Origin of the sequence: Schumannella luteola (assembly GCF_013408685.1) — a bacterium.
GTDB lineage: Bacteria > Actinomycetota > Actinomycetes > Actinomycetales > Microbacteriaceae > Schumannella > Schumannella luteola.
The window spans coordinates 453707-509373 of sequence record NZ_JACBZY010000001.1 but is presented as its reverse complement, the minus strand read 5'-3'; the positions used below and the strand labels follow the sequence as shown (position 1 = coordinate 509373).

Annotated in this window: 53 protein-coding genes (2 of these 53 running past the window's edge); 30 read left to right on the top strand and 23 right to left on the bottom strand. The window is 72.2% G+C overall.

Features of this window, described 5'->3' with window-relative positions:
- On the bottom strand, window positions 1-298 hold the 5' end (the start) of the coding sequence (locus BJ979_RS02380) for a hypothetical protein (protein ID WP_179564820.1). Its footprint begins 386 nt before the window's first position; only the first 298 of its 684 coding nucleotides appear in the window; its start codon is at window positions 296-298; the stop codon falls past the left edge of the window.
- Window positions 299-596: 298 nt separating this feature from the next.
- On the bottom strand, window positions 597-1487 hold the full coding sequence (locus BJ979_RS02375; RefSeq protein WP_179564818.1) for a LysR family transcriptional regulator: 891 nt from the start codon (window positions 1485-1487) through the stop codon (window positions 597-599).
- A 95-nt stretch (window positions 1488-1582) separates the two neighbouring features.
- Here BJ979_RS02375 and BJ979_RS02370 point away from each other — a divergent pair, with 95 nt between their 5' ends.
- Complete coding sequence (locus BJ979_RS02370) at window positions 1583-2920, top strand: MFS transporter (RefSeq protein ID WP_218853417.1); 1338 nt, start codon at window positions 1583-1585, stop codon at window positions 2918-2920.
- Between the two features lie 33 nt (window positions 2921-2953).
- On the opposite strand, the gene BJ979_RS02365 is transcribed toward BJ979_RS02370, so the two are convergent.
- A complete protein-coding gene (locus tag BJ979_RS02365) occupies window positions 2954-3388 on the bottom strand; it encodes a winged helix-turn-helix transcriptional regulator (RefSeq protein WP_179564816.1) in 435 nt (144 codons plus the stop codon).
- Between the two features lie 119 nt (window positions 3389-3507).
- Here BJ979_RS02365 and BJ979_RS02360 point away from each other — a divergent pair, with 119 nt between their 5' ends.
- Window positions 3508-4167: an FMN-dependent NADH-azoreductase gene (locus BJ979_RS02360; RefSeq protein WP_179564814.1), complete on the top strand. Its 660-nt coding sequence runs from the start codon at window positions 3508-3510 to the stop codon at window positions 4165-4167.
- Between the two features lie 123 nt (window positions 4168-4290).
- Here BJ979_RS02360 and BJ979_RS02355 read toward each other — a convergent pair whose 3' ends face one another.
- Window positions 4291-4728, bottom strand: a complete 438-nt coding sequence (locus BJ979_RS02355) for an Lrp/AsnC family transcriptional regulator (protein WP_179564812.1) — start codon at window positions 4726-4728, stop codon at window positions 4291-4293.
- Window positions 4729-4899: 171 nt separating this feature from the next.
- Window positions 4900-5694, bottom strand: coding sequence for an ABC transporter ATP-binding protein (locus BJ979_RS02350; RefSeq protein ID WP_218853560.1), 795 nt, complete (start codon window positions 5692-5694; stop codon window positions 4900-4902).
- 226 nt (window positions 5695-5920) lie between these two features.
- Here BJ979_RS02350 and BJ979_RS02345 point away from each other — a divergent pair, with 226 nt between their 5' ends.
- Window positions 5921-6880, top strand: a complete 960-nt coding sequence (locus BJ979_RS02345; protein WP_179564808.1) for an IclR family transcriptional regulator — start codon at window positions 5921-5923, stop codon at window positions 6878-6880.
- A gap of 201 nt (window positions 6881-7081) precedes the next feature.
- Here the strand turns inward: BJ979_RS02345 and BJ979_RS02340 are convergent, their stop codons facing one another.
- The 5 genes from BJ979_RS02340 to BJ979_RS02320 form a co-directional block, all read right to left on the bottom strand.
- A complete protein-coding gene (locus BJ979_RS02340) occupies window positions 7082-7624 on the bottom strand; it encodes a YbhB/YbcL family Raf kinase inhibitor-like protein (RefSeq protein ID WP_179564806.1) in 543 nt (180 codons plus the stop codon).
- Between the two features lie 76 nt (window positions 7625-7700).
- The gene (locus BJ979_RS02335; protein ID WP_179564804.1) at window positions 7701-9266 is read right to left on the bottom strand and encodes a GMC family oxidoreductase; all 1566 of its coding nucleotides are present in this window, start codon (window positions 9264-9266) and stop codon (window positions 7701-7703) included.
- Window positions 9263-9781: a hypothetical protein gene (locus BJ979_RS02330; protein WP_179564802.1), complete on the bottom strand. Its 519-nt coding sequence runs from the start codon at window positions 9779-9781 to the stop codon at window positions 9263-9265. Before BJ979_RS02330 ends, BJ979_RS02335 begins: the two co-directional genes overlap by 4 nt.
- Before the next feature lie 94 nt (window positions 9782-9875).
- Window positions 9876-10913: an NAD(P)-dependent alcohol dehydrogenase gene (locus tag BJ979_RS02325; RefSeq protein ID WP_179564800.1), complete on the bottom strand. Its 1038-nt coding sequence runs from the start codon at window positions 10911-10913 to the stop codon at window positions 9876-9878.
- Window positions 10914-11036: 123 nt separating this feature from the next.
- A complete protein-coding gene (locus BJ979_RS02320) occupies window positions 11037-11714 on the bottom strand; it encodes a TetR/AcrR family transcriptional regulator (protein WP_343046567.1) in 678 nt (225 codons plus the stop codon).
- Window positions 11715-11817: 103 nt separating this feature from the next.
- Here BJ979_RS02320 and BJ979_RS02315 point away from each other — a divergent pair, with 103 nt between their 5' ends.
- The 3 genes from BJ979_RS02315 (at window position 11818) to BJ979_RS02305 (ending at window position 14741) form a co-directional block, all read left to right on the top strand.
- The gene (locus tag BJ979_RS02315) at window positions 11818-12996 is read left to right on the top strand and encodes a glycoside hydrolase family 1 protein (RefSeq protein WP_179564798.1); all 1179 of its coding nucleotides are present in this window, start codon (window positions 11818-11820) and stop codon (window positions 12994-12996) included.
- A gap of 150 nt (window positions 12997-13146) precedes the next feature.
- Window positions 13147-13512: a DoxX family protein gene (locus BJ979_RS02310; protein ID WP_179564796.1), complete on the top strand. Its 366-nt coding sequence runs from the start codon at window positions 13147-13149 to the stop codon at window positions 13510-13512.
- 50 nt (window positions 13513-13562) lie between these two features.
- Entirely contained in the window at window positions 13563-14741 is a 1179-nt protein-coding gene (locus tag BJ979_RS02305) for an acyl-CoA dehydrogenase family protein (protein WP_179564794.1), read from the top strand.
- A 146-nt stretch (window positions 14742-14887) separates the two neighbouring features.
- Here the strand turns inward: BJ979_RS02305 and BJ979_RS02300 are convergent, their stop codons facing one another.
- Window positions 14888-15349, bottom strand: a complete 462-nt coding sequence (locus BJ979_RS02300; RefSeq protein ID WP_179564792.1) for a nitroreductase family deazaflavin-dependent oxidoreductase — start codon at window positions 15347-15349, stop codon at window positions 14888-14890.
- A gap of 433 nt (window positions 15350-15782) precedes the next feature.
- On the bottom strand, window positions 15783-16484 hold the full coding sequence (locus BJ979_RS02295) for an alpha/beta hydrolase (protein WP_179564790.1): 702 nt from the start codon (window positions 16482-16484) through the stop codon (window positions 15783-15785).
- A 303-nt stretch (window positions 16485-16787) separates the two neighbouring features.
- Here BJ979_RS02295 and BJ979_RS02290 point away from each other — a divergent pair, with 303 nt between their 5' ends.
- The 4 genes from BJ979_RS02290 to BJ979_RS02275 all read left to right on the top strand — a co-directional run bounded on the left by BJ979_RS02290 (window position 16788) and on the right by BJ979_RS02275 (window position 22417).
- The gene (locus BJ979_RS02290; RefSeq protein ID WP_179564788.1) at window positions 16788-17411 is read left to right on the top strand and encodes an SGNH/GDSL hydrolase family protein; all 624 of its coding nucleotides are present in this window, start codon (window positions 16788-16790) and stop codon (window positions 17409-17411) included.
- A gap of 83 nt (window positions 17412-17494) precedes the next feature.
- On the top strand, window positions 17495-20752 hold the full coding sequence (locus BJ979_RS02285; protein ID WP_179564786.1) for an AfsR/SARP family transcriptional regulator: 3258 nt from the start codon (window positions 17495-17497) through the stop codon (window positions 20750-20752).
- 232 nt (window positions 20753-20984) lie between these two features.
- Complete coding sequence (locus tag BJ979_RS02280) at window positions 20985-21698, top strand: hypothetical protein (RefSeq protein ID WP_179564784.1); 714 nt, start codon at window positions 20985-20987, stop codon at window positions 21696-21698.
- On the top strand, window positions 21695-22417 hold the full coding sequence (locus tag BJ979_RS02275; RefSeq protein ID WP_179564782.1) for a hypothetical protein: 723 nt from the start codon (window positions 21695-21697) through the stop codon (window positions 22415-22417). Before BJ979_RS02280 ends, BJ979_RS02275 begins: the two co-directional genes overlap by 4 nt.
- 76 nt (window positions 22418-22493) lie before the next feature.
- Here BJ979_RS02275 and BJ979_RS02270 read toward each other — a convergent pair whose 3' ends face one another.
- The 3 genes from BJ979_RS02270 to BJ979_RS02260 form a co-directional block, all read right to left on the bottom strand.
- Window positions 22494-23261 carry an ABC transporter permease gene (locus tag BJ979_RS02270; RefSeq protein ID WP_179569931.1) on the bottom strand — a complete coding sequence of 256 codons (768 nt, stop codon included), beginning with the start codon at window positions 23259-23261 and terminating at the stop codon, window positions 22494-22496.
- Window positions 23261-24307 (bottom strand): ATP-binding cassette domain-containing protein, encoded by a 1047-nt coding sequence (locus BJ979_RS02265; protein ID WP_179564780.1) that lies wholly within the window; start codon window positions 24305-24307, stop codon window positions 23261-23263. Before BJ979_RS02265 ends, BJ979_RS02270 begins: the two co-directional genes overlap by 1 nt.
- A 101-nt stretch (window positions 24308-24408) precedes the next feature.
- Entirely contained in the window at window positions 24409-24783 is a 375-nt protein-coding gene (locus BJ979_RS02260) for a glyoxalase superfamily protein (RefSeq protein WP_218853415.1), read from the bottom strand.
- A 351-nt stretch (window positions 24784-25134) separates the two neighbouring features.
- Between BJ979_RS02260 and BJ979_RS02255 the strand changes: the two genes are divergently transcribed.
- The 4 genes from BJ979_RS02255 (at window position 25135) to BJ979_RS02240 (ending at window position 35321) form a co-directional block, all read left to right on the top strand.
- Window positions 25135-31263, top strand: a complete 6129-nt coding sequence (locus BJ979_RS02255; protein WP_179564778.1) for a beta strand repeat-containing protein — start codon at window positions 25135-25137, stop codon at window positions 31261-31263.
- Between the two features lie 200 nt (window positions 31264-31463).
- Complete coding sequence (locus BJ979_RS02250; RefSeq protein WP_179564776.1) at window positions 31464-32921, top strand: acylneuraminate cytidylyltransferase; 1458 nt, start codon at window positions 31464-31466, stop codon at window positions 32919-32921.
- Window positions 32887-33759 (top strand): N-acetylneuraminate synthase family protein, encoded by an 873-nt coding sequence (locus tag BJ979_RS02245; protein ID WP_179564774.1) that lies wholly within the window; start codon window positions 32887-32889, stop codon window positions 33757-33759. Before BJ979_RS02250 ends, BJ979_RS02245 begins: the two co-directional genes overlap by 35 nt.
- Window positions 33756-35321 carry a DUF6716 putative glycosyltransferase gene (locus tag BJ979_RS02240; RefSeq protein WP_179564772.1) on the top strand — a complete coding sequence of 522 codons (1566 nt, stop codon included), beginning with the start codon at window positions 33756-33758 and terminating at the stop codon, window positions 35319-35321. Before BJ979_RS02245 ends, BJ979_RS02240 begins: the two co-directional genes overlap by 4 nt.
- A 264-nt stretch (window positions 35322-35585) precedes the next feature.
- On the opposite strand, the gene BJ979_RS02235 is transcribed toward BJ979_RS02240, so the two are convergent.
- Complete coding sequence (locus BJ979_RS02235; RefSeq protein ID WP_179564770.1) at window positions 35586-36350, bottom strand: glutamine amidotransferase; 765 nt, start codon at window positions 36348-36350, stop codon at window positions 35586-35588.
- Between the two features lie 115 nt (window positions 36351-36465).
- Between BJ979_RS02235 and BJ979_RS02230 the strand changes: the two genes are divergently transcribed.
- The 3 genes from BJ979_RS02230 (at window position 36466) to BJ979_RS02220 (ending at window position 40187) form a co-directional block, all read left to right on the top strand.
- Complete coding sequence (locus tag BJ979_RS02230; protein ID WP_179564768.1) at window positions 36466-38124, top strand: aminotransferase class I/II-fold pyridoxal phosphate-dependent enzyme; 1659 nt, start codon at window positions 36466-36468, stop codon at window positions 38122-38124.
- A complete protein-coding gene (locus BJ979_RS02225) occupies window positions 38121-39503 on the top strand; it encodes an aminotransferase class III-fold pyridoxal phosphate-dependent enzyme (RefSeq protein WP_246286663.1) in 1383 nt (460 codons plus the stop codon). Before BJ979_RS02230 ends, BJ979_RS02225 begins: the two co-directional genes overlap by 4 nt.
- Window positions 39504-39632: 129 nt before the next feature.
- Window positions 39633-40187 carry a GNAT family N-acetyltransferase gene (locus BJ979_RS02220; RefSeq protein WP_179564766.1) on the top strand — a complete coding sequence of 185 codons (555 nt, stop codon included), beginning with the start codon at window positions 39633-39635 and terminating at the stop codon, window positions 40185-40187.
- A gap of 210 nt (window positions 40188-40397) precedes the next feature.
- Here the strand turns inward: BJ979_RS02220 and BJ979_RS02215 are convergent, their stop codons facing one another.
- A complete protein-coding gene (locus BJ979_RS02215) occupies window positions 40398-40829 on the bottom strand; it encodes a hypothetical protein (protein ID WP_179564764.1) in 432 nt (143 codons plus the stop codon).
- 160 nt (window positions 40830-40989) lie between these two features.
- Here BJ979_RS02215 and BJ979_RS02210 point away from each other — a divergent pair, with 160 nt between their 5' ends.
- The 5 genes from BJ979_RS02210 to BJ979_RS02190 all read left to right on the top strand — a co-directional run bounded on the left by BJ979_RS02210 (window position 40990) and on the right by BJ979_RS02190 (window position 45399).
- Window positions 40990-41379, top strand: a complete 390-nt coding sequence (locus BJ979_RS02210; RefSeq protein WP_179564762.1) for a tautomerase family protein — start codon at window positions 40990-40992, stop codon at window positions 41377-41379.
- Window positions 41380-41472: 93 nt separating this feature from the next.
- Window positions 41473-43239 carry a circularly permuted type 2 ATP-grasp protein gene (locus tag BJ979_RS02205; protein ID WP_179564760.1) on the top strand — a complete coding sequence of 589 codons (1767 nt, stop codon included), beginning with the start codon at window positions 41473-41475 and terminating at the stop codon, window positions 43237-43239.
- The gene (locus tag BJ979_RS02200; RefSeq protein WP_179569928.1) at window positions 43239-44168 is read left to right on the top strand and encodes an alpha-E domain-containing protein; all 930 of its coding nucleotides are present in this window, start codon (window positions 43239-43241) and stop codon (window positions 44166-44168) included. The genes BJ979_RS02205 and BJ979_RS02200 overlap by 1 nt, the downstream gene beginning before the upstream one ends.
- Entirely contained in the window at window positions 44165-45010 is an 846-nt protein-coding gene (locus BJ979_RS02195) for a transglutaminase family protein (protein ID WP_179564758.1), read from the top strand. The genes BJ979_RS02200 and BJ979_RS02195 overlap by 4 nt, the downstream gene beginning before the upstream one ends.
- Complete coding sequence (locus BJ979_RS02190; RefSeq protein ID WP_179564756.1) at window positions 45010-45399, top strand: GNAT family N-acetyltransferase; 390 nt, start codon at window positions 45010-45012, stop codon at window positions 45397-45399. The genes BJ979_RS02195 and BJ979_RS02190 overlap by 1 nt, the downstream gene beginning before the upstream one ends.
- Before the next feature lie 67 nt (window positions 45400-45466).
- Here the strand turns inward: BJ979_RS02190 and BJ979_RS02185 are convergent, their stop codons facing one another.
- Together BJ979_RS02185 and BJ979_RS02180 are read right to left on the bottom strand one after the other, a co-directional pair.
- Window positions 45467-46129: an IMPACT family protein gene (locus BJ979_RS02185; RefSeq protein WP_179564754.1), complete on the bottom strand. Its 663-nt coding sequence runs from the start codon at window positions 46127-46129 to the stop codon at window positions 45467-45469.
- A 35-nt stretch (window positions 46130-46164) separates the two neighbouring features.
- On the bottom strand, window positions 46165-46647 hold the full coding sequence (locus BJ979_RS02180) for a hypothetical protein (protein ID WP_179564752.1): 483 nt from the start codon (window positions 46645-46647) through the stop codon (window positions 46165-46167).
- 100 nt (window positions 46648-46747) lie between these two features.
- Here BJ979_RS02180 and BJ979_RS02175 point away from each other — a divergent pair, with 100 nt between their 5' ends.
- Window positions 46748-47155 (top strand): VOC family protein, encoded by a 408-nt coding sequence (locus BJ979_RS02175; RefSeq protein WP_179564750.1) that lies wholly within the window; start codon window positions 46748-46750, stop codon window positions 47153-47155.
- A gap of 152 nt (window positions 47156-47307) precedes the next feature.
- On the opposite strand, the gene BJ979_RS02170 is transcribed toward BJ979_RS02175, so the two are convergent.
- Window positions 47308-48261 carry an aldo/keto reductase gene (locus BJ979_RS02170; RefSeq protein ID WP_179564748.1) on the bottom strand — a complete coding sequence of 318 codons (954 nt, stop codon included), beginning with the start codon at window positions 48259-48261 and terminating at the stop codon, window positions 47308-47310.
- A 230-nt stretch (window positions 48262-48491) separates the two neighbouring features.
- On the opposite strand from BJ979_RS02170, the gene BJ979_RS02165 reads away from it, so the two are divergent.
- On the top strand, window positions 48492-48896 hold the full coding sequence (locus BJ979_RS02165) for a tautomerase family protein (protein WP_179564746.1): 405 nt from the start codon (window positions 48492-48494) through the stop codon (window positions 48894-48896).
- Window positions 48897-48917: 21 nt separating this feature from the next.
- On the opposite strand, the gene BJ979_RS02160 is transcribed toward BJ979_RS02165, so the two are convergent.
- On the bottom strand, window positions 48918-50246 hold the full coding sequence (locus BJ979_RS02160; protein WP_179564744.1) for an MFS transporter: 1329 nt from the start codon (window positions 50244-50246) through the stop codon (window positions 48918-48920).
- The gene (locus BJ979_RS02155) at window positions 50243-50680 is read right to left on the bottom strand and encodes a MarR family winged helix-turn-helix transcriptional regulator (protein WP_179564741.1); all 438 of its coding nucleotides are present in this window, start codon (window positions 50678-50680) and stop codon (window positions 50243-50245) included. The genes BJ979_RS02160 and BJ979_RS02155 overlap by 4 nt, the downstream gene beginning before the upstream one ends.
- A 107-nt stretch (window positions 50681-50787) precedes the next feature.
- Between BJ979_RS02155 and BJ979_RS02150 the strand changes: the two genes are divergently transcribed.
- The 4 genes from BJ979_RS02150 (at window position 50788) to BJ979_RS02135 (ending at window position 53930) form a co-directional block, all read left to right on the top strand.
- Entirely contained in the window at window positions 50788-51675 is an 888-nt protein-coding gene (locus BJ979_RS02150; RefSeq protein WP_179564739.1) for an alpha/beta fold hydrolase, read from the top strand.
- Window positions 51676-51747: 72 nt separating this feature from the next.
- Window positions 51748-52797 carry a lipoate-protein ligase LplAB gene (gene lplAB, locus BJ979_RS02145; RefSeq protein WP_179564737.1) on the top strand — a complete coding sequence of 350 codons (1050 nt, stop codon included), beginning with the start codon at window positions 51748-51750 and terminating at the stop codon, window positions 52795-52797.
- Between the two features lie 201 nt (window positions 52798-52998).
- Window positions 52999-53544 (top strand): hypothetical protein, encoded by a 546-nt coding sequence (locus tag BJ979_RS02140; protein ID WP_179564735.1) that lies wholly within the window; start codon window positions 52999-53001, stop codon window positions 53542-53544.
- Between the two features lie 128 nt (window positions 53545-53672).
- On the top strand, window positions 53673-53930 hold the full coding sequence (locus tag BJ979_RS02135) for a glutaredoxin domain-containing protein (protein ID WP_179564733.1): 258 nt from the start codon (window positions 53673-53675) through the stop codon (window positions 53928-53930).
- A gap of 36 nt (window positions 53931-53966) precedes the next feature.
- Here the strand turns inward: BJ979_RS02135 and BJ979_RS02130 are convergent, their stop codons facing one another.
- A complete protein-coding gene (locus tag BJ979_RS02130; RefSeq protein ID WP_343046564.1) occupies window positions 53967-54254 on the bottom strand; it encodes a GNAT family N-acetyltransferase in 288 nt (95 codons plus the stop codon).
- Between the two features lie 89 nt (window positions 54255-54343).
- On the opposite strand from BJ979_RS02130, the gene BJ979_RS02125 reads away from it, so the two are divergent.
- Both BJ979_RS02125 and BJ979_RS02120 read left to right on the top strand, forming a co-directional pair.
- On the top strand, window positions 54344-55243 hold the full coding sequence (locus tag BJ979_RS02125; protein WP_343046563.1) for a M15 family metallopeptidase: 900 nt from the start codon (window positions 54344-54346) through the stop codon (window positions 55241-55243).
- A gap of 18 nt (window positions 55244-55261) precedes the next feature.
- Window positions 55262-55667, top strand: partial view of a hypothetical protein gene (locus tag BJ979_RS02120; RefSeq protein WP_179564731.1) — the start only. It continues 515 nt past the right edge of the window; the window shows 406 of its 921 coding nt (coding positions 1-406); the start codon lies at window positions 55262-55264; its stop codon lies beyond the right edge, outside the window.

The window sequence follows — 55667 nt, the reverse complement described above, 5'->3', positions numbered from 1 at the left end:
TGGATGCGCGGCGTGCGCCGTGTGCGACGGCGGCGCCGATCTCGGCGCCGGCGAGGAAGGCCAGGTCGGCGTCGGTCAGCGCGCTGTCGAACGCCATGGTGTCGATCGTGACGGTGTCGTGCGCGCTGCCGTCCCTCACGGCGGCGTGGTGCTCGACGAGGGCGCCCGAATCGCTCTCGGCGGTGCTGCTGGTCGTGCTGGTCGTGCTGGCGGTGCTGGTCGTGCGGTGCGCGACGTGGTTCCCCCGAACCCCGGTCGTGCTGGCCTTGCTGCGGTCGTCTGGGCTGGTGACGTCCATGGTCGAGTCCCCTATCTCTCGGCCCCTCCGGGATAACCCTCACCCGGATGTACGTACAGCTGAATCCCCAGCCCTGGGGCGGACTCGACGGTCTGTCGGCACGTGTCCCCCTCGCACCCGGGCGCACCCGGCGCGAAGCGGGCATCCGACGGCCGCGTGGTCGTGGAGTCGTCGCGTCGAGATCGCCCGCGCGGTCGGAGGGGATCGCGGTGTCCGTGCGCGCCGACCTGCCTTCTCGGCCGGTATCGCTCGCGATCGCGACCGGATCCGCACCTCACCCCCGCGTGCCCGCTCGGACTCAGGCGGTCGAGGCGGATGCGCGGGCCAGATCGGCGAGGCGCGCGGCGGCCGCGCCGAGCGGCCGCTCCCGGGCGGTCGCGACGCTCACGCGCAGCGCGAAGTCCGCATCCTGCAGCGCGATCCAGTGCACCGCCGCGTCGTCCTCGACCAGATAGCGCGGCACGAAGCCGACGCCGAGTCCGTTGCGGATGAGCGCGAGCACGTCGTTCATGTCGCTCGTCTCGAACTGCACCTCGCGCCGCAGCCCGCGGCGGCGCAGCTCGACCTCGACGAGCTCGCGCGAGCCGAAGCCGCGGATGAAGTCGACCGACCGCAGCCCGACCGTGTCGGCGAAGCGGATGCGCCTGCGGCCGTCGAGCTCGTGCCCGCGCGGCACCGCGAGACCGAGCGGCGACTCGGCGAGCACGTGCACGTCGAGCCGCGGCTGGTCGACGGCGGTCGCCGAGAGGAAGGCGACGTCGAAGTCGCCCGCGAGCAGCCCTTCGGCGAGCCCGGCCGTCCCGGTCGGCGCGGGGGTCAGCCGCAGCGCGACGCCCGGGTGGTCGACGGTGAAGCGGCCGAGCAGCGCCGGGATGTCGAAGAGCGTCACGTTGGTCATGTAGCCGATGCGCACGGTGCCCGAGAGTCCGCCGCCGACGGCCTCGACCACATCCCGCGCGCTCTGGAAGGAGTCGAGGATGCCCGTCGCGTGGGGCAGCAGCGCCCGACCCGCGGCCGTCGGCTGCACGCGTCGGGTGGTGCGCTCGAACAGGCGCTCGCCGAGGTCGGCTTCGAGCGCGGCGACGGTGGCCGAGACCGCCGACTGCACGAGGTGCAGCTCGGCGGCGGCGCGGGTGAAGCTGCCGGTGCGGGCGACGGCGGCGAAGACCTCGAGCTGGCGGCGATCCATGGGAGCGAGTCTCACAGCAATTGATCGTGGATGCTGCTGAATCAGATCGAAACTGAGCGTTGGACTTGCGCAATCGAGGAGAGGATCTTGGCTTCGTGCCTACCGAGTCCCTCGACCTCACCCGCCCGCTTCCCGACGGAGCGACCCTCGCGCCGGACGACTTCGCCGCGCCCGCATCCGCTTCGCCTGCCGCACCCGCTCCGGCCTTCCGCACGCCCCGCCCCGGCAAGGTCTCGCACGGAACCGGCTTCTGGCTCGGAGCGGTCACGTTCCTCGTGATCATGGCCTACACGACCGTGCCGACGACCCTCTGGTCGCTGTACCAGCAGCGCGACGGCTTCACGACCTTCTCGATCACGATCGCCTTCGCCGCCTACGCGGCCGGCGTCGTCGTCAGCCTCTTCCTCGCCGGGCACCTGGGCGACACGCTCGGCCGGCGCCGGCTGCTCATCCCGGCGATCGTGCTCGAGCTCGTCTCGGCCGGCATCTTCCTCGTCTGGCCCGATCTCGCCGGGCTCATCACGGCGCGCGTCGTCTCGGGTCTGGGCATCGGCATGGCGACCGCGACCATGACCGCGCACCTGCTCGACCTGCACCTCGGCTCGCGCCCCGACGCGAGCCCGGTGCGCGGCCAGATCGTCTCCGGCGTCGCCAACCTCGGCGGCTTCGGCGTCGGCGCGGTCGTGGCCGGGATGCTGGCCCAGTGGGCTCCGGGTCCGCTCGTCACGCCGTTCGTCGTCTTCGTCGTGCTGCTGCTGCTCGCCCTGGTCGCCGTGGCCGTCGTGCCCGAGACGGCGCGCATCCCGCACATCCGCGAGCCCTACCGCCCGCAGCGCGTGCGCGTTCCCGCCGGAAGCCGCGGACGCTTCCTGCTCGCCGGCGGCATCGCCTTCGCCGGCTTCGCGGTGCTCGGCCTGTTCACCTCGCTCGTGCCCTCGTTCGTCGGCGGTGAGCTGCACATCGCCTCGCGGGCCGCATCCGGCGCCGTCGTGTTCGCGGCCTTCGCGGCGGCCGCGCTCGCGCAGGTCGCGGTGCGTCCGCTCGGCCTGCGCGCCCAGGTCGGCCTCGGCGTCGCGCTGTTCGTCGTCGGGCTCGCGGTGCTCACGACGGTCGTCGCGACGGGCGGCTCGCTCGTCGCGTTCCTCGTCGGCGGCGTCATCGGCGGCGCCGGCTCGGGCGTGCTGTTCAAGTCGGCGCTCGCCGTGGCCGGATCGCTGGCGGATGCGGCGCACCGCGGCGAGGTGCTCGCCGGCATCTTCCTGCTCGGCTACATCGGCCTGACGATCCCGGTCGTCGGCATCGGCGTTGCGACGCTGTCGGTCTCGCTCGTCGCGGCGCTCACGGGCTTCGCGGCGGTCATCAGCGTGATCGCACTCGCGACAGGCATCCCGCTGGTCGTGGCGCTGGGTCGGGCGGCGCGCGTCAGCGCCTGACCCGTCCCGCGGCCTGCGCCGTCCGGATCTGGGCTAGTGGCCCTCGGGGCGCGGGAGGTTGTCGCGGGCCCAGTCACCGAGCTGGTCGAGCACGGGCACGAGACGGCAGCCGGCCTCGGTGAGGCGGTAGGTGACCGACACGGGCGGGCCCGCATCCACCTGGCGCTCGATCAGGCCGAGTGAGGTCAGGTCGCCGAGGCGGTCGCTGAGCATCGAGTCGCTGATCGCGCCGATGCCGCGGCGCAGCTCGGCGAAGCCGAGCGTCTGGTGGCCGAGCACCGCGAGGATCATGCCGTTCCAGCGCTTGCCGAGAACGCCGAAGGCGCTCACGAGCGCCGCGTCGCAGCGCTGCACATCGCCGGTCTCGCGCAGCGTCTCGAGGCCGGATGCGGGGGCGGTTGCGTCATCGACCCCGGCGGCCGCGGCGCTGTGCGCGCTCGCGGATCGGGTCGTCGACGTGGTGGCCATGCGCCGAGTGTACCTGTGCTACCGTTCCGCGAGTCGCTAGTTTTTCAGAAGCGACACCGGGAAACGAAGCGCACGCGGCAGGCCGCCCGGCGCACGAGCCGATCGAGGAGATCACCCCCATGTCCCTGTTCCGACTGGACGCCAGCATTCGCACCGAGGGCTCCGCGAGCCGCGCGCTCGGCGACATCGTCGAGGCCGAGTGGCGCCGCGAGCACCCCGACGCGACCGTCACCACCCGCCACATCGGCGTCGATCCGGTGCCCGCCACCGCCTGGTCGAACGCGGTGACCGCATCGTGGACCCCCGAGGAGGCGCGCACCGCCGAGCAGAACGAGGCCGTCGCGCTTGCCGCCGAGATCGTCGACGAGCTCGTCGACGCCGAGGCGCTGCTCTTCGCCGTTCCGCTGTACAACTTCGGCCCTTCGCAGCACTTCAAGACCTGGGTCGACCTGGCCATCGCCGACCCGCGCCTCGGGCCGGGCAGCGAGCTGCTCAAGGGCAAGCCCGCCGTCGTCGCCACGGTTCTCGGCGGCAACTACAGCGAGGGCACCCCGCGTGCCGGCTGGGACCACTCCACCGGATGGATCGAGCGCGTGCTCGGCGACGTCTGGGGTCTCGACCTCCAGGTCGTGCAGCGCGAGTTCACCCTCGTCGGCGTCAACCCCGCCCTCGACCAGTTCACCGACCTCGCCAAGGACCTCGCCGACCGCGCCGAGGCGAAGGCGGCCGAGCACGGCCGGTTCCTCGCGGCACGCACCGCGGAGCGTCTCGCGGCCTGAGCCCCGCATCGGGATTCGCACCCGCGATCCCGTTCTCCGTGAGAGTACGCACTTTGCGCCGCGACACGCCGCGTCCGGCCCGCAGACTGCGTACTCTCGCGGAGCCTCGCGGTGAGGTGCTTTCTAGTCCACCTCGCGGTGGACCAACCTCGACATGACGATGGCCGAGCGGGTGTGGTCGACGGTCGGGGCGATGCGCACCTTCTCGAGCGCGTCTTCGAGCGAGGCGATGTCGCGCGAGCGGATGCGCACGATCGCGTCGGCATCGCCGCTGACGGTCGCCGCATCCACGACCTCGGGCACGGCCGAGAGGATGCGCCGCAGCTCGGCCGGAGCCACGGTGCCGCGGCAGAACAGCTCGACGTAGGCCTCGGTTCCGAGTCCGTCGACGGCCGGGTCGACCTGGATCGTGAACGACTGGATGACGCCGTCGACCACGAGCCGGTCGACGCGCCGCTTCACCGCGGACGCCGAGAGGCCCACCTTCTGGCCGATGTCGCCGTACCCGGCGCGGGCGTTCTGTCGCAGCAGATCGATGATCCCGTAGTCGAGGTTGTCCACCGGGACACCCTACGTCGGGCCTCGCGCGGGGCCCGCCCGGCCCGGCGCGCACGACCGTTCCGCGCGCCGCGTCCCGGCAGGGCTCCGCGAGAGTACGTGGATTGCGGGGCGACACGCCGTCGCGCGACGGCGAAGTGCGTACTTTCGCGGAGAAGCTTCGGGACTGTCGGGTCAGACGGAGGCGGAGGCGTCGGCAGCAGAGCGGCGCCGGTGACCGAAGGCCTTCGTGCGCAGGGCGCCGGTGGCGGGGTCGGCATCCACGTCGATGCGGATGCCGTAGACCTCGCTGAGCAGTTCGCCGCGCAGCACCTCGGCGGCGGCGCCGTCGGCGACGACCCGGCCCTCGCTGAGCAGCACGAGCCGGTCGGCCACGACAGCGGCCTGGTCGAGGTCGTGCAGCACGATGCCGACCGTGATGCCGTGCTCGTCGGCGAGCTCGCGCACGAGGTCGATCGTCTCCACCTGGTAGCGCAGGTCGAGGTGATTGGTGGGCTCGTCGAGCAGCAGCACGCCGGTGCGCTGGGCGAGGCTCGTCGCGAGCCAGACGCGCTGCAGCTGGCCGCCGGAGAGCTCGTCGACGCCCGCATCGGCGATGCCGGTCAGCCCGGTGAGTTCGAGCGCCTCCTGCACGGCGGCGGCGCCCTCGGGGTCGGCGGAGCGGATGCGCCCGCGGTGCGGATGCCGCCCGAACTCGACGACCTCGCGCACGCTCAGCCCCGACGGAGCCGGTCGCGACTGCGAGAGCAGCGTGAGGGTGCGCGCGAACTCGCGGCGGGCGAGCGTGTCGAGGGCGCGGCCGTCGTCGAGCGTCATCGCGCCGTGCGTCGGCGCGTGCAGGCGGGCGAGCGCGCGCAGCACGGTCGACTTGCCGCTGCCGTTCGGTCCGATGAGCGCGGTGACCTGCCCGGCCTCGAGGCGCAGGGCGACGTCGTGCACGATCTCGGTGCGTCCGTAGCCGAGGCGCAAGCCCGTCGCGTCGATGCCGAGCCCGGCGCCGGCCCGCCCGGGTGCGTCGGGCGATCGCACCGGGTCGACCGGGTCGACGGATGCGGTGGTCGCGGCCGGGTTCGAGAGGGCCACCCGTCGAGGTTAGTCAACCCTTACCTGGCTGGCGACCGGATGCTGTCTCACCTCGTGAGAACCGGGCGCGGATTCCCTGGCGGCTCCCGGGCGCGCCCGCCAGGATGTGCGCATGCCGAGCAACGCCGCCGGCCCCACCGGCCTGACCGTCAACCCGAAGCCCGCCCGACTCCGCGATGCCGCCGTGCGAGAACCCGCCCGCGAGCGTCGCGCATCCGAGCCCGATCCGACGGCGACGCCGGTCGACGACGTCGCTGCCGATGCCCCCGCCGAGGTCGTCTCGATCCGACCCGAGAGCGACGCAGGCGGCGTCAGCGCGATCCGCAAGACCTTCGCCGCCCTCGAGTTCATCGCCGAACGCGGCGGCGCGAGCGCCCGCGAGGTGTCGCAGGCGCTCGGCATGCCGATGCCGACCGTCTACCGCATCCTCGGCAGCCTGGTCGACAGCGACTACCTCGTGCACCTGAAGAGCGACCGCCGCTTCGAGCTCGGCTACAAGCTGCACCGGCTCGGCGTCTCGCTGCACCGCCAGGTCGGAGTTCCGGCCCAGGTGAAGACCGAGATCGCGCGTCTGCACGAGCGCGCGCAGACCGCCGCCTACTTCGCCGTCTACCGTGGCCCGGACGTGATCGTCGCCTTCGTCGACGACTGCCCCGACCACCGCCGTCTGCAGCCGCTCAACTTCGGCATGCACGAGGCCTCGCACGCGACCGCCTACGGCAAGATCATGCTCGCCGGCATGACCGACGCCCAGCGCGACAGCTACCTCGAGGTGCATCCGCTGACCCCGTTCACGCCGACGACGATCGTCGACCGGGCCGAGCTGGATGCGCGCCTCGACGAGGTCGCGCTCGCCGGCATCGCCTGGGAGCACGAGGAGTTCGTGCCCGGCATGACGTGCGCCGCGATCGCCGTGCGCGACGCCTCGGGCATGATCGTCGGCTCGGCCGCGATCTCGGCGGCATCGACCGACGTCGTGGGCCGCGAGGCGGAGCTCGAGGATGCGCTGCGCCGCACCGCGTCGCAGCTCTCGCGCTGGTTCCGCACCGGCTCGGCCGCCCTCGCGCACTGACGGGTCGCCGGGTCGACTGCACAGTGTCGGCTGAGGCGCGATGCGGTGGCGCACTGTGCCATCGCGGGGCCGCTGAGCCGACATCGTGCGGGGGACCCGGCGGCGAACCGGGCACAGCAGGGGTGGGGCCCCGGAGCCGCAGCTCCGGGGCCCCACCCCTGATCCGGTTGCGACGACCCGCGAGGGTCGTGCGAGTCCGGCTTACTTCGCCTCCCACCACGGGGCGATGACCGCGCGGGCCAGCGTGTGACCCGAGAGGTTGAAGCCCAGGAACGCCGGGGTCGCACCGTGGTCGAGGCCGAGGCTCTCGACATCCACCGCGTGCACGGCCACGAAGTACTGGTGCTTGCCGCTGCCGGCCGGCGGGGCCGCGCCGAGGTAGCGCTGCAGCGAGGCGTCGTTGTTCAGCTGCCAGGCGCCCGGGGGCAGCTGGGCTCCGGTGTCGTCGCCGGCTCCGGCCGCGAGCGAGGTCGTCGTGGCAGGGATGTCGGCGACGGCCCAGTGCCAGAAGCCGCTGCCGGTCGGGGCGGTGGGGTCGTAGACGGTGACGACGAAGCTCTTCGTCTCGGCCGGGAATCCCGACCAGCTCAGCTGCGGCGAGGTGTCGCTGCCGCCGGCGCCGAAGATGCCCGACACCTGGGCGGCGGGCAGCTCCTGCCCGTCGGCGACGTCGGTGCTGGTCAGCTCGAAGCTCGGCACCTCGGCGATCTGGTCGTAGGGGCTGGAGGTGAGGGTGGATGCCATGGCTGGTTCCGGTCCTTTCGTTCGGTTCTGCGGTCGTTCGGTTCGTGAGGTCGGTGAGTCAGGGGTTCGAGGTCGCTCAGATGCCGCCCGACTCCAGCTGCTTCGCGATGTAGTCGGCCTGCCGGATGGCGAGGGCGACGATCGTGAGGGTCGGGTTCGCCGCGGCGGAGGTGGTGAACACCGAGCCGTCGCTGATGAACAGGTTCGGCACGTCGTGCGAGCGGCCCCACGCATCCACGACCCCGTCTTCGGGCCGGGCGCTCATGCGCGCGGTGCCCATGTTGTGGGTCGAGGGATACGGCGGGGTGCGCCAGGTGCGCGTCGCGCCGACGGCGTCGTAGAGGTTCTCGGCGTGCGCGTAGGCGTACTCGCGCATCGCCTTGTCGTTCGGGTGGTCGTCGTAGTGCACGTGCGCGACCGGCAGGCCGTGCTCGTCGAGGGCCGCCGGGTTGAGGGTGACGCGGTTGGTCTCCTGCGGCAGGTCCTCGCCGACGATCCACATTCCGGCGGTGCGGGCGTAGCCGTCGAGGAACGAGGTGAAGTCGCGCCCCCATGATCCGGGCGTGAGGAACTTCGCCAGGAACGCCGGCCCGAGCGAGATCGTCTCCATGTAGTACCCGCCCGAGAAGCCGCGGCCGGTGTCGTGGCGCGACTCGTCGGCGATGATGCCGGCCATCGTCTCGCCGCGGTACATGCGCACCTCGTCGTCGAACTGGGCGTACACCGAGCCGGTCAGGTGGCGCGTGTAGTTGCGGCCGACCTGGCCCGACGAGTTCGCGAGCCCGTCGGGGAACAGCGCGCTCGCGCTGAGCAGCAGCAGGCGCGCGGTCTCGATCGAGTTGCCGGCGACGGCGACGAGCTTGGCCCGCTGCCGGTGCAGGGCGCCGGACTTGTCGAGGTAGAGCACCGCATCCACTCGGCCGTGGCTGTCGTGAGTGATCTGCGCGACGTGGCTGTCGGGGCGCAGATCGAGCAGACCCGTCTCCTGGGCGCGCGGGATCTCGCGCACCAGCGTCGACCACTTGGATCTGTTCTTGTCGCCCTGGAAGTTGAAGCCGTCCTGGATGCTGGCGGGCCGGCCGTCGTACTCCTCGGCGTTCGTCGCATAGGGCCCCGTCGCGTAGTGCTTGTAGCCCACGCGCTCGGCGCCGTTCGCGAACACCTTGTAGTTGTTGTTCGCGGGCAGGGGCTTGCGGCCGTGGCGGTGGGTGGATCCCATCGCCTTCTCGGCCTCGTCGTACCAGGGCGCCAGGTCGGTCAGGTCGATCGGCCAGTCGAGCAGCGAGGCGCCGTCGATGTGGCCGTAGGCGGTGCGCGCCTTGAACTCGTGCGCCTTGAAGCGCGGCGTCGCGCCCGACCAGTGCGTGGTCGTGCCGCCGACGGCCTTGACGATCCAGGCGGGCAGGTTCGGGAAGTCCTGGGCGACCTTCCACGAGCCCGAGTCGGTGCGGTCGCTCGGCCAGGCCATCTGGCCGAAGGCCTCCCACTCGTCGTTCGTGTAGTTGTCGTTCGTCAGGTGCGGGCCGGCCTCGAGCACGACCACGGGGATGCCCCGCTTCGTGAGCTCGTAGGCGAGCGTTCCGCCGCCCGCACCGGATCCGACGATGACGACGGCCTCGTCGTCGTGGCTGATCGCGCTCATATCTGGGCCACCTTCTTGGTCGTGTCGAAGCTCACCTGCAGTCCGGGCACCGGCGGCACGTACTCGACGAGCTCGTCGTCGCCGGCGTACTCCTCGATGCGCGGCTCGGGCAGCCAGTCGAGGTCGTCGAAGCCGCGGTTCACGTAGCCGCCCTTGTCGAAGCTGGGGCCCTCGTAGCCGAGGTGCTGCCACACCTCCGGGTCGCTGTAGAAGCTGACGACGGCGCTGGTCAGCACCGCCTGGAAGAACTCGGTCTGCTCGAGGTGACGCAGGATGCCGCTCAGCGCATCCACGTCGATCGCCTCGACGTCGCCGCCGGTGAGCTGCTGCAGGCTGCGCAGCCCCTCGGCGACGACGGCGGCGCGGCGCGGCGAGGTGGCCGCGGCCTGGTCGCGCAGGGCCTCGGCGCTGCGCAGATAGGGGGCGTCGGGGATGCCGTCGTGCGGGAACACGGCCCGGATGACGCGGGCCAGCTTCCGCAATGCGACGGGGTCGAGCGCGGTCGGGTCGGACATGTCGATCTCCTTCGATCGGGGGTCGTTCGCGGGGTGGTGCGGGAGGCGCGCAGGCTGGTGCGCAGCGTGCGGCGCGAGGGTGGCGCGAGACCGCTCAGAGCCGCTCGGGCACGAGGATGCCGCGGCCGACGAGGCGGCCCGCATCCAGGTCGGCGATCGCATCGTGCGCGGCGGCGAGGTCGTAGACCTGCGTGTGCAGCGTGACCTTGCCCTGAGCCGTGAGGGTCATCAGCTCGACCAGGTCGTTGTAGGTGCCGACGAGGTTGCCGATGATGTTGATCTCGCGCGAGATGATCTCGATCGTGTCGCGCTCGATGCGGCCGCCGTAGCCGATCACGTACTGGTCGCCCTGGTTGCGGATCAGCTCCGACGCCTGGTTCTCGGTGCCGTGCTCGCCCACGTAGTCGAAGAGCACGTGCGCGCCGCCGCCGGTCACGTCCTGCACCTCCGCCGCGACGGCGGTCGGCTCGGTCGCGAGCACGGTGTGGTGGGCGCCGAGCTTCGTCGCCAGCTCGAGGGCCTCCTCCGAGCGGTCGACGACCGTGATCTCGGCGGACGTGATCGCGGCGAGCGCCTGGATGCCGATGTGGCCGAGACCGCCGGCGCCGACCACGACGGCGTGGGTGCCCGGGAAGAGGCGATCGGCCGACTTGCGCACCGCGTGGTAGGCGGTGAGGCCCGCATCCGCGAGCGCCGCGATGTCCTTCGGCTCGAGGCTCGGGTCGAGCTTCACGACCGCGCGGGCGTTCGTCTTGAGCAGCTGCGCCCATCCGCCGTCGACGTTGATGCCGGGGAAGGTCGCGTTCTCGCAGTGCGAGTCCTGGCCGACGCGGCAGGCGGCGCAGAGGCCGCAGCTCGTCAGCGGGTGCATGATCACGGTGTCGCCGGGGGCGACGTTGGTGACGGCGCTGCCGACCTCGCGCACCCGGCCGGCGTTCTCGTGCCCGAGCACGTAGGGCAGGTCGGGGTGCTGGATCGGCTCCCACTGGCCCTCGATGATGTGCAGGTCGGTGCGGCACAGGCCGGCGGCGCCGACATCCACGATCACGTCCCAGGGGCCGGTGATCGTCGGTTCGGGGATGCTGTCGAGCGTCGGGAGCTCGTTGTAGCTGTGGAGTCGGACGGCCTTCATGGTCGGCGCCTTTCTGCTCGCGTCGTCGGGAACTGCGACGAGCTTGCGTCGGGGCGCACGGGTGCGGCGAGGGGGCGTCTCACATGGTGAAAACGGCCGGGGTGGCGCCCTGCGGACGCGGCGTCAGCGGGGGAGGAGGTACCCGCGCAGGAAGTCGTCGAAGGCCGTCTCGAGGTCGAAGTCCGGGTCGAGCAGCCACTGCTGCTGCAGGCCGTCCATGACGGCGGGGATGACGCGCGAGGCCTGCACGACATCCAGATCGCCGCGGATCGTGCCGTCTTCCTGACCGGCGACGAGCGCGGGGATGACGCCGCGCGCGTTCTCGGCGTAGCGGATGCGGAACGCGGCGTGCGCGGGGTGCTCGTCGTCGGTCGCCTCGGCCGACACGATCGTGTAGAGCGACGAGAGTCCGGGTTCGGCGCGCACGGCGCCCATCACGGCGCGGAACTGCTCGATGAGATTGCGTTCGCTGACGTCGCCGGCGGCCGTGCGCACCCGCTCGTCGCGCTCGTCGAGCACCGCCTGGAACAGCGACTCCTTGTCGCCGAAGTGGTGCAGGATGCCGGGCACCGTCATCCCCACGCCGCGCGCGATCTCCCTCAGCGAGCCGGAGTGGAAGCCGCGGCGGGCGAACACGTGCACGGCCTGGTCGAGGATCTGCCGCCGGCGCTCCTCGGTCTTGCGGTACGGGCCGCGCGGGCCGCGGGGGTGCGCGGGAGCGGACTCGGCGGTCGGCTCGACGGTCGGCTCGGAGGCCGCGCTGCCCGCGCGCTCCGCTCCGCTCTCTCCCGTGTCGTCCACGCCCATATGATGACGCATCCCTCGCCCGTCGCTCACCCCCGCGCATCCTGTGCCCGGGCTGAATCCCTACAGGGTGTCAGGTATTCGCGCTAGGGTCGAGAGCATGAGCACCGACGGCGCCGTCACCTTCCCTCCCGGCTTCCTGTGGGGAGCATCCACCGCCGCCCACCAGGTCGAGGGCAACAACCTCAACTCCGACTGGTGGTACCGCGAGCACGGGCACTTCGGCGCCCCCGTCGCCGAGCCGAGCCTCGACGCCGCCGACAGCTACCACCGCTACCCCGAGGACATGCGCCTGCTGGCGGATGCCGGGCTCACCTCCTACCGCTTCAGCGTCGAGTGGGCGCGCATCGAGCCCGAGCCCGGCGTCATCAGCCGCGCCGAGATCGACCACTACCGCCGAATGGTCGGCACCGCCCGCGAGCTCGGACTCGAGCCGATGGTCACGCTGCACCACTTCACCAACCCGATCTGGCACGGACGCAACGGCGGATGGGCGGCCGACGACGCCGTCGACCGCTTCGTCCGCTACGTCGAGGCCGTGCTGCCGGTGCTCGACGACGTGTCGCTGGTCTGCACGATCAACGAGCCGAACATGGTGTCGGTGCTCGCCGATCCCACCGTCGCCTTCCCCGGGGCCGGCCTGCCGCCGGGCGTGCCCGGCGTGACCGAGAAGCTCATCGAGGGCCACCACCGCGCCGTCGAGATCGTGCGCGGATACGGCGCGAAGGCCGGCTGGACCGTCGCCACCCAGGCCTACCAGCCCGATCCCGGTGCCGAGGCCGTGCGCGACGAGTACGCCTGGTCGCGCGAAGACGTCTTCATCGACGCCGCCAAGAACGACGACTGGATCGGCATCCAGGCCTACACGCGCACCCGCATCGCCGCCGACGGACCCGTGCCGTGGCCGGCCGAAGTCGAGAAGACGCTGACCGGCTGGGAGTACTACCCGCCGGCGATCGGCGACGGCATCGCCAACTCGCGCCGCTGGGCGCCCGGCGTGCCCGTCTACATCACCGAGAACGGCATCGCCACGGCCGACGACAGCCGCCGCATCGACTACACGCGCGGTGCGCTGACCGCCGTGCGCGAGCAGATGGATGCCGGCAGCGAGGTGCGCGGGTACCTGCACTGGAGCGCGCTCGACAACTACGAGTGGGGCACCTACAAGGCGACCTTCGGCCTCATCGGCTGGGACCGGGAGACGTTCGAGCGCACGCCGAAGCCGTCGCTCGCCTGGCTCGGCGAGGTCGCGAAGGCGCAGGCGCTGCCGGTCGACTGACGTTCGACCGCATCCTCTCGACGGGCTCGGCGCTGCGGCGCCGGGCCCGCTCGACGTGCACATCCGACCGCGTGCGACACCCCCGAACTCCGGCGACGCGCACGCCCGATAGGGTTGCTCGGGCTTCTATCCGAGAGGGATGCGCAACACATGTCGATCTTCGTCTGGGTGATCTCCGGACTCCTGTGCCTGGCCTACCTCGCCGCCGGCGGCTTCAAGACCTTCGGACCCGACGCGCGCATCTACGCCGCCTTCCCGTGGGCGAAGCAGGTCGGCATGGCCAGCACCCGCATCATCGGCGCGCTCGAACTGCTCGGCGCGCTCGGCCTGATCCTGCCGGTGCTGCTCGGCATGGCGCAGATCCTCACCCCGATCGCCGCCCTCGGGCTCGTCGCGGTGCAGATCGCCGCCATGACCTTCCACATCCAGCGCCGCGAGTTCCAGGCCCTGCCGGTGAACGTCGTCATGCTGCTGCTCGCCGCGGTCATCGCGGTGCTGCGCTTTCTCGGGTACTGACGCCGCGCCGTCTCCTGCCCGGCGGGCGTCGCGCGAACTAGCGTGAGGGTATGACGCGGGATGCCGAGACCTCCGTTCTGACCGACGAGCTGCTGCAGCGCATCCGCTCGCGCGCCGCCGGCTACGACCGCGACAACGCCTTCTTCGCCGAGGACCTCGACGAGCTGCGCGAGGCGGGCTACCTGCGTCCGCGCTCGCTGCTCGCGACGATCCGCGACCAGCGTCGGCTCGGCGCGCACGCCCCGGCGACCGCCCTCGCGATCAACATGCACCTGGTGTGGACGGGCGTCGCCCGCATCCTCGCCGCCCGCGGAGATCGCAGCCTCGACTGGGTGCTGGCGGAGGCCGAGGCCGGCGAGCTGTTCGCCTTCGCGATCAGCGAGCCCGGCAACGACCTCGTGCTGTGGGACTCGGCGACGCGGGCGGAGCCGGTGGTGGGCTCGGTCACGTCGGCGGGCGAGGGCGGATGGGCGTTCACCGGCACCAAGGTCTTCACCTCGCTCGCGCCCGCGTGGACCCGGCTCGGCGTCTTCGGCCGGGCGGAGGAGGCGCCGGGCGGCGACTGGCCCGACGGCGGAACGGGTCCGCGCCTCGTGCACGGCTTCCTCACTCGCGACACCCCCGGCTGGCGGCACCTCGACGACTGGGACACCCTCGGCATGCGCGCCACGCAGAGCCGCACGACCGTGCTCGAGGGCGCCGTCGTTCCGCCGGAGCGGGTGTCGCGCATCCTGCCGGTCGGGCCGAATCCCGACCCCTTCGTCTTCGCCGTGTTCGCGAGCTTCCTGCTGTCGATCGGCTCGGTCTACGCCGGGATCGCCGACCGCGCGCTCGAGCTCGGCGTCGAGGCGGTGCAGCGCCGCACGAGCCGCCGCACCGGGCTCGCGCTCTCGCAGGATCCCGACCTGCGCTGGCGGCTGGCGGATGCAGCGCTCGCCCTCGACGCGTTGCGCCCTGACCTCGAGACGCTCGCGGCCGACGTCGACGGGCTCGTCGATCACGGGGCGCAGTGGTTCCGCCGGCTGACCGGGGCGAAGCACCGCGCGACCGAGACGGCGCGGGTCGTCGTCGATCACGCGCTACGCGTCGCGGGCGGTTCCGGCTACGCGGCGGGTGGCGAGCTCGCGCGACTGCAGCGCGACGTGCTCGCCGGCATCTACCACCCGAGCGACCCCGAGTCGGTGCGCCAGACGGTCGCCGCGAACCTGCTCGGACCGCTGGAACCGTAGGCGGGTCGGTGCGTGCGGCGCGCGCGGCGTCGCGGAGTCGCGGCGCAGTGGTGCGGCAGTGGCACCGGATCCGCGCCGCCCGCGCTCCCGCTGCTGCCCTGGTGCGGCACCCGTCGTCGTGACGATGAGGTGATCGGTCCGGGGGCTCAGCCGACCGGCGTGACGCGCGCGACCGGGATGGCCCGGTCGGTCTTCTTCTCGTATTCGCCGAAGCCGGGCGAGCGCCGCACGATCTCGGCGTAGGCCGCATCCCGCTCCGCGCTGTCGAGAACCGTCGCCCGCGCATCCACCGTCTGCACCGCGCCGTCGCGGCCGAACTCGACGCGCACGTCGGGGTTCGCGGTGAGGTTGTGGAACCAGGCGGGATGCGCGTCGGCCCCCGCTGCGGACGCGACGACCAGCCAGCCGGCGTCGGCGGCCGAGTCGTCGACACCGCCCGCGGTCGCGTCGAAGGAGTCGGCCGGGAACGCCGCGACCGGATGCACGCGGGCCTCGCCCGAGCGCGCGCCGACGGTGTGCAGCAGCACGAGTCCGTCGCCGAAGCCGTAGGTGGAGACGTGACCGCCGTTCGCGCGGAACTCGTCGATGATGCCGTCGTTGAAGCTCACGGGCCCACTCTGGCACTCCGGCCGCGCGGGCCGCTGGGCGCGGAATCCTGCGCGCGACGGCCGACGGTGCGGTCTCGAGCCCGGGCGCAGCGCGCCGGGGTCGAGCTCGCCGCTGCCGCTCTAGCGGGGCGCCGATACTGATCGGGGAGGCGCGGATACTGCCTTGGCGAGACGGGGATACTGCTCTGGCGAGACGGGGATACTGCTCTGGCGAGACGGGGCCTAGCGGGCGGGCGCCAACCGTGCTCGCACGGGACGCGAATACTGCTCTGACAGGACGCGGATACTGCTCCGGCAGGGGTCCGACGCCGCAGGCGCGGTCGCTGACGCCGCTCGCCAGTATCCGCGACCGACGCCGGTCGCTCGCCAGTATCCGCGGCGGACCGGGGCCACTCACCAGAATCCGCGGCGGACCCGCGCCGACGGGCCCGCGTCAGCTCCCCGGCATCCACCCCTCTTCGCGCAGCCAGCGCTCGCACGCCTCCGTCCAGTGCACCGCGTCGCCGGCGAAGCGCTCGCCGGTGCCGAGTCCGATGCCGTGCGGTCCGTGCGGGTAGACGTGCAGCGCGTGCGGCACCCCGGCGGCGGCGAGCGCCCGACCCAGGCGGTACGAGTGCCCGACCGGAACCACCGCATCCTCGGCCGTGTGCCAGACGAACGCGGGTGGGGCGCCCGGCGTCACCAGCTTCTCGAGCGAGGTGGATGCGCGCAGCTCGTCCGAGGCATCCGGCCCGAGCAGCTCGCGGCGCGAGCCGCCGTGCGTCTTCGTGACCATCGACACGACCGGGTAGCTGAGGATCGCGAAGTCGGGCCTCCCCAGCGGCGACGGGTCGGAACCGGCGCCCGGACCGTCGAGCGGCGCGTAGGCCGCGTGCCCTGCGGCGTGCCCGCCGGCCGAGAAGCCGAGCACACCGACCCGCTCGACCTTCGACTCGCGCACGCGGCGGATCTCGGCGCGCACCGCATCCAGCACGCCCGGATGCCGCGTCGACACCGGGTACAGGAACACCGACGCCGGCATGCCGATGCCCGCCAGCCAGTCGACGACCGGCTGCCCTTCGTGCGGGGCGTGGTGCGCGTAGCCGCCGCCGGGCAGCACGATGACGTGGGTCGAGGGAGTCGAGGTCGCGGCCATCGACCCAGTCTGGCGCTGCGGTCGTGGTGCGAGCTGGGTCAGCGTGCTGCCGGCGCGGCGCGGCGCGGCGCGTGCGGCGCGGTGCCGGCGCGGCGCGGTGCGGCGGGGTGCGGGGCGGCGCGTGGATCGCGCAGACCGGCCGTCGACGTGGGTGGCGAGACCGCGCGCGGCGGCAGGCGCAGGCCGACGCGCGGCGGCCTGCTCGCGGCTGGGCTGCTCGCGATCGCCCGGGCCGGGGCGTCAGGGGGTGAACATCTCTCCGAAACCTGCCCGGCGGCGCCACGCGCGTGGGAAGGTGAGCGCATGAGCCCCCGGCCCGTCCTGTTCATCGGCGACAGCATCACCGACGCGGGCCGCCGAGACGAGCCTGAAGGGCTCGGCGACGGATGGGTGCGACGCGTGCACGAGGTGCTGCGCGAGCGCGGAGACGACCGGCCGGTGCTCAACCGCGGCGTGAGCGGAGACCGCGTGATCGACCTCGCGCATCGCTGGCAGTCCGACGCGATCGAGCCCGACCCCGAGCTGCTCACGGTCTACGTCGGCGTCAACGACACCTGGCGGCGCTTCGACAGCGGGCTCGAGACCTCCGCCGGCGAGTTCGAGTCGGTCTACGCGGGCCTGCTGCGCGACTCGATCGCCCACGGGCATCCCGCGCTGGTGCTCGTCGAGCCGTTCCTCGTGCCGGTCACGCCCGAGCAGGAGGAGTGGATGCCCGACCTCGACGGCAAGCGCGACGCCGTCGACCGGCTCGCCGGCGAGTTCGACGCGGTTTTCGTGCCGCTGCAGGCGGTGCTCGGCGTTGCCGCGCGCGTGCACGGTCCGGAGGCGATCGCGGCGGACGGCGTGCACCCGACCGCCCTCGGCGCCGAGCTGATCGCCGAGGCGTGGCTCGCCGCGGTCGGCATGGGGCCGCGCGCCGCCGACTGACGGGGCGGCACTCGACGGCGGACCCGGCACCACGCTCGGCGGCGCACCGCCTCCGCGCATGCGAGCGTGAATAGGCTTCACGCGTGAAGATCGCGGTGCTCGGCGGGCTGCGCATCGAGCACGCCGGCGCCGCGGTGACCGTGTCGGGGTCGATGCAGCTCGCGCTGCTGTTCCGGCTGGCCGCGGATGCCGGCACGGCCGTCAGCTACCGCGCGCTCGCCGAGGACCTCTGGCCGATCGACACCCCCGAGAATCCGCGCGGCGCCCTGCAGTCGATCGTGTCGCGGCTGCGCACGCAGCTGCCCGCCGCATCCATCGAGTCGACGACCGGCGGGTACCGGCTCGCGCTCGCCCGGGCGGATGTCGACGCCCTCGTCTTCCAGGATCTGGTCGCCGCCGCGGTCGCTGCGCCCGATCCCGCCGACACCGTGCGGCTCGCATCCGCGGCTCTCGCGCTCTGGCGGGGCGAGCCGTGGCTGCCGACGCCCGACTTCGACTGGTTCGCGCGCGATCTGCTCGCCGATCGCACCACCGCGCTCGAGCTCGGCGGGCGGATGCCGGGAGCGATCCCGGCCGGGGTGGATGCGGCGCTCGCGCCGGTCCCGCCCGCTTCGTCCGGCGCCGGCGTGCACGGAGACGTTCCAGAACGGGTGCCGGCGCGCAGTGCTGGACGCGCCCCGGTCTCCGACGCGTCCGTGCCCGACGCCGCGCCCGCCTCTGCCGCGCCTGCCGCGCCCCGGGCCGCCGCGCCCCGGGCCGCCGCGACCCCGGCTGCCGCACCCCTCCCGCTCATCCCGACCCCGCTCACCCCGCTGATCGGGCGCGACGCCGAGCTCGTCTCCGTCGCCGCGCAGCTCGCGGCGAATCGGCTGGTGACGATCGTCGGTCCGGGCGGCGCGGGCAAGACCCGGCTCGCGATCGAGGCGGCACGGGCGCACACCGCGGGATCGGCATCGGCATCGGCCGCGGCATCCGCATCCGGCCCCGGTCCGACCGCGCTGGTCGTCGAGCTCGCCCCGGTGTCGGCCCCCGACATCTGGCCCGCGATCCTCGCCGCGACCGGCCGCGATCTGCGCAGCGCCGAGAACCAGCCCGACACGACGCCGACCCGCGACCGCGTGCGCCAGGCGCTCACCGGGCGTCCGACGCTACTCGTGCTCGACAACACCGAGCACCTGCTGGATGTGGCGGCCGAGGCCGCGATCACGCTGCTGTCGGCGCTGCCCGAGCTGCGCATCCTCGTCACCAGCCGTGAGCCGCTCGGCGCTCCGGGGGAGGCGTTCGTGACGCTGGGGCCGCTCGCGCATCCCGATGCGGCCCGCCTCGCCGGCGAGCTCGCGAGCGACCCGGGTCGGCTGCGTGAGTTCCCGGCGATCGACCTCTTCCGGCAGCGCGCCCGGGCCGCGCGCGGGGCCGAGCTCGACCCGGCCGAACTCGCCGTCGCCGCGCGCGTCTGCCTGCACCTCGACGGGCTGCCGCTCGCCCTCGAGCTCGCGGCCGCGAAGCTGCGCACGATGACCGTCGACGAGGTGCTCGCCGGTCTCGAAGACCGGTTCGCGCTGCTCTCCGGCCCCGGACGCGGCGCCCTGCCGCGCCACCAGACGCTCCGCGCCGCGATCGACTGGAGCTGGAGCCTGCTCGACGACGACGAGCGTCGCGCGCTGACGCTGCTCGCGGTGTTCCCGGCGGGACTCGCGGTGGTGGATGCGCGGGCCGCGGTGAGCGGGTCGGCGACCGACTCCGCGTCCGCGGCATCCGACGCCCTCGCCCTCCCCGCCCCCGCCGTCTTCGACGCCCTCGTCGACAAGTCGCTCGTGCAGCGGGCCCGCGGGCGGTTCCGCACGCTCGAGACGATCCGCGAATACGGTCTCGCGCATCTCGTCGACGAGGGCCGCGAGCGTGCGGCGCGGGACGCTCAGGCCGCGTTCGCGCTCGATGCGGCGGCGGCCCACGATTCCCTGCTGCGGGGTCCGCGCATCCTCGAGACCATCGCGTGGTTCGACGCCGAGCACGACAACCTGATCGGCGCGCTGCGGCATCTCGTCGCGACCGAGCAGGCCGAGGCGGCGGTCGAGCTGCTCGGCGCCTGCAGCTGGTACTGGATGATGCGCGACCGCAACGCCGAGGCGGCCGAGTGGATGACCTCCGTCGCCCCGCTCGCCGCCCGGGTCGAGGGCGAGCTCGCGACGATCGTCGCCGCGGCCGGGCGGGTGATCGAGGTGTTCCTGAAGCTCGGCCCGACGGAGGAGCCGGATGTGATCGCCGCGCTGCTCGGTGCGCTGGGCCCGGCGGCCGAGCTGCGCCCGCACGCCGGTCAGTCGCCGGTCGTGCAGGTGGTCGCGTCGTTCATCCTCATGCTCAGTCGCATCGAGCCCGGGTCGGAGTGGCGCACCGAGCTGCGCGGCATCGACGGCGACGAGCTCGGACTCGACCCCTGGCCGACCGCGCTGCTGCTCGTCGTCGACGCCTCGCTCGCGCACAACCGCGGCGACGTCGACCAGCTCGGCCGCGTGACCGAGCGGGCGCTCGGCATGCTCAGCGAGATCGGCGACCTGTGGTCGATCGCGGTGGCGCAGCAGATGCGCGCCGAGTGGCTCGCGCTGGTCGGGCGTCTCGACGAGGCGCTCGAGGTGACGGATGCGTCGACCGAGAACCTGCGCCGCATCACCTCGGAGGCCGACCTGGCGCAGCAGCAGGATCTGGCCGTGCGCATCCTCGCTCGTCAGGGCCGACTCGATGAGGCCCGGGTCCGCGCCGAGCAGGTGCTCGACGAGACGCTCGCCGGCGGGGTGCGGCGCGCGATCACGCAGGCTGCGGCGTCGGCGACGATCGCCGCGGCGCAGCAGGGGGATGCGGTCGCGGCCGCCGCCTTCGCCGCCCACCTCGACGACGAGAGCGACGAGACCCTGGCCCCGTTCGCGCAGCTGGCCGCGGCGAAGTCGGTCGCCCGCACGCACCTCACGCTGCTGCAGGGCGATGTCGCCGCGGCCGATGACCACGCACGCGCTGCGCTGCGCTCGGCGCTCGACAGCCGCGACCTGCCCGTGATCGCCCAGACCGCCGTCGCGGTCGCCCGGGTCTGTCTGGCCCGCGGCGACGCGGAGCTCGCGTCCCGCCTGCTGCTGGCGGCGGATGCGGCGCGCGGCATCCCCGACGAGCTCGACCCCTGGGTGCGCGAGGTGCGCGCGGCCCTCCGCGAGCGTGGCCTCGAGCCGCCCGCCGGTGCGCTCGCGGATCCCGCCGACCCCGCCGCGGCGTCGGCCGCCGCCGTCGATCCGGCCGCGCTGCGCGCTGCTGCCGCCCGCGAGCTCACGTGCCTCCCCGAATTGCTCGCCCCCTGACCCGACCCGGCCCGGCCGTGCCCGTACCCACCTCGCCGGTCGCCCTCGCACCGCTCGAGGTCCCGCTCGCGATCGAGTGGCCAGAGATGCACACGACCCGCCGCATCCGACCCGCATTTCTGGCCACTCGATGGCCTGGCTGCGTCGTGGCCCGTTCCGGGGACTCGCCTCGGGCGGATGCGCGGGGTAGCGTCGCTCGACCGACTCGCGTGGCGGGTTGCGAGAGGACCCGATGGACGAGCTGAACGACGAGACGATCGCCCACCTGAAATGGGTGCAGGCGTTGACCGCCGACGCGCGATCCGAGATGGAGAAGCAGATCCTCGCCGAGCTCGCAGCGGTCGGCATCGTCGACCCGATCCGCGGTGACCGGGACCCGCTCCTCCAGAACATCGGCAACACTCGCCTGCTCGCGATCCGCTCGATCGATGTGGTGGCACCGTGGCTTCTCCGCGCCGTCGACGAGCAGGACGAGGTCGCTGGTGCGATCGTGTTGCTTCTTCAATGGGCACCACCGCGGCGCGCCCCGGAGATCTTCGACCTGCTCGTCGAAGCGTGGGATCGGTTGGGCCCGACCGTGAAGCGAAGCGGGGCCGCGCTGACCCGTGAGAGCGTCGGATCTTCGCTCTATCGCCTCGCGCCCGACTCGCGCTTCGCCCGCCTTCTCGAGCTCATCCAGGCTCCCGACACCGGCATCGACGCCTACTTCCTCTACGGGGCCCTGGGCCGTATGAAGAGCCACCGAGCGGAGGCGATCGACGTCCTCGTCGCCGCCTGCGCGACCGCGGAGTTCCGCTGGATCGCGCTCGATGCGCTCGCAAAGCTGCGCGCCGAGGAGGCGCGGCCCGAGTTCGAGCGTGACGTCCGCGAGGGGGACTGGGAGGAGCGCCGCCGAGCGAAGCGCGCCCTCGCGCGCATCGACAAGGTTGCGGCGCGCGGCGCGTGACCGGCCGCGTACCGCGCCACCGTTCCGACAGCGATCTGCGCCAGCTGCGGGAAGGAATGCGCGCGCTGGCGAGTGAACTCGGGTGGAGCCACAGTGAGGATGTCGCTGACGGCTGGGGACTGACCGAGGTGCCACTGGTGCAGATCGAGGTGTCGAGGATCCGGTCGATCAGGCTCTGGCTCGGCGGTGATGAGATCTACCTCGAGGCGCGCGGCGCGGGGCGGAACGGTCAGGGCATCGAGCTCTCGGAGAGCGTCGCCGACGCATCCGTCGAACTGATCCTCGAACTGGCCCGGGCCCTCGCGGTGCAGCCGTGGGATGGATCCGCAGGACAGTCGGCAGTGCGCGTCAAGGATCGGCACTACCTCTTCTTCGTGGACGAAGCGTCCATCCCGGTCGACGCCGATGACCTCTGGGCGGCCTCGGCAGATAGTACGTCGGGACCGGCGGAACTCCCGCTCAGAACTCGGGTGGTCTTCAATGCGAAGCTGCTGGTCGTCTTGGCGCTGATCTGGATCGCCGTGATCGCCTACGTCTTCATCCGGGTCTGGTCCGACGGTGGGCCGGAGCGAGGGTCGGTCGGAGCCGAAGTGCCCGAGGGCATCTGGTGGACGCTGGGCGGCGGGGCTGTGGCGATACTCACGGTCTGGGGCCTGATCGAAGTGCTTCTGACGATTCGCCGGCGAGCTCGGGAGTGGACGACGTCGACTCGACGGTGAGGGGTCGCAAGACGCGTCAGGGGCAGCCGAAACGGCGACTCCTGACGCGATTCGCGACCCCTCACGAGATCCGGCGTCACACCTTCCGGCGGTAGGCCCACATCGCGAGCGGGAAGAACACCGCGACCAGGGCGACGCACCAGCCGAGCACCCAGAGCAGCTCGGTTCCGAGCGACGAGCCAGGGGCCATGTACTGCGTGCCCGAGAGCAGCCCGCGCATCGCCTCGATCACGTGGGTGACGGGGTTGACCGCGACCCACCCCTGCAGCCAGCTCGGCAGGGTGGAGGCCGGCACGAAGGTCGACGAGCCGAAGGTCAGCGGGAAGGTGATGAGGAATGAGAGGCCCTGCACCGCGCCCGACGACCGGGCGAGCATGCCGATGAACACCGACACCCAGCACAGGCAGACCGCGAAGAGCACCATCAGCAGGATGCCGCCCGCCGCCGACAGCGGATCGGTGTGGAAGCGGAAGCCGATCAGCACGCCGAACAGCAGCGTCACGCCGACGGCGATCGCGTGCCGCACGATGTCGCCGAGCACGGCCCCGAACAGGGGAGCGGAGCGGGCGATCGGCAGCGAGCGGAAGCGGTCGAAGACGCCCTTCTCGATGTCGGTGTTGAGGTTCACGCCGATCGTGAGCGAGGTGAACATGACCGTCTGCACGATGATGCCGGGCAGCACGAACGGCAGGTAGTTGCTGGTGTTGCCGGCGATCGCGCCGCCGAAGACGAACACGAACAGCACCGTCATGATGATCGGCTGCAGCGTCACGTCGAGGAACTGCTCCGGCTTGCGGAACATCTTCGTGACCGAGCGCTGCGCCAGGATGAGCGAGTCGCGCATCACGCGGCCTCCCCTTCGTTCGTGGTGGTCGAGATGTCGCCGGCGTCGCCCGCCGACTCGAGCGAGCTGGTGGATGCGGGGCCGGTCGAGCCTGCCGAGCCGGCCGAGCCGCCCTGCCCCCGCTGGCCGGTGAGCGAGTAGAAGACCTCGTCGAGGCTCGGCAGCCGCAGCGAGAACTCGACGACCGGCACCCCCTCGGCGGCGAGCGCCTGCACGGTCGCAGGCAGCACCGCATCCCCGCTGACCGGAACCGACACGAGGTCGCCGCCGATCATCTCGGGCTCGCGGGTGCCGACGCGGGCGAGCACCTGCTGCGCGGCGGCGAGGTCGGCCGGATGCGCGACGCGCACCTCGAGCGTCTGCCCGCCGACCTGGCGCTTGAGGCCCTGCGGGGTGTCGTGGGCGATGACGCGGCCGTGGTCGATCACGGTGATCTCCTCGGCGAGGGCGTCGGCCTCCTCCAGGTACTGCGTCGTGAGCAGCACCGTGGTGCCCTGCTTCACGAGCACGCGCACCATGTCCCACACGTCGTCGCGCTTGGCGGGGTCGAGTCCGGTGGTGGGCTCGTCGAGGTAGACGACGCTGGGCCGGCCGATGAGGGAGGCGGCGAGGTCGAGGCGTCGCCGCATCCCGCCCGAGTAGGTCTTCGAGGTGCGGCCGCCGGCCTCGGTCAGGTCGAACTCGGTCAGCAGCTCGTCGGCGCGGGCGCGCGCGGCGCGGCGGTCGAGGCCGAGCAGCCGGCCGATCATCACGAGGTTCTGCAGGCCGGTGAGGTCTTCATCCACGCTGGCGTACTGGCCGGTGAGGCCGATCGCGCGGCGCACCTCCTTGGGCTCGCGCACGACGTCGTGGCCGGCGACGCGGGCGGTGCCCTCGTCGGGGCGCAGCAGGGTGGCGAGGATGCGGACGGCGGTGGTCTTGCCGGCGCCGTTCGGTCCGAGCACGCCGAGCACGCGCCCCTCGTCGACCTCGAGGTCGATGCCGGCGAGGGCCTGCGTCGTTCCGAAGCGCTTGGTGAGGCCGTGAGCCTCGATTGCCTTGGTCATGGCGACAGCGTGCTCCGGGGGCGCTGTCACCCCGCTGTCACGCGCTGTCAGCGCCTGTCAGGTCCCGCTCCCGAGACCTGACGGCGCTGCGCCGGCGGCCGTCAGTCGTGCTTCGGCAGCTCCTGCACGGCCCACGAGTTGCCGTCGGGGTCGCTGAAGAAGACGAAGCGGCCCCAGCCGAGATCCTCCACACCGCGAGCTTCGACGCCGCGCGCGGTCAGATCGGCGAGCGCCTGGTCGGCCGAGTCGACGACGACCTGCAGCGCGTGCAGGGAGCCGGGCTGCATCTCGCTCACGCCGCGGCCGAAGGCGATCGACGCCGCCGAGCCGGGCGGAGTGACCTGGATGAAGTGGGTCTTCTCATCCACTTCGACATCCCAGTCGACGCTCCAGCCGAGTGTCGTGCCGTAGAACTCGCGGGAGCGGTTCAGATCGGCGACCGGGACCTGGATCAGTTCGATGCGGTACTCCACCATGGCGACCTCCTCGTCGTGCTGCGCACGCTACGCGCGACCGCCGACATCCGGCGGGCGGAGACTCACACCGGCGAACGGGCGACCGTACCTCGATTGTCGGGTCCGCCGAACGGAGGACAGTACCCGTACCCCCGAGAACTGGGGACACGTCACGGGGTGAAAGGTGCTCGAAACCGATGTCGTGCGCCCATAGGCTCGAGACGCGCGGTGGGGGACCGCACTCCGAACGGCTCCCCGACGCCCTGTGCCGCCGGGTCTCGTCTCGAATCGAGAGCCGCCAGCGTTCGGGAACCTGCCTCGACAGCGGGTCCGCGTCTGACTGACCCGAACACGTCTGAGGACTCTGCTGCCATGCCGTCTGCCCGGAAGCTCTTCCGCCCCCTGCGCACCGCGACCGTCGCTCTGGTGACCACCGCTCTCGCCGCGAGCGCGCTCGTCGTCGTCGGCGCGGCCTCGCCCGCTGCCGCGGCGGACCCGCTCAAGTGCGATCAGAACACCATCTACGCCAACGGCGGCTCGCCCGCCGGTCTCTACGCGATCGACGTCACGTCGGGCGCGGCGACCGCTGTGAACACGATGAGCAACGCAGGGAACGCCCTCGGCATCACCAAGGGCGGCGCTGAGGCATTCGGGTCGTCAGGTTCGGGCAGCATCATCCGCTACACGCGCAGCTCCGACTCGTCGGTGACGATCGCCCGCGCGGCCTCCGATAACTACGGCCCGGCGCGCGGCGCCATCAACCCGGTCAACGGGCTCTACTACTACGCCCAGGGCTCGACGGCCGACGCCAAGATCTCCGCCTACGACCCGAGCAAGACCGGAACCGCCGCGCTCATCGGGCAGGTCGGGACCATGACCGGTCTCGCCGCCGGAAACGGCGACTTCGCGTTCAGCTCGACGGGTGTGCTCTTCATCGCCGACAAGAACTTCGTCCGCCGCATCGACACCGTTCCGACCACGGCGGGAACGGCCTCGATCTCCAGCGCGCTGGTGGCGACGCTGCCGACGACCGTCAACAGCCCCGGCATCGCGTTCTCAGCCGACGGCTACCTGTTCGTGTCGAGCGGCGCGGCCATCTACAAGATCAACCCCTCGACGGGCCAGCAGGTCGGCTCGACGATCACGATGAAGAACGGCACGACCGACTACTCGCCTCTCGACTTCGCCTCGTGCAACTACGCCAACACGACGCAGGCGACCGCCACCATCGGCACTCGCGCCAAGGACGGCGACCAGTTCACGCTGACGCTGACCACCCCCGACGTGTCGAACGCGCCGGTCTCCCAGAGCACCGCGACGTCGCCGGCGAGCCCGACCACCGGCGCGACCTCCGTCACCGCCGGGCCGGCTCTCGCCGTGAAGGACGGGGTCTACACCTCGACCCTCAGCGCCGGCAACGGCACCACGAACCTCAACGACTACAACGTCATCTGGAGCGCCACGAAGGCCGACGGCACCGTCATCTCCTCCGGTTCCGGACCGACCGCGACCTACACCTACCCCGCGGGCGCCGCGAACGGCGACGGCACCGACATGACCGTCAAGTACACGGTCGCGCCGAAGGCCGCCGCGAAGGACGACACCGGCACCACCCCCGCCGAGACGAAGCTCACGGTCGCAGCCGCGGATGGTCTGCTCAAGAACGACGCCCCGGGCGTGCGCGTGACCGAGTACTCGCAGCCGGCCCCGGGCCAGGGCAGCGTGACCGTCGCCTCCGACGGCTCGTACGTCTACACCCCGCCGACCGGCTTCTCGGGCTCGACCTCGTTCACCTACACGGTGAAGGACGCGACGGGCGCCTCCGCCACCGCGACGGTGCGCATCACCGTGACCCCGGTCGCCACCGCTGACAACCTCGTCACCCCGGCGCAGAAGGGGAAGCCCGCGACGGTCAGCCCGCTGACGAACGACAAGGGCGACTTCGGCCCGGATGCGGTCAAGCTCGTCGGCCCGAACGGCACCGAGGTCACCACCCTCACCGTCGCCGGCGGCACGTGGACGGTCGCGGACAACCAGATCACCTTCACCCCGGAGAGCCCCGACTACTCGGGCGACCCGGCGCCGGTGAGCTACACGGTCACCGACAAGAGCGGCCAGAAGTCGTCGCCCGCGACGGTGACGGTCGGCTACGACGTCGCCGCGGCCGATGACACCGTCACCGGCAAGACCCCCGGCCAGGCCGTGAGCGTGGACGTGCTCGCGAACGACTCCACCAACCTCACCGCCGCCAGCGTCAAGCTGGTCGGCGCCGACGCGAACGGCACGATCGTCGTGGCGAACCAGGGCACCTGGTCGGTCTCGGCCGGCAAGGTCGTCTTCACGCCGATCACGGCTGACTACACCGGCAACCCGACGCCCGTGAAGTACACCGCCGCGAACGCGGCTGGCACGACGACCCAGCCCGCCACCGTGACCATCGGCTACACCGCATCCGCCAAGAACGACCTCGTCGACGGCAAGGCGCTCACGACCGCCGTCACGGTGGATGTCGTCGCGAACGACTCGCAGAACGTCGACAAGACGAAGGTCACGATCGACACCGCCCTCGGCGACGGACGCACCCTCGATGTGACCGGCGGCCAGTGGACCGTGAACCCGGACTCGGGTGCGATCACCTTCACCCCGACCGCCGGCTACACCGGTGACCCGGCCCCGATCACCTACTCGGTGCTCGACACGCTCGGCAACAAGGTCAGCGCGACCGTCACGGTGCGCTACGTCGTCGCCGCGAAGGACGACACGAAGACGGGCGTCGCCCAGAACACGAACGCGGTCGTGGATGTGCTCGCGAACGACTCGCAGAACATCGACAAGACCAAGGTCACGATCGTCGATCCGGCGAACCCCGGCACCCCGGTCACCACGCTGACCGTGGCGAACCAGGGCACCTGGACCGTCAGCGCGACGACCGGCGAGATCACCTTCGCGCCGAACAGCGGCTACACCGGCAACCCGAGCCCGATCACCTACGCGGTGACCGACGGCCACGGCGCCACCGCCACCGCGAAGGCCACCGTCACCTACGAGGTGAAGTCGGCCGCCGATGAGAGCCTGAACAACGAGCAGAACAGCACCGTGAAGGTGGATGTGCTCGCGAACGACTCGAAGAACCTCGTGCCGACCAGCGTGACGATCGTCGGGGCCACGGGCGCCGGCAAGTCGCTGAGCGTCGCGGGCGGCGTCTGGACGGTCGACCCGACCACCGGCGAGATCTCGTTCAAGCCGGAGACCGGCTTCACCGGCAACCCCGCCGCGATCAAGTACACGGCGAACGACGGCACCGGTCAGTCCATCCCCGCCACCTCGGTGACGGTCGGCTACGTGCCGAACGCGACGAACGACCTCGTCGAGGGCGCGGAGCCGAAGCAGCCGGTGGATGTCGCGGTGCTGTCGAACGACTCCGCGAACCTGACGCCCGGCTCGGTCAAGATCGTCGACTCGGCGAACTCCGGAGCCCTGGTGACGACGCTGCCCGTCGCGGACGGCGAGTGGAAGGTCGACACCGCGACCGGTCACATCGTCTACAGCCCGAAGCCCGGCAACACGGCGAACCCGGCGACGATCACCTATCAGGCGAACGACGACCACGGGAACACCAAGTCGGCCACCGTCACGGTGCGCTTCTCGGTGACCGCCGCTGACGACAGCAAGCCGGCCCAGGCGCAGAACTCGACCGTCGTGGTCGACGTGGTCGCCAACGACTCGGCGAACGTCGTGCCCTCCTCGGTGAAGATCATCGACCCGGCCGATCCGACCGGCGCCACGACCACGACGAGTCTCGCCGTGACCGGCCAGGGTGTCTGGACGGTCGCATCCGGGACCGGTGCGATCAGCTTCAAGCCCGAGGACGGCTACACCGGCAACCCGACCCCGATCAGCTACGTGGTCGGCGACGGCCACGGCGCGACCGACACCGCGAAGGTCACCGTGACCTACGTGGTCAGCTCGGCCGCTGACGAGAAGCTCGACCAGCCGCGCGGCAGCGACGTTGTCGTCATGGTGCTCGGCAACGACTCGAAGAACCTCAAGCCCGACTCCGTGCGCATCATCGACCCGGCGAACGCGTCGACGCCGACCGAGCGACTCGTGGTCACGGGCCAGGGCGTCTGGCAGGTCGATCCGACCAACGGCGGGATCGTCTTCTTCCCCGAGACCGACTACACCGGCGACCCGACTCCGATCGAGTACACGGCGGACGACGGCACCGGCCAGAGCATCTCGGCGACGAAGGTCACCGTGACCTATCAGCCGGCCGCGCAGAACGACGTCGCCGCCGGCAAGAAGCCCGGCGACGCGGTCACGGTCGACGTGCTCGGCAACGACACGCAGAACCTGCTGCCCGGCTCGGTGCGCATCCTGCCCGACCCGTCGAACACGACGAACGCGGTCGACGCGCTGACCGTCGCGGGCGGCGAGTGGACCGTGAACACCGCGACCGGCGAGATCACCTTCACGCCGGTCGACGGCTTCACCGGCAACCCGGCGTCGATCACCTACCAGGCGAAGACCGCGAGCGGCGAGACCGTGACGGCGACCGTCGCGGTGCGCTACACGGTCGCGGCGAAGGCCGACGACAAGCGCGGCCAGACCGCCGGCGAGACCGTGTCGCTCGACGTGCTCGCCAACGACTCGGCGAACCTGCTGCCGAGCACGGTGAAGATCGACACCGCTCCCGGCGACGGCCGTACCCTCGTGGTCGCCGGCCAGGGCACCTGGACGGTGGCGGAGTCGACCGGCGTCATCTCGTTCAAGCCCGAGGACGGCTTCACCGGCAACCCGGCCGCGATCTCGTACACGGCCGGTGACGGCTTCGGCTCGACCGCCTCGGCGGCCGTGCTGGTGACCTACGAGGTCAAGGCCGTCGCCGACAGCAGCCCCGCCAACGAGCTGCGCAAGCCGGTGACGGTGGATGTGCTCGCCAACGACTCGAAGAACCTGAAGCCGGCGACGGTCAAGATCGTCGACCCCGCCCACCCGGGCAGCCCGGTCACGACCCTCGTGGTCGACGGCCAGGGCACCTGGACGGTCTCCCTGTCCGACGGCAAGATCACCTTCGCTCCGGTCGACGGCTACGTCGGCAACCCGACCCCGATCAGCTACGTCGCCGGCGACGGCACCGGTCAGAGCATCCCGGCGACCACGGTCACGGTGACGTTCCAGGCGCAGGCCGCGAACGACGCGAAGGCCGACCAGGAGATCGGCAAGCCGGTCACGGTCGACGTCGTCGCGAACGACGCGGGCAGCTTCGGCTCGACCCCCGACGTGAAGCTGATCGGCGCCGAGGACGCGCTCGTCACCTCGCTGCAGGTGCCGAACCAGGGCACGTGGACGGTGAACTCGGCCGGCCAGGTCGTCTTCACCCCGGTCGACGGCTTCGAGGGCGACCCGAGCAGCGTGACCTACCGCGTCACCGACACGAGCGGCCTCACCTCCGACGCCACGGTCACCGTCAGCTACAAGCCGGTCGCGGTCGCCGACACGGTCGACGCCCCCGGCCTGGGTCTCAAGACCAAGGTGGATGTGCTCGCCAACGACAAGGGTCAGATCGACCCGGCCTCGGTCGCGATCGTCGGCGCTCCCGGCGACGGCAAGACCCTCGTGGTCGCCGACCAGGGCACCTGGACGGTCGACGCCGATGGCGTGATCACCTTCGAGCCGATCGAGGGCTTCGCCTCCGACCCGACGTCGATCACCTACGAGGCCGTGGGCAACCACAGCACGGTGATCAGCGGATCGGTCAGCGTGAACTACGCCCCGGTCGCGGTCGACGACGTGAAGAACGGCGGCAAGCTCGGTCAGCCCTCCACCGTGGATGTGCTCGCCAACGACAAGGGCGCGTTCGTCGCCGCCTCGGTCGTGCTGGTCGGCGCCCCCGGTGACGGCAAGACCCTCGTGGTCGCCGGCCAGGGCACCTGGACCGTCGACGCCGTCACGGGCGCCGTGACCTTCACCCCGCTCGCCGGCTACACCGGCAACCCGACCGCGGTGAAGTACACGGTCACCGATGTCGACGGCGACACCGCCACGGCATCCGTCTCGGTCACCTACCTGCCGGTCGCCTCGGCCGACGTGTCGAAGAGCAACAAGCCGGGCCAGCCGGTCACTGTCAACGTGCTCGGCAACGACGGCGGCGCCTTCGACCCGACCTCGGTGCGCATCGTCGACCCGAAGACCGGCGAGCTGGTGCGCAGCTACGGCGTGCTCGGCGAGGGCATCTGGTCGGTCGACCCGGTCACCGGTGCGATCACCTTCACGCCCGCCGCCGGCTTCACCGGGACCCCCGCGCCGATCACCTACCAGGTGACCGACCTCGAGGGGAACACGACCCGGGCGACCCTGAGCGTGCAGTACGCCCCGGTGCCCCCGGCGCTCGCCGCGACCGGTGTCGAGGGTGTCGTGGGCGGGCTGCTCGCCCTGCTCCTGCTGCTCAGCGGAGCCTGCGCGATGCTCGTCGCGCGACGCCGGAAGCTCACCGCCTGAGCGACAGGTGACGTCGAGATGACGTGAGGGGGTGCGGCCGGATGACCCGGTCGCACCCCCTCCGTCGTCCTGCCCCGTGAACCCCGGGCGGCCCCACCACTCCGTCATCCGACCGCAACCGCGCGTTCACCCGTCGCCCGCCGCGGCGTCTCGTCGGCTTCCTACCTTGGCCCGAACAGGCCCCGGGGGAGGTGCGCACGATGACGGTCATCGCAGTCATTCCTGCGCGCGGCGGCTCCAAGGGCGTGCCCGGCAAGAACCTGCGCCCGGTCGGCGGCGTGCCGCTCGTGGCGCGCAGCGTGATCGCCGCGCTCGGCGTCGAGGCGATCGACCAGGTCGTCGTCTCCACCGACTCCGCCGAGATCGCCGCCGTCGCCCGCGAGGCGGGTGCGTCGATCGTCGACCGCCCCGCCGAGATCTCCGGCGACACGGCCGGCAGCGAGTCGGCCCTGCTGCACGCGCTCGGCGAGGTCGACCCGCGCGAGCGCGCGCACATCCTCGTCTTCATCCAGGCCACCTCGCCGTTCATCGACACGGTCGCGCTCGCCGAGGCCGTGCGCCGTGTGGCCGACGGCGACGAGGATGCGGTGTTCTCGGCCGTCGAGGACTGGACCTTCCTGTGGCGGGTCGGCGAGTCCGGCGCCGAAGGGCTCGGGCACGACGCCGCCGTGCGTCCCCGCCGCCAGGACCGCGAGGCCGCCTACGCCGAGACCGGCGCCTTCTACGTCATGCGCGCCCCCGGCTTCCGCGCCGCGCGTCATCGCTTCTTCGGCCGGGTCGGGCTCGCACTGGTCGACCCGCGCACCGCGATCGAGATCGACACCGAAGACGAGCTCGAGATGGCCGAAGCCCTCGCCTCGGTGCTCGACGCCGACGCGCCCGGTGAGGCCGGAGCCGCACTGCGGTCGGCAGCGCTGCGCGGTCGCGGCGCCGCGGGCGACGGCGACAGCGACGGCGTTGACTCCGGCGCTCCGTCCACCTCCGCGCTCGCCGCCGCCCCGACCACGCGCGCCGCCGATGTCGCGGCGCCCGCGCGATCCGCCAGCCGCTTCGCCCCGCCGGTCACGCCCATCCCCGTCGACGCCGTCGTCGCCGACTTCGGCGAGGTCGCCGTCGACGCGCGCGTCGTGCTCTGCGACGACCTCGACGACTACGTGCCCGCCGACCGCGCCGACGGCCGCGGCGTGCAGCAGCTGCGCGACGCCGGTGTTCCGATGCTGCTGCTCTCCGAGCAGGTGCGCCGGGTCACCGAGGCGCGCGCCGAGCGCACGCACGTCGACCTCATCCACGGCAGCGACGACCCCGCCGCGGCCCTGCTCTGGTGGGCCGAGCAGAACCGGGTCGAGCTCGACCGGGTCGCCTACCTCGGCACGTCGCTCGCCGACCTCGAGTGCCTGCGCCTCGTCGGCTGGCCCGTCGCGACCTCCGACGCGGAGCCCGAGGTGCTCGCCGTCGCGCGCGTCGTGCTCGACGCGCCGCAGGGCCAGGGCGCCGTGCGCGAACTCGCCGACCGCGTGCTCGAGGCGCGGCGCACATCCACCCCTTCACGAGGCGACGCAGGGCGGGACCCGCGTCACCTCGACACGCATGAGTCCCGCAACCCCCCTGAGAGGCAGGAATCGCATGACCGTCGAAATCGGATCGCAGCCCATCGGTGACGGAGCGCCCGTCTACGTCATCGCCGAGATCGGACTGAACCACAACGGCTCGGTCGAGAACGCCAAGAAGCTCATCGACGTCGCCGCCCACGCCGGCGCGCAGGCCGTGAAGTTCCAGAAGCGCACGCCCGAGATCAGCACCCCCGAGCACATGAAGTCGACCCCGCGCGAGACGCCGTGGGGCACCATGACCTACCTCGAGTACCGCTACAAGGTCGAGTTCGACCGCGAGCAGTACATCGAGATCGGCGACTACGCCACGATGCGCGGACTCGACTGGTTCGCGTCGCCGTGGGACGAGCCCTCGGTCGACTTCCTCGAGGACATCAACGTCGTCGCCCACAAGGTCGCCTCGGCGTCGGTCACCGACCTGGGCATGCTGCAGCGCCTGCGCGAGACCGGCAAGCCGATCATCCTCTCGACCGGCATGTCGACGCTCGAGCAGATCGACCGCGCGGTCGCGACCCTCGGCATCGACAACCTGGTCATCCTGCACGCGACCTCGACCTACCCGCTGCCGGCGGAGGAGGCGAACCTGCGCATGATCACCACGCTCAAGCACCGCTACCCCGGAGTGCCGATCGGCTACTCGGGTCACGAGACCGGCCTGCAGATCTCGCTCGCCGCGGTCGCCATGGGCGCCGTCATGGTCGAGCGCCACATCACGCTCGACCGCGCCATGTGGGGCAGCGATCACGCCGCCTCGCTCGAGCCGCAGGGCCTCGAGCGTCTCGTGCGCGACATCCGCGTGATCGAGGAGGCGCTGGGCGACGGCGTCAAGCGCGTCATGCCCGGCGAGTTCGCGCCGCAGGCGAAGCTGCGTCGCGTCGGCGCGTGAGCGACGCTGTCGGCGTCGCCGGCGCATCCACCCCCACCGGGAAGGTTGCGCCGGCGCGCCGCCGCCTGCTCGCGATCGCCGACTCCGACTCCTACGTGAAGTGGGGTGCGTCGCTCGTCGACCGCCTGTCGGATGAGACCTGGGACATCGACTTCCTCGTGCTGCGCTCGCCGCTGCAGCCGAGCGCGACCCAGCTCGTCGCGGCGGTCGCCGACACCCGCTGGGCGGCGACCCCGCCCGAGGTCATCGACTTCGCCGACTTCGCGCAGCGCGTCGCCGACCTCGACCCGGATGCGGTGCTGCTCGCGACGCGCGGCCCCGTCGTCAAGGTCATGCTGCGCGCGGCCCTCGCGGTCGCCCGCCGTCGCCCGATCTTCGTCACCGGGCTGCCCGGCATCTCGATCCCCGCGACCCGCAAGGCCATCGCCTACCGCTCGCAGAGCGACCTGATGGTGCTGCACAGCGAGCGCGAGATCCGCGACTTCGGCAAGCTCGCCGACAAGATGACGGTGCCGCAGCGCTTCGGCCTCGCGAGCCTGCCGTTCTTTCCGCCGGCCGACGACATCGCCGAGGCGGGCGTGCCCGGCGGCCCGATCGTCTTCGCCTCGCAGGCCAAGGTGCCCGCCGACCGCGAAGACCGGGTGCAGCTGCTCGGATGGCTCGCCGAGACCGCGCGCCGCAACCCCGGCCAGAAGGTCGTCATCAAGGTGCGCGCCGCCGCCGGCGAGGCGCAGACCCACGCCGAGCAGTGGGACTACAGCGACCTGATGCGCGAGCTGCCCGGCGGGGCGCCGTCGAACCTGGTCGTCGAGGGCGGCGCCATGTCGAAGCACCTCGCCACCGCATCCGGTCTCGTCACCGTCAGCTCGACGGCCGCGATCGAGGCCATCGGACTCGGCGTGCCGGTGCTGCTGCTCGACGACTTCGGCGTCAGCAAGAAGCTGATCAACAAGGTGTTCGTCGGCTCGGGCGTGCTCGCGCCGGCCAGCGAGATGATCGCGGGGCGCTTCCGTCGTCCGCACCCGGAATGGCTCGACGACAACTACTTCCACCCGGCGTCGAGCGACGACTGGGAGAAGCGGCTGCTCAAGCTGATCCGCAAGCGCGACAACGAGAAGCTCAAGGTGCACACGCAGCACGCCGGCACCACCGGAGGAACGCTTCGCGAGGCCTGGGACCGCAAGCGCGCCCTCGGCAGCTACGACCGCACCCTCTCGGGCTACGTCGCGCTGCTCGTCGGCTCGCCCTTCGCGTTCGCACTGCGTTGCCTCGGCTGGGGCAAGCGCCGGGCGAAGCGGGTGCTGAAGAAGGTGCGGCGGATGCTGCGCCCGAACGGCGTCGGCGCCGCGGTTCCGGTGGATGCGACCGTGCTGCCCGGCGGTGCTGGTGCGGCGGCTTCGGCGTCGGGAGCGCCGGGAGCGCCGGCGCAGCCGCTGCTCGTCGCGGTCGACCTGCCGCCGTCGCGGGAGCCGCGCATCGCCCTCACCTCGGCGCCCGTCGCCGACGTGGCTCCGATCGCGGCCGCGCATCCCGCCGACGACGCGGAGCGCCGCACGGCCTGAGCGCGCTCCGCTCCTCGCGCACGTCATCGAGTTCCCCACTCCTACCGGGTTCGCGGGCCCTATCCCGGCGGAAGTGGGCAACTCGGCGTAGGCCGACATCTCGTGGCACCCGAGTTGCCCGCTTCCGCGGCTTGTCGCCTCACGGATGCGGCGGAAGCGGGCAAGTCGGTGTCGCCGCGCGAGTTCCCTGCGGGCTGGGGATCGCGAGTTGCCCGTTTCTGCCGGGTTCGGGGCCCGCAACCCAGCCGAACTGGGCAACTCGCGCTAGACGGGGAGCGCGTCGAGCCAGCGTGCGAAGGCGCGGCGGGCGGCCTCGGCCAGCGCCGGGCCGTGCTCGCGCGCCTGCGCGCGCAGCTCGTGCGGGTCGATGCCGTGGGCTGCGAGCTCACCGCTGTGTCCGATGAGCCACTGCTCGAGGCGGGCGGGATCGGTCTCGAGGTGGAACTGCAGCCCGAGCACGGTCGCTCCGAGCGCGAAGGCCTGGTTGGGGAAGCCCGGGGTCGCGGCGAGATGGTCGGCGCCGGCCGGGATCGCGAAGGCGTCGCCGTGCCAGTGCAGCACGGGCGCGTCGGCGACCTCACCGAGCGGTCCGGCCGCGCCCTCGGTCGTCAGCGTCAGTGGGCCGTAGCCGATCTCGACGCGCCCGGTCGGACGCACCTCGGCATCCAGCGCGGCCGCCATCAGCTGCGCGCCGAGGCAGATGCCGAGCGTCGGGCGCGGGGTGGCGGAGGCGGATGCGGCGAGCGGGTCGGCATCGCCCATGCTCAGCCGGGCGCGCAGCAACGCGATCTCCTCGCCGAGCACCGGGTAGGTCGCGACGTCGCCGACCCCGACGGGGCCGCCGAGCACGATCAGCAGATCCACGTCGGCGGCGGCCGCCAGGTCGTCGACGCCGGCATCGAGCACGGTCAGGTCGTAGCCGCGGTCGACGAGCAGCGGCTCGAGTAGTCCGAGGTCTTCGAAGGCGACGTGACGCAGCGCGACGGCGGTGCGTCGGGCGGGCGGTCGGATGCTCGGCGAGATTGGCATAGGCCAATGTTACGATGCCGGAGTCCGCGCCGCGCGGGCCGGTCGCGAGGCGCTGGACTGCGAGCCTGTGGACCGCGAATCGGCGGGGCATGAGGCGACGAGAGGAGGCGCGGTGATGGCGAGATCCGGCATCCCGGATGCGGCCCCCTCGAGCGCCGCGATCCGCGGCACGACCGCCGAGGAGATCTCCGACAGCATCCGCGACCTCGTCGACGCGGGCGATCTGCTTCCCGGGGCGGCGCTCCCGCCGGTCCGGGCCCTGGCCGAGACGCTCGGCGTGAACCGCAACACCGTCGTCGCCGCCTACCGGCGACTCGCGCTCGCCGGCGTCGTCGTCACCGCCGGGCGCGGCGGCACTTCGGTCGCGCATCCGATCGCGCTGCCCGAGGAGGGCGCGCAGCGAGGTCCCGCCGCCTCGGCCGAGGTGCCTCACCCGCGCGGCTCGCGCGACGTGTGCGACATCGGGCACGGCAACCCCGACCCCCGTCTGCTGCCCGACCTGCTGGCCGCCGCGGCGCGTCTCGCCGCCGGGCCGACCGCCGCATCCGCTCCCGTCGTCTACGGCGCCCCGGCCCTCGATCCCGCGCTCGAGTCCTGGGCCCGCCCCGGCCTCGCCGACGACCGTCCCGAGCATCCCGACTTCTGCCTGACCGTCGCGAGCGGCGCCGTGGATGCGGTCGAGCGGCTGCTCGCCCAGCACCTCACGCAGGGCGACGCGGTCGCCCTTGAAGACCCGTGCTTCCTGGCGAGCATCGCCACCTCGCGGCAGCTCGGCCACCGGATCGTGCCGGTGCCGGTCGACGCCGAGGGGATGACGCCCGACGGTCTCGAGCGCGCGCTCGCCGAGGGGGTGCGGGCGGTCGTGCTCACGCCGCGGGCGCACAACCCGACCGGCGCGAGCCTCAGCGCGGCTCGCGCTGACGCGCTGCGCTCGATCCTCACCGGGTATCCGCGCGTGCTCGTGATCGAAGACGACCACTTCTCCGAGCTCGCGACGACGCCGTACCGCACGGTCGTGCCTCGTGGGCACCCCCGGTGGGCGCTCGTGCGCTCGGTGTCGAAGTTCCTCGGGCCCGACCTGCGCCTCGCGGTCGTCGCCGCCGACCCCGCCACGGGCGAGCGCCTCGGCGCCCGGCTCAGCGGCGGCACCACCTGGGTGAGCCACCTGCTGCAGCGGCTCGCGGCATCCCTCGCGACGGATGCCGGGGTGCGCTGGCAGGTCTCGACGGCCCGCGACCACTACCGCGCCCGCAACCTGCGGGCAGCCGAGGTGCTGATGGACGCACTCGCGGCGGCGCCCCTGCGCGCCATCGTGCCGGATGCCCGCGTGCGCGCCGGCGACGGCCTCAACGTGTGGGTCGATCTGGCCCTGGCCCCGGGCGAGAAACCATCTCAAGGAGTTGCTGTAACGGATGAGGCGGATGAGGCTCGTCCGTCCCACGAGTCACAGCAACTCCGTGAGATCGTCACGGGAACTGGTGGCGCGCGCACCCCGCCGACCGGCGCCGCCGTCACCGCGGCCCTGCGCGAGCGCGGGTGGCGCGCCCGCCTCGGCGCCGATTTCGCCCTGGATGCGACCACCGGCATCCACGCGATCCGCCTCACCGCCCACGAGCTCGACGACGCGCAGCTGGCGGCGCTCGCCGCCGACCTGGCGGACGCCGTGCGCTCCGCGAGCGGCGCGACCCCGCCATCCGCGATCACCGCACCCAGCACTCCCACGACCACCGCACCCCGCGGCTCGACCACCCCTTCGAGAGGAGACGTCGCATGACGATCACCGACCCCGCCAGCTCCACCATGAGCACCGCCGGCAGCACCGCACCCGGCAGCATCCCCGCCGTCGACCGCCCCATCCTGCGCACCGAGATCCCCGGCCCGCGCAGCCGCGCGCTGCACGAGCGCCGCCTGGCCGTCGTGCCGCGTGGCGCCGCGTGGACCCTGCCCGTCTACATCGACCACGCCGACGGCGCCTGGATCGTGGATGTCGACGGCAACCGCCTGCTCGACCTCGGCGCCGGCATCGGCGTCACCACGATCGGCCACGCGAACGCCGGGGTCGCGGATGCGGCGAGCGAGCAGCTGCGCAAGGTCACCCACACGCTCTTCACGATCACGCCCTACGAGGGCTACGTGCGCCTGGCCGAGCTGCTCGCCGAGCGCACCCCCGGCGATTTCGCGAAGAAGACCCTGCTGGTGAACTCGGGCGCCGAGGCGGTCGAGAACGCGGTGAAGATCGCCCGTCGCTACACCGGGCGCCGCGCCGTCGCCGCGCTCGACCACGCCTTCCACGGGCGCACGAATCTGACGAGCGCCATGAACCACAAGGCCGCGCCCTACGCGAGCGGGTTCGGGCCGCTCGCGCCCGACATCCACCGGGTTCCGAACAGCTACCCCTTCCGCGACGGGCTCACCGGCGCCGAGGCGGCCGCCCGCACGATCGCCTACCTCGAGCAGCGCATCGGCGTGCGCGACCTCGCCGCGCTCGTGGCCGAGCCGATCCAGGGCGAGGGCGGCTTCATCGTGCCGGCCGAGGGCTACCTCACCGCGCTGCAGCGCTGGGCGACCGAGAACGGCGTCGTCTTCGTCGCCGACGAGGTGCAGTCGGGCATGGGCCGCACCGGAACCTGGTTCGCGAGCGAGCTGTTCGGCCTCGAGCCCGACCTCGTCACGACCGCGAAGGGCATCGCCGGCGGGCTGCCGCTGGCCGGCGTCACCGGACGCGCCGAGATCATGGATGCCGCCGACCCGGGCGGACTCGGCGGCACCTTCGGCGGCAACCCGGTCTCGATCGCGGCCGCGCTGTCGGTGTTCGAGCAGCTCGCGACCGGCGAGCCGCTCGCGGCCGCGAACCGCATCGGCGAGGTGCTGACGAACGGGCTTCGGGCGCTGGCCGCGAAGCACGACGTCATCGGCGATGTGCGCGGGCACGGCGCGATGATCGCCTTCGAGCTGACGTCGCCCGGAACCACCGCGCCCGTCACCGGACTCGCCGCCGCGATCTCCGAGTTCGCCGGGCAGCGCGGCGTGCTGCTGCTGACCGCCGGCAGCGACGGCAACGTCATCCGCTTCCTGCCCCCGCTCGCCGTCACCGACGGCCAGCTCGCCTACGCCCTCGAGGTCATCGACGAGGCGCTCGCCGCACTGAGCTGACCCGCCGGGATGTGCGGGCTCGGGCGAGGTCGTGAGTTGCCCGCTTCGGTCGGGTTCGGGCTCCGTATCCCGGCCGAACCGGGCAACTCAGCGCCTGTCGGGATCCGCCCGAGGAGCAGACTGGGACGGATGCTCCAGCTCACCCTGCCCATGACCCTGTCCGCCCGCGACACCGAGGTGGAGGTGCGCCGCGCGACATCCGCCGACGCGCCCGCGATCATCGCGCTGCTCGCCGACGACGCGATCAGCGCCTCGCGTGGTGACATCGCCGCCGATGAGGATGCGCCCGCCTACCTCGCCGCGCTCGAGCAGATTCTCGCCGACCCGGCCAACGACCTGGTCGTGACGATCGACCACGGCGCCCGCGGCCACTCGAGCGACACTGCCGACGAACCGCAGCACACCGTTGTCGGCACGCTGCAGCTCACCCGCATCCCGGGAATGGCCCGCCGCGGCGCGACCCGCCTGACGGTCGAGGCGGTGCGGGTGCGCGGCGATCGCCGCTCGTCTGGCATCGGCGGAGCGCTGATGCGCTGGGTCGTCGAGCAGGCGGCACCCGACCTCGGCGTCGTGCTCGTGCAGCTCACCTCGCACGTCGACCGCGTGGATGCGCACCGCTTCTACGAGCGCCTCGGCTTCGAGCGCTCGCACGCCGGTTTCACGATCTCGATCCCCGCACGCTGAGAGCCCCCGGCTGGTTTGTCCGGGAGCCGGCCGATCGGTCAGCCCCGCCCCGCCCCAACTTCGATCGGTCGCAAATCGTCGCCTGGAGTGGACCTCAGACGACAGTTTGCGACCGATCGATCGCTGTGAGTCGGGAGAAAGAGGGGAGCAGTCGGCGAAGCTCGGGAGCCGGCCGAGCCGGCAGCCCGGCCCCGCTCAGCTCGGCCCAGCTCAGAACAGCGGGTGACCCTCGCCGACCTGGATGGTGGGGCCGAGTGCCGCGGCGGCGCGCAGCAGCGACTTCGGCCGGTAGCGGCGGGCGGTGACGGTGGAGGCGCAGGCGCCGGCTTCCGAGTACTCGGCGACCACCGCATCCACCCGCTTGCCGAGGATGCTGACGTAGCCGTCCCAGACGAGCACCGCGCGGTCGAAGCCGCCGGCCGTGGCGCGCAGGAAGTAGCGGGCGGCCGAGGCGCTCTGGCCGACGGTGGGGCTGTCGAAGCGGTGCACGGTGCGTTCGCCGGCGCGCTCGGTGATGACGAACGGCGCGATGCCGGCCTTCGCGGCGACCGCAGAGCCGGAGGCGGCCAGCGCCTCGCCGAGCCCCTGCTCGAGTGCGAACTCGGAGAGCTCGAGCACGGAGACGGGGGCGGTCATGGTCACGCTCACAAGCTACGGAGGGCAGACCGCCGCGCCCAGTCCCCAGCTCGGGGTTCACCCTGACGCGGGTGGTCGTGGGGGTCTAGACAGGCCGGGTGTCCGCGAGGGTCTCTCGACTGTGATTCCGGGGTGCGGCGCCGACGGTCGTCGCTACCCTGGCCGCATGGCGCAGGTCGTGATCTCCGGTCATCGTGAGCAGCTCGCCACCCGTCGAGCGGCGCTCTCCGATGCGATCCACGGCGCCGTCATGGCGGCCCTCGACTACCCGGCCGAGAAGCGGTTCCACCGCTTCGTCGGGCTCGAGCCCGACGACTTCATCCACCCGCACGATCGCGGTCTCGACTACACGATCATCGAGATCTCGCTGTTCGAGGGGCGGTCGGATGCGGCGAAGCGCCAGCTGATCCGCGAGCTGTTCGCGCGCATCCACGCCGAGGTCGGCATCGACCCGCACAGCGTCGAGATCACGCTGACCGAGACGCCCAAGGCGAACTGGGGGATCCGCGGGCAGGTCGCCAGCGATCTCGAGCTCGGCTACCGCGTCGACGTCTGACCGGGCGCGGCCGACAGCGCCGGGCGCACGAAGAACCCGCCCCGACCCCGATCCGAAACACCCTCGCAATACGCCCCTGCGTAGTGTCGGGTCATGGGAGACCTGTTCGACGGCTACGCAGCCAGCACGGCCGGCGCCCCCGGCACGCGACGCCGCGGCAGCGGCGGCAGCGGCAGCGGCGGCAGCGGCGGGGCCGTCGCCTTCGACGAGATGTTCGCGCCGGAGGGCGGTGCGCGCGAGGCCTACCGCGACATCCACGACGCGCTCGCGCGCATGACGCAGGAGGAGCTGCGCGGACGCACGAGCGCCCTCGCCTCCTCCTACCTCGCGCAGGGCGTGACCTTCGACTTCGCCGGCGAGGAGCGGCCGTTCCCGCTCGACGCGGTGCCGCGGGTGATCGACCAGTCCGAGTGGGCGGGCGTCGAGGCCGGCGTGAAGCAGCGGGTGCGGGCGCTCGAGGCCTTCCTCGCCGACGTCTACGGGGCGCAGGATGCGGTGCGCGACGGCGTCATCCCGGCGCGGCTGATCAGCTCGTCGAGTCACTTCCATCGCGAGGCGGCGGGCGTGGTGGCGGCGAACGGCGTGCGCATCCAGGTCTCGGGCGTCGACCTCATCCGCGACGAGCAGGGCAACTGGCGGGTGCTCGAGGACAACGTGCGGGTGCCGTCGGGGGTCAGCTACGTGATCTCGAACCGCCGGGTGATGGCGCAGACCCTGCCCGAGCTGTTCGTGTCGATGCGGGTGCGGCCGGTCGGCGGCTACCCGCAGAAGCTGCTGCACGCGCTGCGCGCGGCGGCGCCGGAGGGCGTTGACGATCCCACGATCGTGGTGCTGACCCCGGGGGTGTTCAACTCGGCGTACTTCGAGCACACTCTGCTCGCCCGCCTGATGGGCGTCGAGCTGGTCGAGGGGCGCGACCTGTTCTGCTCGGGCGGGCGGGTGTTCATGCGCACGACGGCCGGGCCGACCCGCGTCGACGTGATCTACCGGCGGGTGGATGACGAGTTCCTCGACCCGCTGCAGTTCCGCGCCGACTCGATGCTCGGCTCACCCGGGCTCATGCTCGCGGCGCGCCTCGGCAACGTGACGATCGCGAACGCGGTCGGCAACGGCGTCGCCGATGACAAGCTCGTCTACACCTACATGCCCGACCTCATCCGCTACTACCTGGGCGAGGATCCGAAGCTCGAGAACGTGCGCACCTGGCGGCTGGAGGCGCCGGGCGCGCTCGAGGAGGTGCTCGACCGCCTCGACGAGCTGGTCGTGAAGCCGGTCGACGGCTCGGGCGGCAAGGGCCTCGTCGTGGGGCCCGACGCGAGTCGCGCCGAGCTCGACGACCTCGCGACCCGCCTGCGCGCCGATCCGCGCGGCTGGATCGCGCAGCCGGTCGTGCAGCTCTCGACCATCCCGACCCTCGTCGACGACGGGATGCGCCCCCGTCACGCCGACCTGCGGCCCTTCGCGGTCAACGACGGCTCGGATGTCTGGGTGCTGCCGGGCGGCCTCACCCGTGTCGCTCTGCCGGAGGGGCAGCTGGTGGTCAACAGCTCGCAGGGCGGCGGCTCGAAGGACACCTGGGTGGTCGGTCCCGACACGGCGTGGCAGAGCTCGGCGACGCCGCGGGAGCGCGACGTGCAGACGCTCGTGGCCGAGCAGGCGTCGATCACGCAGGCGATCCCGGTGATCACCGCGGAGCTGGCCGCGTCGCATGGCGCGCAGGCCCTGCCCGATCACGTGGCCGAGCATCCGCACGATCAGAACCCCGACGACGCGCCCCGCCACGACCAGCAGCAGCAACAGCAGCAGGCGCGGCACCAGCAGCAGGCGTGGTCGAGCGCCGGGGAGGTGAGTGCGCCATGATGCTCTCCCGCATCGCCGAGAGCCTGTTCTGGATCGGCCGCTACATCGAGCGCGCCGACGGCACCGCGCGCATCCTCGACGTGCACCTGCAGCTGCTGCTCGAGGACCCGTGGATCGAAGAGGACACCGCCTGCCGGTCGCTGCTCAGCGTCATGGGCGTCGCCGTCGACCCGGCCGTGCCGGTCACCCGCGGCGACGTGCTCTCGATCCTGGCCGTCGACCGCACCCAGCCGGCCGCGATCGCCTACTCGCTGCAGGCCGCGCGCGAGAACGCCCGGCGTGCCCGCGAGGTCGTCTCGACCGAGCTGTGGGAGGTGCTGAACACGACCCGGGCGCGGATGCCGCGGCGCATCCCCGGCGACAAGGTGCACGAGTTCTTCGCCTGGGTGCGCGAGCGCAGCGCCCTCGCGGTCGGCATCGTCGAGACCGGCACGAGCCGCGACGAGGCGTGGAGCGTGTTCACGCTGGGCCGGTCGATCGAGCGCGCCGACATGACCGCGCGGCTGCTGGCGACCCGCAGCCTGACCGAGGCGTCGGGGCCGTCGTGGACGACCATCCTGCGTTCCGTCGGCGCCTACGAGGCCTACCTGCGCACCTACCGCGGGGTGCCGAGCGCGCGCAATGCGGCCGAGTTCCTGCTGCTCGACCGGCTGTTCCCGCGCAGCATCCTGTTCTCGGTCAGCCGTGCCGAGCAGTGCCTGCGCGAGCTCGAGCCCGAGGTACGCCGCGTCGGCGTGCCCGATTCGGCGCAGCGGCTGCTGGGGCAGATCCGCAGCGAACTCGAGTTCCGGCCGATCAGCGACATCATCGCCGACCTGCCGCGGCACATGGATGACGTGCAGTCGGCGACGAGCGCGGCGAGCGAGGCGGTGCGGCAGCGCTACTTCCCGACGAACGCGGCGCCGGTGTGGGTGGGAGACAACACGTGAAGCGACACCGCATCCGTCACCAGACCGGCTTCCGCTACGCGGGCGAGGCGTCGGCGTCGTACAACGAGGCGCGCATGCTGCCCGCCGCGGGCGGCGACCAGCTCGTGCTCTCCTCGCACCTCGAGATCACGCCGCTCTCATCGTCGAGCACCTACACCGACTACTGGGGTTCGCGGGTGACCTCGTTCGAGGTGCTCGCGGCGCATCGCGAGCTGACCCTGACGGCGACGAGCCTGGTCGAGGTGCGGCCGCGCGAGCATCCGCACCGCGACCTCGACTGGCCTGCGCTGGCCGCCGCGGTCGAGACGCGCACCGAGTACGTCGATCAGCTGGGCCAGACCGACCGCACGCGTCCGCCGGCGGAGGTCGTCGACCTGGCGCGGGGTCTGGCGGATGCCGCGTCGGCGCCCGGCGAGGCCGCGCTGGCGATCGGCCGCGCGATCGGCGAGCGCATCGAGTACATGCCCGGAGTGACGGCCGTGACGACCACGGCCGAGGAGGCCTGGAGCGAGCAGAAGGGCGTCTGCCAGGACATCGCGCAGCTCGCGATCGGCGCCCTGCGCGCGGTCGGCATCCCGGCCCGCTACGTCAGCGGCTACCTGCATCCTGTGTCGGATGCGCAGATCGGCGAGACCGTCACGGGCGAGTCGCACGCCTGGGTCGAATGGTGGTGCGGCGGATGGCGCGGCTTCGACCCGACGAACCTCATCGACATCGGCGACCGGCACGTCACGGTCGCTCGCGGGCGCGATTACGGGGATGTGCCGCCGCTGCGCGGCGTCTTCGCCGGCCCCTCGTCGAGCGCGATGTTCGTCACGGTCGAGATCACCCGGGAGGCGTGATGCTGCTCTCGTGGCGCGCGCCGGTGGACGATGCGGAGCTGTCGCGGCTGCACGCGGAGGCGTTCGCGCACGCCGCGTCGGTGGAACCGTGGGCGCAGCGCCTCGAGCGGCACTCGATCGGCTGGGCCACGGCGCGGCAGAACGGGGCGCTCGTCGGCTTCGTGAACGTCGTCGGCGATGGCGGAGCCCACGCCTTCCTCATCGACACGGTCGTCGCGCCGGCCTTGCAGGGCGGCGGCATCGGCCGGCAGCTCGTCGCACTCGCCGTCGCCGAGACCCGCGCGACCGGTGCCGCCTGGCTGCACGTCGACTTCGAGTCGCGCCTCGAGGGCTTCTACCGCCAGGCCGGATTCGGCCCGACGCACGCCGGCCTCATCGCTCTCGCCTGACCCGGTCGTGACGGATCGTGCGGCGCACCGCGGCCGCCGATCGGGGGCCGCCACGACCGCGAGCGGCTCAGCGCCCGTCGACCTCGACCGTTCCGAGAACCTCGGGCACGATCGCGCCGGCGGTCTGCGCAGCGAGCCACGCGGTGAACGCCGCGGTGTCGCCGACCCGCACGGTGATCGCGGCGAGCCGCCCGTAGTCGACCCCGAGCACGGTGACGCCGGCGCCCGTCCCGCCGCCCGCGCCGCCGGCTCCGCTCGCCGCGCCCGACCGCAGCGCGTGCTCCAGCCGCCCTGCGTCCGCATGCGGCACCGCGAATCGCAGCTCGGTCTGGCGGATGCGCGCGAGCACGCCCACGGCATCCACCGCCTCCGACACGGCCTGCGAGTAGGCGCGCACGAGCCCGCCCGCGCCGAGCTTCACGCCCCCGAACCAGCGCGTCACGACCGCGGCCACCTCGGTCAGCTCGCGCCGCAGCAGCACCTCGAGCATCGGGACGCCGGCCGTGCCGCCGGGCTCGCCGTCATCCGAGGAGCGCTGCACGTCGCCGATGCGGAACGCCGTGCAGTGGTGGTTCGCCTCGGGGGATGCGCGCCGCACCTCGGCGATCACGGCGGCGGCCGCGTCGGCATCCGACACCCGCACGAGCGTGGTTCGGAACCGCGAGCGCTGGATCTCGATCTCGTGCTCGCCGTCGCGCGCGATGACGCTGAGCGGGGCGGCCGAGGTCACCCGGCCAGCCTAGGAGCGCCGTCGCGCGTCGGGACTCAGGGCCTCTCGACGACGAGGTACCTGCCCACGCGATGCTGCCCGGCGGTGAGAGGCGCGTGGTCGGCGTCGCGGTAGAGCGTCGCGATCGTGCCATCGGCGATGGTGACCGTCACGGTGTCGTTGCCGGCGCATCCGACGATCACGTCGGCAGCGTCGTCGTCGCCGGATGCGTCATCGTCACCGGCCGCCGCACCGGCCCCGGTGATCGCCAGGCAGAACCCGGGCGGCTCATCCGCTGCCCCCGCGACGACGAAGAAGCGGTGGCCGTCGCGGCTGCCGAGCAGCCGGCTCGAGTCGGGTTCGTAGGAGAGCTCGGCATCGGGGTCCGCATCGGCCGAGACCGGCAGCGAGTCGGCGGCGGTGCGCTTCGCGCCGAGAGCGGGATGCGCGTCGGCGGCGGTCGCGCATCCGCTGAGCGCCAGCGTCACGCCGGCCGCGCAGGCGAGGGCGGCGACGGCGACAAACCGGGGAGTCCTCATGTCCGGGACGGTACTCCTCGGCGGGCACGAAGTCACCCGCCTGCCGACTGTTCACGCCGTCGGGGCTGACAGCCGCGCATCCGCCCGCCAGGATGAGCGCATGAGCCGCAGCATCTTCGTCAACCTGCCCGTGCGCGACCTGCCCGCCTCGACGGCGTTCTTCGAGAAGCTCGGCTTCGAGAAGAACCCGCAGTTCAGCGACGAGAACGCGAGCAGCATCGTGTTCGGCGAGAACGTCTTCGCGATGCTGCTGACGCACGACTACTTCGCGACCTTCTCGGCCAAGCCGATCGCCGATGCCCGCGCCGAGACCGCCGCGACCCTCGCCCTGTCGGCCGACAGCCGCGAGGAGGTCGACCGCATCGCCGACGCCGCGCTCGCGCAGGGCGTCGCCGAGCCGAAGGAGGCCCAGGACCACGGCTTCATGTACGGCCGCAGCTTCAACGACCTCGACGGCCACCACTGGGAGGTCGTCTGGATGGACCCGGCCGCCCTCGCCCAGTCCTGACGCTCAGGCCGCCGCAGGCGCCCTCGCTTCGCCGCAGGGTCGCATCCACGACGTGATCGGTCGCCAACTGTCGCCCAACCTCGCGGTTGGCGACAGTTCGCGACCGATCGACGGCTCTCGGATGGACGAGAGGCGCGGGGCGGGAGGCGCGCTCAGGCCGCGGCGGGCACCTTCGCCGAGACGGCGTCGAGACGAGCGACCTCGTCGGCGCTGAGGTCGAGGGATGCCGAGGCGAGGAGCGCCGGCAGCTGCTCGACCGAGCGGGCCGAGGCGATCGGCGCCACGACCTCGGGCTTGGCGCGCAGCCAGGCGAGCGCGACGCTAGCGAGCTCGGCGCCGTGGTCGCCCGCGATCGCGGCGACCTCGTCGACGACGGCGAGGCCGGCATCCGAGAAGTAGCCCGAGACCTGGCCTTCGCGCTGAGCTCCGGCGAAGTCCTCCTTCGTGCGGTACTTGCCGGTGAGGAACCCGGCGGCGAGGGCGAAGTAGGGCACCACGCCGAGCCCGGCCTCGCGGGCGACCGGCGCGAGCGTCGACTCGTAGGGCTCGCGCGCGACGAGGTTGTAGTGCGGCTGCAGCGCGACAGGCGCCGCGAATCCGTTCTCCGCGGCGATGCGGACCCACTCGCGGATGCGCTCGGGGCTGTAGTTCGACACGGCCGTGTAGCGCACGAGGCCGTCCTTCACGAGCTGGTCGAAGGCGGCGACGGTCTCCTCGAGCGGCACCGAGGCGTCGTCGAAGTGGGCCCAGTAGAGGTCGATGCGGTCGGTGCCGAGGCGCTCGAGCGAGGCGCGGGCGGCCGCGGCGACGTTCGCGCCGGCGAGTCCCTTGAACTCGGGATGCTGCGACACCTTGGTCGCGATCACGACATCGTCACGACGACCCGACTTCGCGAGCCACGAGCCGATCACCCGCTCGGAGTCGCCGCCCGTGTTGCCGGGCACCCAGGCCGAGTAGCCGTCGGCCGTGTCGATGAAGTTCCCTCCCCCGGCCACGTAGGCGTCGAGCACGTCGTGCGAGGTGCTCTCGTCGGCCGTCCAGCCGAACACGTTGCCGCCGAGGGCGAGGGGGAAGACGTCGAGGTCGCTGCTGCCGAGACGGGGCATGGATGAGGTCCTTTCGAGGGCTGCGGTCAGGCGGATGCGCCGAAGTCGAGTCGGCCGCATCCCGTCACCTCGAGCTTGCTCGCGTCGTCCGGGCTCGCGCTGGCCGGAGCCGGCGGATTGCGTCAGATGACAGGGAGCGCTCAGGCGACGCTGCCGGATCAGGTGACGCGGAATGATCAGCGCCGCTTGCTTGTTAGCATGTCCGAACAAAGTTGGAAAGGACTCCCGCCATGCCTCTCGTGCGCATCGACGTCAACGCCATCCGCCCGGCCGCCGAGGTCCGCGCAATCTCCGACGCCATCCACACCGCGATCGTCGAGGTCTACGGCATCCCCGAGCGCGACCGCTTCCATGTGATCAGCGAGCACAGCGCGGGGCAGATCATCGCCGAGGATGCGGGGCTCGGCTTCGAGCGCACCTCCGGCGTCGTGATCATCCAGATCTTCACCCAGCGCGGCCGCAGCGATGAGACGAAGCAGCGCCTCTACGCGACGATCAACGACCGGCTCGCGGCCGTCGGCGTCGTCGGCGAGGACGTCTTCATCGGCTACGTCGAGAACGGCCCGCAGGACTGGTCGTTCGGCTTCGGCCGCGCGCAGTACGTCACCGGCGAGCTCGGCGTCCCCGCGCTCTGAAGCCGCACCCGGCGGGCCCCGCTAGCTCGACCGCTGCGACTCCGCCTCGACGACCGCGATCTCCGTCGTCGCCGTCTCGACGTCGCGCCCGTCGCCGCGCCAGCGCACGGCGATGTTGAAGCGGGAGGCGCGATCCCAGTTCACCCGCAGATCCTTGGCCCGGCGCATCCACCACAGCGCGACGATCACGGCGGCGAACCCGGATGCGGCGGCCACGCCGAGCGCCCAGCGCGGCCCGAAGGCGTTCGCGACCCAGCCGACGAGCGGCGCGCCGATCGGGGTGCCGCCGGCGAAGATCGCCATGTAGAGCGCCATGACGCGGCCGCGCATGATCGGCGAGGTGGTCGTCTGCACGTAGGCGTTCGCGCTCGTCATGAGCGTGATCGAGCTGAGTCCGACCGTGATGAGCACCGCGGCGAAGGCCCAGTAGTTGGGCATGAGCGCGGCGACCGTGCAGGTCACGCCGAAGCCGAGCGAGGCGATCACGGCGTAGCGCAGCCGCGGTCGGTCGCGGCGGGCCGAGAGCAGGGCGCCGGTCACCGAGCCGATCGCGAGGATCGACGAGAGCAGGCCGAAGGCATCAGCTCCCGCCCCGAACTCGACGCTCGCCATGGTCGAGGTGAAGATCGGGAAGTTCAGGCCGAAGGTGCCGACGAGGAAGATCATGGCGAACACCACGAGGATGTCAGGGCGCCCTCGCACGTAGCGGAAGCCGTCGCGGATCTGCCCGCGTCGGGCGGCGGCGCGCTTGGCCGGCCGCAGCTGGTCGGTGCGCAGCAGGGCGATCGCCAGCAGGGTCGCGGCGAAGGTGCCGGCATTGAGCAGGAACACCCAGCCCGAGCCGATGAGGGCGATGAGCACGCCCGCGACGGCCGGGCCGATCATCCGCGCGCCGTTGAACGACGCCGAGTTGAGGGCCACCGCGTTCGGCAGCTGGTCGTCGCCGACGAGCTCGCTCACGAAGGTCTGGCGGGCGGGCGCGTCGATCGCGGCGACCACGCCGAGGCCGAAGGCGAAGGAGTAGACCATCCAGAGCTGCGCGACGCCGAAGACGGTGATGAGGCCGAGGCCCAGCGCGAGCAGACCCATGAGCGCCTGCGTCACGAACAGCAGTCGGCGCCGGTCGAAGCGGTCGGCGATGAGTCCCGACACCGGCACGAGCAGCAGCTGCGGGCCGAACTGCAGCGCCATCGTCACGCCGACGGCGGCCGCGTCATGGTCGGTGAGCTTGGTGAGCACGATCCAGTCCTGGGCCGTGCGCTGCATCCACGTTCCGACGTTCGACACCATCGCGCCGCCGAACCACAGGCGGTAGTTCGCGACGCCGAGCGACCGGAACATCGAGCTCATGAGTCGCTGAGGCGGCGCAGGAGGGGGGTCACCTCCTGCAGGAGCCGTCGTTCCTGAGGGTCGAGCAGGGCCAGTCGCTGCGTGAACCAGGCGGCTCGCAGGCGGCGGGTCTCGGTGATGATGGCGACGCCGGCGTCGGTGAGGCGGATGCGCACCCGGCGCGCGTCGTCGGGGTCGGGATTGCGGGTGATCCACCCGGCTTCCTCGAGTCCGTTGATCGTGCGGTTGATCGACGGGGGGGTGACGCCCTCGTGCTCGGCGAGCTGACCGGGGGTGCGGTCGCCGTGCTTCTCGAGCTGGAACAGCACGCCCAGCTGCGCATCGCTGATTCCGTCGGCGGCGCGGTGAACGCGGATGCGGCGGGAGAGCCGCTGGATGATCATCCGCAGCTCGTCGGGGTCGGTCTCGGCGCCCGGATCAGTGAGTTCTACCATCGATCGTTAGCCTAGCTCATTAGCTTTGCTAAATATCGGGCGCGCCCGCCATTCCTCCTTCTCCGTCCCGCGGCCCGCTCCTAGGATGAGCGAGACGGGGAGGCCTCATGCCGCGATTCACGGTCGACCGGATCGACGACAGCTACGTCGACGAGCGCGGCGTCACCATCCACTTCTCCGTCTGGAAGGCGATCTCGCCCACCGCGATCGTGCAGCTCGCCCACGGCGTCGGCGAGCACGGACTGCGCTACGAGCAGACCGCGCAAGACCTGGTGAACGCCGGCTTCACCGTCTACGCCGACGACCATCGCGGCCACGGCCGCACCGGACTCGGCCAGCACGCCGGCGATCACGGCCGACTCGGGCGTCTCGGCGTCGGCGGACTGAGGGCGACGGTGGATGCGCTGCGCCAGTTCACCGGCATCATCCGCGAGCAGAACCCCGGCATCCCGCTCGTGCTGCTCGGCCACAGCTGGGGCTCTCTGATGGCGCAGATGATCATCGCCGACACGGCCGGCGACTACGACGCGGTCATCCTCAGCGGCACCGCGTTCCGCACCTTGCGCGACATGAACGGCGGCGACCTGGCGAAGCGCTTCGCGAGCGAGGGCCCGAACGGCTGGCTCAGCCGCGACCCCGCGATCCAGCAGGCCTTCGCCGACGACCCGCTCACCACGAACGCCAGTGTGCTGAAGCTCTTCGGCTTCCGCGACGCGATGCGCCTGCTCGGCACCCCGAAGGCGAAGCTGCCGAAGGATGTGCCGCTGCTCATCGTGATCGGATCCGACGACACCCTCGGCGGCCCGGCGAGCGTCGAGAAGCTCGCGACCGCGTACCGCGAGCGCGGCGGGCTGACGGATGTCACCGTCACGATCTGGGACGGCGCGCGCCACGAGGTGCTCAACGAGACCAACCGACTCGAGGTCATCGCGGGCATGGCCGCGTGGATGAACGCCCGCCTGCGCTACCAGCCGCCCGCGCGCCGCCGCCGCTGACCGATCGCCCAGACCGGCGCATCCGCGCACCCGGACCGGCGCATGCACCCGCCCGCGAAATAAGCTCGTCGCGTGCACGGTGAGTTCAAGGTCCCTGGCGGCAAGCTCGTGGTGGTCGACCTCGAGGCGGTCGACGACAAGATCGCCGACTTCCGCCTCGCGGGCGACTTCTTCCTCGAACCGGATGACGCGATCCACGCGATCGACGCCGCGGTGAACGGGCTGCCGGCGACGAGCGACCAGAAGACGATCGCCGCGGCCGTGCGCGCGGCGCTGCCGGAGGGCGCGATCCTGCTCGGCTTCCAGCCCGAGTCGGTCGCCACCGCCGTGCGCCGCGCCCTGCAGACCGCCACCGGCTGGGACGACTACGAGTGGGAGCTCGTCTACCCCGGCCCGCTGGACGCGAACACCCACCTCGCGCTCGACCAGGTGCTCACCGAGGAGGTCGCCGCCGGTCGTCGCAAGCCGACGCTGCGCTTCTGGGAGTGGGCGGAGAACGCGGTCATCATCGGCAGCTTCCAGTCGGTGCGCAACGAGGTCGACCCCGAGCAGGCCGAGGCCGAGGGCTTCCACGTGGTGCGCCGCATCTCGGGCGGCGGCGCGATGTTCGTCGAACCGGGCAACGCGATCACCTACTCGATCTACGCGCCCGCCGAGCTCGTGTCGGGCATGACCTTCGCCGACAGCTACGCCTTCCTCGACGAGTGGGTCATCCAGGCACTGCAGAGCCTGGGGGTGGATGCGAGCTACCAGCCCCTCAACGACATCACCTCGCCCTCGGGCAAGATCGGCGGCGCCGCGCAGAAGCGCCTCGGCGCCGGCGGCGTGCTGCACCACGTCACCATGAGCTACGACATGGACGGCGAGAAGATGGCGCGCGTGCTGCGCATCGGCCGCGAGAAGCTCAGCGACAAGGGCATCGCGAGCGCGGCGAAGCGCGTCGACCCGCTGCGCAGTCAGACCGGGCTTCCGCGCGAGCAGGTCATCGAGCGGATGATCGACACCTTCCGCACGCAGCACGGCCTCACCGAGGGCGAGATCACGCCCGAGGAGTACGCCGCCGCGGCGAAGCTCGTCGACGAGAAGTTCTCCACCGAGGAGTGGCTGAACCGCGTGCCGTGACCGGACCCGCGCATTCGCGCATCCCCGCCGCCTCCTCCGCTGAGGGGTCGCAAAGGCCCCGCAATCGGGCCGATCCGGGCGGATCCCGGGGTCTTTGCGACCCCTCACGGATCAAGGCGGGCGCGCGTTCAGGGCGAGCACTGAGACCTATCCTCCGGAAGGAGGATGCCCGGGGTGGAACGCCCGACCTACTGTCACTGCATGGACTGGGTGATCTTCTTCGGCATCGTCGCCGTCGCGGTGCCCGTGCTCGTCATCGCGCAGCGTCGCGGCTGGATCGAGCTGCGGGGCGTCGAGCGCCCGAGCGGCTCGGTCGGCGTCTTCGCCGTCGCCGACGAGCTCTTCGCCCCGACCCGCACCGAGTCGGCCGCCGAGCTCGAGGCGCAGACCCGCATCGGCGCCCCCGCCCCGGTCGCCGGCGACCCGCTGCGGCCCGGCTCGGCGCTCGCCGGAGCTGCTCCCGCGCACAGCCCGGTGCATATCCCCGTGCACATCCCTGTCGCCCCCTTCCCGCTCCCGGCCCCTGCGCCGGCGCTGCGCATCTCGCCCGCCTCCGCCGAGCTCCCCGCCTCGGCGACGGTGCTCGCCCCCGAAGACCTGCCCGCGCCGACTGTCGGCGCGATCCCCTCCGCTGTCCCCGCAGTCGCACCGCGCCGGCGCCCCGAGCCTCTGCTCACCGGCGCGGTGCGCATCCAGCTCGACCTGCCGTCGCCTCCGACTCGTCCCGTCGGGCGGCACGCGGCCTGACCCGGCCGTCCCGCCGGTTCCCGCTTCGGGAGCGCGTCGCCGAATCCCCCCAGATTTCGCGGCGATGCGCTCCCGAACACCTCCGCCCCGAGCCAGCGCTCGCGCGCGCCGCGATCTACTCTTGCCGCATGGCCGAGACCACGAAGATCCAGATGTTCGGTGCCGACTGGTGCAGCGACTGCCGCCGTTCGAAGGCGCTGCTCGACCGGGTCGGCGCCGACTACGAGTACATCGACATCGAGAAGGTGGATGGCGGGCCCGAGCGCGCGCAGGAGATCAGCGGGCGCATGAACATCCCCGTCGTGGTGTTCCCCGACGGCACCCACCAGGTCGAGCCGAGCGACAAGGACCTGCAGGCGAAGCTCGACGAGCTCGCCGCCGTCTGACCCTCGCTCCCGGCGCTGACGCGTCGGGCTGATCGGCTACCGCTCGAGCAGTTCCGCATAGTCGGGATGCTTCTCGATCCACGCCGCCACGAAGGGGCACTGCGCGACGACGCGGTCGGTGGATCCGTCGCGGATCGCGTCGAGCGTTCCGCGCACGAGCATCGACCCGAGCCCGTGCTCCTGGATGTCGGGGTCGATCTCGGTGTGCGTCAGCGTGATCACGTCGCCGGTCTGCCGGTAGGCGACGAAGCCGATGTCGTCGCCGTCCTGCGTGAGCGCGAAGCGGTCGTCGTCGGGGCGGCGGATCACCTGGTAGTCGGTCACGCTGCGACGCTACGCCCGCCCCGAGCTGGGGGTGAGGGTGAGGGGTCAACGTGGAGGATGCGGGCGCGCCCCGTCACTACGATGACCCGGTGAGCAACGTGCTGTCGCAGCCCGAGGAGCCGCCGCGCCGTCCGCGCGACCGGGCTCCGCGCCCCTCGGCGAAGGTGATCCGCCGGCGCCGCATCCTCGTGATCGCGGGAGCGGTCGTCGTCGTCGTGGCGCTCGTCGCCGGTCTCGTGATCGCGCTCACCCCGCACGACGACCGGAACGCCGCGAACGGATCGGCGTCGCCGAAGCCCAGCACCTCGTCGAGCGCGAGTGCGACCCCGAGCAGCTCGCCCAGCGCATCCACGCCGCCGAGCCCGCCCGGCTTCGACAAGACGCAGTTCTCGATCGATGACCCGGCGAGCATCTGGGTCGTCAGCGACAAGCTGCGCCCGCTGAACCCGGTCGACTACGCGCCCGCCGACCTGACGGCGATGCAGATCCCGACCACCTGGGGTGCGGTGCCGTACCTGCGCAAGCCCGCGGCGGATGCGCTGACGGCGATGACGCAGCAGTACACGGCCGAGACCGGGCTGAGCATCCAGATCCAGAGCGACTACCGCAGCTACCAGTCGCAGGTGAAGGTCTACAACGGCTGGGTCGCCTCGAAGGGTCAGGCGGCCGCCGACCTGACGAGCGCGCGCCCCGGCTTCAGCGAGCACCAGACCGGGCTCGCCGTCGACCTCGTCGGCGTTCCGGCGAAGTGCGGGCTCAACGCCTGCTTCGGCGACACCCCGCAGGGCATCTGGCTGGCGACGAACGCCTACAAGTGGGGCTTCATCCTGCGCTACCCGAAAGACCTCACCCCGGTGACCGGCTTCGAGTACGAGCCGTGGCACTTCCGCTACGTCGGCGTCGAGCTCGCGACCGAGATGCACGACACCGGAGTGCAGACCCTCGAGCAGTTCTTCGGCCTGCCCGCCGCCCCCGACTACGCGCCGTAGCTGCACCGTCTCCTCGCGATGACGATCTGGATCGAGCGCGCACGGGTGGGCCGGCCCGACTCGGCGGCTGTGCTCGCCGTCGTCGCCGGGAACCGCGCCTGGGTCTATTCGCCTGAGTACGGTCTGCTGTCGCCCCGGGGTCTGAGCCGCGGCGCGGGGTACGAACTCATCTTCGGCGAGAACTCGCTCTCTCCGGATGGCCGGTTCCTGTCGTACGAGGAGCACCACAGGAACGGGTTCTTCGAGAGGGTTGACCAGGTGCGTTACGACGTGGCGGCCGGGGCGGCCGAAGTCGGTGAACGGTGGCCGCATTTCGAAGACGGTGCCTCTTCGGTGCGCATGCGCCACGTCGTCGACACGGGAACGCACCCGACGAGGACCATCTACGAGTTGCGTGATGGCAGCTGCGCCCGCACATTGCCGA

What these genes read in the sequence shown, in the direction of transcription:
- BJ979_RS02290 (WP_179564788.1), top strand. Translation starts at nt 16,788, where the DNA reads ATGAGCCCCCGGCCCGTCCTGTTCATCGGCGACAGCATCACCGACGCG.
- BJ979_RS02340 (WP_179564806.1), bottom strand. Translation starts at nt 7,624, where the DNA reads ATGGCATCCACCCTCACCTCCAGCCCCTACGACCAGATCGCCGAGGTG.
- BJ979_RS02135 (WP_179564733.1), top strand. Translation starts at nt 53,673, where the DNA reads ATGGCCGAGACCACGAAGATCCAGATGTTCGGTGCCGACTGGTGCAGC.
- BJ979_RS02310 (WP_179564796.1), top strand. Translation starts at nt 13,147, where the DNA reads ATGTCGATCTTCGTCTGGGTGATCTCCGGACTCCTGTGCCTGGCCTAC.
- BJ979_RS02235 (WP_179564770.1), bottom strand. Translation starts at nt 36,350, where the DNA reads ATGCCAATCTCGCCGAGCATCCGACCGCCCGCCCGACGCACCGCCGTC.
- BJ979_RS02175 (WP_179564750.1), top strand. Translation starts at nt 46,748, where the DNA reads ATGAGCCGCAGCATCTTCGTCAACCTGCCCGTGCGCGACCTGCCCGCC.
- BJ979_RS02330 (WP_179564802.1), bottom strand. Translation starts at nt 9,781, where the DNA reads ATGTCCGACCCGACCGCGCTCGACCCCGTCGCATTGCGGAAGCTGGCC.
- BJ979_RS02225 (WP_246286663.1), top strand. Translation starts at nt 38,121, where the DNA reads ATGACGATCACCGACCCCGCCAGCTCCACCATGAGCACCGCCGGCAGC.
- BJ979_RS02315 (WP_179564798.1), top strand. Translation starts at nt 11,818, where the DNA reads ATGAGCACCGACGGCGCCGTCACCTTCCCTCCCGGCTTCCTGTGGGGA.
- BJ979_RS02365 (WP_179564816.1), bottom strand. Translation starts at nt 3,388, where the DNA reads ATGGCCACCACGTCGACGACCCGATCCGCGAGCGCGCACAGCGCCGCG.
- BJ979_RS02255 (WP_179564778.1), top strand. Translation starts at nt 25,135, where the DNA reads ATGCCGTCTGCCCGGAAGCTCTTCCGCCCCCTGCGCACCGCGACCGTC.
- BJ979_RS02345 (WP_179564808.1), top strand. Translation starts at nt 5,921, where the DNA reads ATGCCGAGCAACGCCGCCGGCCCCACCGGCCTGACCGTCAACCCGAAG.
- BJ979_RS02305 (WP_179564794.1), top strand. Translation starts at nt 13,563, where the DNA reads ATGACGCGGGATGCCGAGACCTCCGTTCTGACCGACGAGCTGCTGCAG.
- BJ979_RS02245 (WP_179564774.1), top strand. Translation starts at nt 32,887, where the DNA reads ATGACCGTCGAAATCGGATCGCAGCCCATCGGTGACGGAGCGCCCGTC.
- BJ979_RS02210 (WP_179564762.1), top strand. Translation starts at nt 40,990, where the DNA reads ATGGCGCAGGTCGTGATCTCCGGTCATCGTGAGCAGCTCGCCACCCGT.
- BJ979_RS02250 (WP_179564776.1), top strand. Translation starts at nt 31,464, where the DNA reads ATGACGGTCATCGCAGTCATTCCTGCGCGCGGCGGCTCCAAGGGCGTG.
- BJ979_RS02160 (WP_179564744.1), bottom strand. Translation starts at nt 50,246, where the DNA reads ATGAGCTCGATGTTCCGGTCGCTCGGCGTCGCGAACTACCGCCTGTGG.
- BJ979_RS02205 (WP_179564760.1), top strand. Translation starts at nt 41,473, where the DNA reads ATGGGAGACCTGTTCGACGGCTACGCAGCCAGCACGGCCGGCGCCCCC.
- BJ979_RS02360 (WP_179564814.1), top strand. Translation starts at nt 3,508, where the DNA reads ATGTCCCTGTTCCGACTGGACGCCAGCATTCGCACCGAGGGCTCCGCG.
- BJ979_RS02375 (WP_179564818.1), bottom strand. Translation starts at nt 1,487, where the DNA reads ATGGATCGCCGCCAGCTCGAGGTCTTCGCCGCCGTCGCCCGCACCGGC.
- BJ979_RS02335 (WP_179564804.1), bottom strand. Translation starts at nt 9,266, where the DNA reads ATGAGCGCGATCAGCCACGACGACGAGGCCGTCGTCATCGTCGGATCC.
- BJ979_RS02325 (WP_179564800.1), bottom strand. Translation starts at nt 10,913, where the DNA reads ATGAAGGCCGTCCGACTCCACAGCTACAACGAGCTCCCGACGCTCGAC.
- BJ979_RS02140 (WP_179564735.1), top strand. Translation starts at nt 52,999, where the DNA reads ATGGACTGGGTGATCTTCTTCGGCATCGTCGCCGTCGCGGTGCCCGTG.
- BJ979_RS02270 (WP_179569931.1), bottom strand. Translation starts at nt 23,261, where the DNA reads ATGCGCGACTCGCTCATCCTGGCGCAGCGCTCGGTCACGAAGATGTTC.
- BJ979_RS02170 (WP_179564748.1), bottom strand. Translation starts at nt 48,261, where the DNA reads ATGCCCCGTCTCGGCAGCAGCGACCTCGACGTCTTCCCCCTCGCCCTC.
- BJ979_RS02265 (WP_179564780.1), bottom strand. Translation starts at nt 24,307, where the DNA reads ATGACCAAGGCAATCGAGGCTCACGGCCTCACCAAGCGCTTCGGAACG.
- BJ979_RS02165 (WP_179564746.1), top strand. Translation starts at nt 48,492, where the DNA reads ATGCCTCTCGTGCGCATCGACGTCAACGCCATCCGCCCGGCCGCCGAG.
- BJ979_RS02150 (WP_179564739.1), top strand. Translation starts at nt 50,788, where the DNA reads ATGCCGCGATTCACGGTCGACCGGATCGACGACAGCTACGTCGACGAG.
- BJ979_RS02295 (WP_179564790.1), bottom strand. Translation starts at nt 16,484, where the DNA reads ATGGCCGCGACCTCGACTCCCTCGACCCACGTCATCGTGCTGCCCGGC.
- BJ979_RS02155 (WP_179564741.1), bottom strand. Translation starts at nt 50,680, where the DNA reads ATGGTAGAACTCACTGATCCGGGCGCCGAGACCGACCCCGACGAGCTG.
- BJ979_RS02190 (WP_179564756.1), top strand. Translation starts at nt 45,010, where the DNA reads ATGCTGCTCTCGTGGCGCGCGCCGGTGGACGATGCGGAGCTGTCGCGG.
- BJ979_RS02230 (WP_179564768.1), top strand. Translation starts at nt 36,466, where the DNA reads ATGGCGAGATCCGGCATCCCGGATGCGGCCCCCTCGAGCGCCGCGATC.
- BJ979_RS02280 (WP_179564784.1), top strand. Translation starts at nt 20,985, where the DNA reads ATGGACGAGCTGAACGACGAGACGATCGCCCACCTGAAATGGGTGCAG.
- BJ979_RS02260 (WP_218853415.1), bottom strand. Translation starts at nt 24,783, where the DNA reads ATGGTGGAGTACCGCATCGAACTGATCCAGGTCCCGGTCGCCGATCTG.
- BJ979_RS02180 (WP_179564752.1), bottom strand. Translation starts at nt 46,647, where the DNA reads ATGAGGACTCCCCGGTTTGTCGCCGTCGCCGCCCTCGCCTGCGCGGCC.
- BJ979_RS02220 (WP_179564766.1), top strand. Translation starts at nt 39,633, where the DNA reads ATGCTCCAGCTCACCCTGCCCATGACCCTGTCCGCCCGCGACACCGAG.
- BJ979_RS02200 (WP_179569928.1), top strand. Translation starts at nt 43,239, where the DNA reads ATGCTCTCCCGCATCGCCGAGAGCCTGTTCTGGATCGGCCGCTACATC.